Raw genomic sequence first — 57671 nt, forward strand, 5'->3', positions numbered from 1 at the left:
TGCTCTCCCGGGCAAGCTTCTCCAGCTCCTCTTCCTTGAAAAAGGATTGCAGCTGCTCGAGCAGACCTTCCTTGCCTTCTAATAATCCTTCTACACTTACCTCCATCCTGCAAAGCTACAGCTACTTTTAGTTTCGCACAACTCCTTAGCCTGACGGCTATGGTGAAAACACACAGCAAGGGCATAAGGAGCCAGATGTCATCAGATAATTTCTGGTTAAGCTGACAACATCGTTCCTACCCTACCTTCTGGTACGTGCCACTTGGCAATGCTTCCGCCTCCCCTCCAGTTCTGTTGATGCTGTTGCGTTCCAGCTTTCCTGAAACAGCAGCATAGATGGCCACCACCACGAAACAAACGAAAGGCACGTAAAAAGCCTGGCTGATATCCTGTGTCACGTCAGACACATACCCTTGCGCAGAGGTGATAACGGCCCCTCCCAGAATGGCCATGATCAGGCCTGAGCCTCCTATCTTCGTATCGTCGCCTAAGCCCCGGATGCCCATGCCGTAAATTGTCGGGAACATCAGCGACATAAAACCGGATATAGCAATCAGGGCGTATACACCCAGGAAGCCACTGCCATAAATAACGATAAGTGTGCAAACAGCCGCTGCAACAGCGCTTAGCAACAGCAGGATTCTCGGACTCACATACCGCATCAGCGCTGTGAAAATAAAGCGGGAGACCATAAACAGAATCAGGGCAGCCATGTAATAACTGGAGGCACCATCTTCATTTAGCTGGACTTCCTGCATCACATACCGGATGGTGTAAGACCAGATGCCAATCTGCGCGCCTACGTAAAAGAACTGCGCCACCACCGCCCACACATAATGCGGCGTTTTCACCAGCCTCCTGAACGTCGGAAGCAGGTCTAGTTTTCCTCCTGCATCAGAGGCCTTGGGCATGTTGGTGAACTTCACGGCAAGCCAGATCACCATCAGAAACACGGCTACGCCAACGTAAGGCCCCATCACAGCCGTCAGCTCTTCAGACTGTATCGCCTTCAGCTGCTCCTGGTCCATAGTGGCCCGCTCTTCAGCGCTGGACAGGTTTAACTCGGAAAGGATGAATATTTTACTTAGCAGCACCCCCATAATGGAGCCGATAGGATTGAAAGACTGTGCCAGGTTCAGGCGCCTGGTGCCCGTTTCCTCCGGCCCCATGGCCACTATGTAAGGATTGGCGGCAGTTTCCAGTATAGACAAGCCCCCGGCCAGCACGTAGAGCGCAATCAGGAAGTGCCCGTAGGCCATCGTGATGCTGGCGGGATAAAACAGCAGCGACCCCAGGATAAACAAACCCAGCCCAACCAGGATACCGGTTTTGTAGGTGTACTTCTTTATCATGATAGCCGCTGGCAGGGCGAGGCAGAAATAGGCGCCGTAGAAAGCCATCTGTATCCAGGAGGTCTGGAAATCAGACATGCTCATGATGCGCTTAAAGGCTGCCAGCAGCGTATCTGTCATGTTGTTGGCCAGCCCCCACAGAAAGAAGAGACTTGTGATGAGGATAAAAGGCCAGATGTTCCCGGTTCTGAGAAGCGATTCCTTTTTAGTGGCTGTTGTCATGTTCTTTGTTGTTATTAGCTTATGTAGCTGCCTCTGGAGAATTTTCCGGCGCTTGTAGCGTAAGGTTCTCCCGAGTGATGATACAATGATGATAGCTTGTTTCTGAATAGCTTACACAAGAGAGGCTGCTGTTCTATAGGTCCTCTATCCGATTCATGCGCGAAACAGAAATAAAGCAACGTCTATTATAGTAATTCCTCACTCATTTTAGCTTCTCCAATATAGGGTTTATTCAGGAAAATTCTAACTTAGCAAAAGACATAAGTATCACGGTTGTAAACCCAGCACGCTAAGTCAGGACAACAAGCCACCTCACAGGTTACAACCATTATATGTCTCTCTAAACTTTAATAGGTGTTTCACATTATCAAGGACGCATGAAAAAGCTGTATTCCATTATAACGCTCGCGCTGCTACTGAACCTGAGCATGCTACAACTGGTGCAGGCACAAAAATCACAGACGCCCACTTTGTTGCTTCGTGCGGACGACATTGGCATGAACCACGCAGTGAACATGGGTGTAAAACAACTGGCTGAAACAGGCATCCCTTTCTCCGCGTCTGTTATGTTTGCCTGCCCCTGGTACCAGGAGGCCGTGGAAATCCTGAAGCAACACCCGCAGGTAGCCGTTGGAGTGCACCTGACACTGAATGCGGAATGGAAAAATTACCGTTGGGGCCCGGTGGCGGGGCGTACTGCTGTGCCTAGCCTTGTAGACAAAGAAGGTTATTTCCTGCCGTCGATAGAAGCCTTTTTGAAGAGCGACTATAAACTGGAGGACGTTGAGAAAGAGCTGACGGCACAGATAGAAAGAGCCCTGAATTCGGGGTTAAAAATCAGCTACGTAGACCCGCACATGGGTATGGCCCTGGCAACTCCCGAGTTACGCGCGCTCACAGAGAGGCTGGCAAAAAAGTATAACCTGGGCATTTCCAACTACTTTGGCGAGACGTACAAGAGCATGTGGCCGGTAACCGTAGAGACCAAAGCCAAAGAGTTTATGGATTTCGCCAATACCCTGAAGCCGGGCAGCCTGAATGTGGTTGAGTTGCATGTAGCGCAAAGTTCTCCTGAGATGGATGTATTGGTGGACATGAACAGTGCCCTGATGAACACTGACGACGGAAAACCAAGAGCCAGCCAGCACCGGCAAATGGAACTAAACATGCTTGTCTCCCCCGAATTCTTAAAGTTGGCAGATAAAAAATTTAAGCTTATTACGTATGCTGATTTAGTTAAAACCAACGGGCTAAGCAGTATGCGGGCACCACTTCCACAGTAAGAGAAAAGGTGAGTGCTTTGAGGCAGCCCCACAGGTTTTAACAGCCCGGAAGCAAAGCTGCCGTATAGCTTTATTGTCAAAATAGCAGTCTTTAAACAATAGCAAATGAGAAACCTTAAAGTTGCAGTTGCCCAGTTCGAGCCCAAAGATGGCGACAAGGCCTATAACCTGTCTGTTATAGAAGCATTAACAGCCAAAGCAAAAGCCCGTGGTGCTGAAGTAATCAGCTTCCATGAAATGTGTATTACCGCCTATACTTTCCAGAAAGACCTGACGCGGGAGGAGATGCTGGACCTGGCCGAGGAAGTGCCGGATGGAAAAAGTACCCGGCAACTTATTCAGCTGTCAGAAAAGTACGACATCCCTATTTTAGCAGGCCTGCTTGAGGTGGAAGACGACAGGCTGTACAACACCTATGTGTGCGTAGACAAGAATGGCCTGATAGCAAAGTATCGCAAAATTCACCCCTTCATCAGCAAGTATCTGGAGCCAGGTTCGGAGTATGTGGTGTTCGACCTGAAGGGCTGGAAGTGCGGCATCCTGATTTGCTATGATAACAATGTAGTGGAAAACGTAAGAGCCACCTCGCTGCTCGGAGCAGAGATCATTTTCGCGCCGCACGTTACCATGTGTACTCCTTCTTCCATGCCGGGGCGAGGCTATGTGCCAGATGAACTATGGCAGGCCAGGCACACAGATCCGGTGCCCCTGCGACTGGAGTTCGACGGCCCCAAAGGCAGACGCTGGCTGATGCGCTGGCTACCGGCCAGGGCCTACGACAATGCCGTATACTATGTGTTCACTAACCCAATCGGGTATGACGGAGAGCATCTAAAGAACGGCAATTCCCTGATCCTGGACCCTTACGGCGAAGTGCTGACGGAGATAAAAAGCTTCGAAGATGAGATTGCCGTCGCCACGCTGACAGATGATAAGCTGGAGCTTGCCGGTGGCCACCGCTATAAGAAAGCGCGAAAGCCTGAACTTTACAAAAACATTATCGGGGCAGATCATCATTCTGAGACAAAACCCGTTTGGCTGAAAAATGAGGCGCCTGTGCCTGATAAAGTAGAAGAGTTGCCTGAGTAAACGCTGCTCCTGATACTTTATTCACTTAATCCCCTGCACATGCACCTGGTGATAGATGATTACGTAGCTGGTTTTTCTCGCATTTTTGCGGCACAAAAGGACACTCTGCCCTGGCTTGTTCCTCAAATACTTCCAGATATTTTAGACGAAATGATAACTGAGTTGGAGAAGAGCTATACCGTGACAGATGGTATAGCCATTCACCACTCCGCCACAGTAGAAAAAGGCGTTGTGCTGAAGGCACCTGTTATTGTTTCGGAAAACTGCTTTATTGGTGCCCATGCTTATTTACGGGGAGGCGTTTTCCTGGGAAAAGGCACAACAGTAGGCACAGGTTGTGAGGTAAAAACAAGTATCATCATGCAGAATAGCGCTGTCGCGCATTTCAATTTTGTAGGAGACAGCATCATCGGCAGCAACGTTAACTTTGAAGCTGGCGCAGTTGTGGCAAATCATTTTAATGAGAGAAATGATAAGCAAATCCGGGTGGTGTTGAACGGGGACATCACAGACACGAACGTGATAAAGTTTGGCGCCCTGGTAGGCGACAATTGTAAAATCGGAGCCAATGCAGTGTTGTCGCCGGGTACAATTTTAGCAAAAGACACCATTGTGAAACGCCTGGAACTGGTAGAGCAGCTTTAACGGCAGGGATAAGAACTGCGACAAGCATTGGATAGACCTTACTCCGAAGCCGCCGTATTCAGATCAACGTTTTGCAGCAGTGCCGGGTCTGGCAGCTGTACTTTTAGCTGGCTGGCATAGTCTATTTCGACATTGGCATCAGCAAGGGTAAAATCCAGCACATGCCCGCCGGTTGATTTGTCTTCGCTGATGAAATGAAAGTGATAGACCGGGCTGTTCAGAACATCTGCAGATTTCGGGGTGAAAAAGCCCACCATTGTTCCGGCTATGCCTGAGCGGGTAAATACCACATTGGGCACCTCGTCAGTTGACTGATACGGCTTCTCCTGTGGATGAAAGCTACGGTACCTGATGGAAGGAAACCTGCCGCTGACTTTTATGGCAGCAAAGACATTCTTCTTTCGTGCAGAATCCAGGTACGCCTCCACCTCTTCCTGCCCCATCGCCTGACTTATCGTCATTTCCTCATCTAACTCAAAGGCTTTTGCGGCGGCATAAGCTACCTGTGCCGTGTCAGGTAATTCATATGCCTTACCATCGGCGGGTATACCATAGGCTATGCCATCCAGCAGCACTATTTCTTCCGCCAGCCGTGCGGTACTGCCTACTCCCATACTCCCCTGCTCTTTCAGTTCTCTCACCTGCATCACACCATCATACTGCCCCTGGTGAATAGCCTCATTCAAGGAAACGTAAAATACTGTGTCGTCTGTGGCTTCTGATTCCTGTATAGTAGCAGTATCTGCGTTCTCTTCGCTGCAGGAAGTAAGTGCCAACAGAACAAATGCTAAAGTATAAATCCGCCACATAGTTAACAGGTATAGATTTATCAGGTATAGCGTTGGCAGCTTTCATAAAGTTATCAGAAGCCAGTGCGGTTAGCGCTTATACATTGGCACTATGAGGCGATTCCCACTAATAAAAAAAAGCTCCCGGTGCGATTCTTTCGAATTGACACCGGGAGCTTTCCACAGCACCACTGGCTTCTTCTGGCTCACGTGTAGTGGGTAAAGGAAAGATGATTAAGTCACTACACTTGTGGCAATGGCCTGCCTCACCAATATTTATACCTTAATATATACCCTCTTCTTATCCATCCAATACCCGATGCACCACAGCAGGAGCATGTAGGAAACAGCAAACAGCAGGGAAGCATTATTATCCGAAAGCCATGTCAGGTAAAGATTATTATAGACCCACCCGTACAGGCTTTGGCCATCTACTCTTATAAGGCCCATGAGCCTTACCAACACACCCGACAGGATATATATGAACAGCGGATTTCGGCCAAAAACTTCAAAGAAATAGGTCCACCATTTATAGTTGGCCACCTCAATCACCAGCATGAGCACAGACAGTATGAGCAGGTCTAAGCCAACGGTATATACTACATAAGAGCTTGTCCAGATGGGTTTGTTGATGGGGAAGAAAATATCCCAGGCAAGCGCCACCACAATAAACGCCGCCGCCGACAGAGCAAGCTTAAATACAGTGCCCATGTTATTGCCCTGCCGCTGTATGTATAATCCTGCCAGAAAACCAGCGATTACGTTGACCACGGCTGGCAAAGTACTTAGCAGCCCCTCCGGATCGAAAGGTATCCCATAGCCTTTGTACAGGTTTTCAGCAGGTAAAAGTAGCCTGTCAAACTTTAAAGCAGCATTGCCTTCCAGGCTATAAGGGTCAGGCTGGTTACCGAAGAAATACATAATGGCCCAATAAGAGAGCAGCGCGATAGCACTGAAAATGATGGCTCCCTTTACTTTAAAGTAATGCACCACCAGCGCCGCTAAGCCATAGCACAGGGCAATTCTTTGCAGAACACCCATTATCCGAATGCTGGAGAAATCAATCAGCGCCAGTTCGTCGGCAGCATTGCGGGTAACGAAGGGAAAGGTATTCAGCAGGAGACCCAGCAGGAAGATCAGGACTGTTCGCTTAAAAACCTTTTTCAGGAAAACGCTATCCTCCTCCCTTTCAAATTTCCGCATGCTGAAGCTCATAGCATTGCCCACCACAAACAGGAAGGTAGGGAAAACCAAGTCTGTTACCGTGAATCCGTGCCAGGCGGCATGCCGGAAAGGCGCATAAATGGATTGCCAGCTTCCGGGGGTGTTTACGACGATCATCAGGGCGATTGTCATTCCCCGCAGCACATCAAGCGAGAGATAACGCTGCCGGGTTGTCTCCTTTAGCAGCCCATTGTCTGCAACTGTACTGGCTGTAAAAAGCTTCGTCATAGATGCGTTACATTACTAAACAATCATTTAACTCATTTGCGCTTTACGCAATTAAGCAAAACCTACTTTTGAAACCCCACTTCTAGCTCCTCCAAGGAAGGAAATTCCGCAAGAGGAGGAAGTTACTTGCACTTCCTCCTCTTCAAACCATTTACCTTCCACCCACTTTATCTACCCTGTCAAAATATTCGTTCTGCAGTTCCAGCGTCTTTGTATCGGCCTTTACTGCTTTCAGTGCTTTCGTCAGTTGATCCACTTTGTTCTCAGTCAATAGCTTTCCCAGTTCCTTTGTGGCCTTTGCTCCCTCACCCGCATAATGGTTCGGATAACTGGCGTACCACCAGATGCCGGTATACAGGTTCGGAAGAGACGCCAGACGCTTCAGGTTTTCACCGGATTCCTGTATGGCCCGCTCCTGCTTTACAAGGTCAGGGCGCAGGTACAAAAGAGAAGATGTTTCGTTCTCACCACCATGTTGGTCGCCGGCCGGGTCAGACTTACGCGTTTTGCTCACCTTCTCCGCAAAGGCAGGTTCATTCACCGGGTCAAAAAAGTACACGGCATAGTCGCGGCGCTTCTCCAACTGCGACTGCACGAAATAGCGCAGCAACTGCGGGTTGCCGCCGTGGCCGTTCACAATCACAATTTTATCAAAGCCATTTCTGGCTATTTCCTCTACTGTTGCATCCAGCAGGTCCCACACCAGTCGGCTCGGCAGGGCAAACGTACCCGGCTGCTGCTGGGCTTCATACACCTGCCCGTAGAAGTAATCAGGGAATACCACCGCATACTCATTTTTTGTAGCACGTGCCGACCATTCCCGTACATGAATCAGGTCAGAGCCAATAGGAGCATGCAGCCCGTGCTTTTCCAGAATACCGATAGGAAGAATACAGGTCCGGTTAGATTTCTCCAGCGCCTTCGGCCAATCGCTGGCAGTGAGTTCATCCCACCGAGCGGGAATATCCTGGGCAAACGCAGTACTTGAAAACAGCAAAAGAAGTAATAGTAGCCTCATATGTAAATTTATGTGGTGGGGAGATAAATTCTATAGTCAATATAACAAGTTCCACCTTTTACTGCTACTGTTTCCTGGCTTTTGTCTCTAAATTAGTGGAGGCAGCAATCAATGAACTGCTTCATCAAAAGTCAGCCTATTTAACCATGCATCAGAATCAATCAGCATGCCTGTATGCCACAAAAGCCTGTGTAAAAGACGAGAAGTTTACTCCATATGCGGTGGGTTCTTACTATATTGATGACAGCTTATACTTTTGAGACGAATGACAGCAGCATCTGTCAGGAGATAAAATTACCGTACAATAGCACAACCTTAAAAGCATACTATGAGACCATACATTTTAGCAGAGACAAACTGGAGAGACATTCAGAATCAGAAGTTTGATGTGGCTGTTTTACCCTGGGGCGCAACCGAAGCGCACAACTACCATTTACCTTACGCCACGGATATAATTGAGGCAGACAACATTGCAGCCGAAGCAGCCCGCAAAGCATGGGAAGCCGGGGCAAAGATAATCGTGCTGCCCACCATCCCGTTTGGGGTGAACACCGGGCAGGCAGACATCCTGTTGGACATCAATATGAGTCCCAGTACGCAGGCAGCGGTGCTGAATGATGTACTGGAGGTGCTGAACAGGCAGGGAATTTCTAAGTTACTTATACTGAACAGCCATGGCGGGAACGACTTTAAAACGATGATCCGGGAGCTGGGACTAAAGTATCCTGCTATGTTTATCTCGAGCTGCAACTGGTTTCATTCGCTGGATAGGAGTGCGTTCTTTGAGAACCCCGGAGACCATGCCGATGAGATGGAAACAAGCCTGCTCCTGCACCTTCGCCCGGACCTGGTGCTGCCGCTGGAGGAAGCGGGCGAGGGACGTGACAAGAAGCCTAAAATAAAAGCTTATAGAGAAGGTTGGGCATGGGCGGAACGCAAGTGGTCGCAGGTAACAGAAGATACGGGCGTAGGCAACCCGAAGAAAGCCACTAAAGAAAAAGGAGAGCGGTTCTTTGAAGCCGTAACCGACAAGATGAGTAGGTTGTTTGTTGACCTCGCAAAGGCAAACCTAAACGACCTGTACGAATAGACAAGCAGACAGCAGCCTGAACGAATGAGAGGTTCTTCAGGCTGCTGTTTTAATTTTTAAAGGGCGCTCTTTATTTCCTCTATGGGAGTTTCACCAATAAAAGAACTTACTAAGCGGCCTTCCTCCGAATAAACAAATACAGATGGTGCCTCCACTGGCCCTAAGGCATGAATGATGTCGTTTACAGAAGCCTGCGCAAAATGGATATTGTTTTTGTCTGCCAACTCATACTCCCGGGCAAACTGGTTTAGCTGCGGCAAAGCAGCGTCAGATACAAAGTATATCGTGTAATCATCAAAAGCCTCTAAGTTTTCCCGTATCTGCACGGCTTCGCGCTGGCAGTGGTCACAGTCCGGCTGAAACAGCACCAGAACAGTTTTCCCTTCCAGGTTCTTTGCCATTAAACTGGAGCCATCTAAACGGGTGAGGGACATCATGGGAAGTTCGTTAGGCACAACTGCTGCAGTATTTGCTGCAGGTACTTCCTCTGCTGTCGGCTGCGTTTCCCTGGTCGCAGACTTACTGTTCAGGTTGTCAATGAAAAAAATAAGCAGCAGCACCAACACAACCCCCACTATAATATATATTCCTTTTTTCATACAGCTCTATATTTTGCTTACACATCTGTAAGTCCTGCTATAACATTTTTCCGTGCCGTCAGTTCAAAATAGGGCGCCTGAGAGTCCGGAAGATCTGCAGGTTTGTAATTTTTTCTACCAGCCCTGCTGTAAACCATCCTGTAGCGCAGCTGCATATTTCTCCTTATTAAAAGAATACAGGTACGGAGCTTTATGCGCCACCCCACGCTTGCGCTCCTCCAACCTGTCCAGTATACCATAGCCCAGCATTTTTCGCTGGAAATTGCGGCGGTCCAGCTGTTTGCCCAAAATAGTCTCGTACAGCCTTTGCAACTCCGGCATAGTAAACTTTTCGGGCAGCAGGTTATAGCCGACAGGCTGGTCATTCAGTTGTTTCCGCAGTGTCTCCAACGCTTGCTGCAAAATGTGGTTATGGTCCATGGCAAGCGGTGGCATGTCCTGCAGGTCCCACCAGGCACAGGCCTCGGAGGTAGCATCAGGGCGGGGTACGGCACTTGAGAAATTCACCAGTGCGTAATAGCCAACCGTAATAAAGCGCTGCAGGAACCAGTGGTTCTCATGTGCCTCCAGGTCTAATGACACCAGTAGTTCCCTATTCAGTTTCCTGTCGGAGCGCGAAGGGCTGCCAAACGTATGGAACTGACGGAGAAAGATGTTGCCAAGGCCCGTGCGCGACTGCAGCACCCGCACGGCGGCATGCTCCACTTCCTCTTCTTTATACACAAAGCCACCCGGCAGCGCCCACTTGTCCGCATGCTTCATTTTAAGGAGCAAGACCTTCAGCTGGTTATCATGAAACCCGAATATCACACAGTCAACAGAAAGGCCCGGGTGAAAGAGCTCTCCACCTTTTTGCAGTATATTTTCTACTTCTTCTTCCACTTTTGATTGGTTTCAAATTTAAGCAAGAGCATGTTTAAAATTCATCCTTTGCGCTGCAGACTGCCCAGAAAGGAACCTGACTTCACCGTTTTCTCGCTCCATAGCGCTGCTATGAAGCTCTAAAACCGTTTCGTCAGAACCCTTTCCGGTTAATTTTTCGCTTGCAAAAACGAAATTTAAGCATACTCTAAGCAAATAAAACCTGAGTGAGTACAAAATTACCAACAAATATCTTTACATTGTGTCAATAAGACACAGGATATAGCTCCTCCATGATAAGAAAATTCCCGAACCAGTTTATTAATAAGCTGCCGCTTGCCCTGCTGCTGGCTGGCATGGCCTGCAACAGCAGCCAGGTATCAACAGGCAGTACAAAAACTAGTGCCAATGCTCCTGCCACAACTGCTCCCAATTACCGCGACCTGAACAAGAACGGCAGCATGGATTTGTATGAAGACAGTTCCCAGCCAGTGGAGGCCAGAGTAAACGACCTGCTGGCACAAATGACGCTCGAGGAAAAAGCCGGTATGATGTTCATTAACGGCACCTTCATCAACGAAGACGGCACCATTGAGAAAACTTCGGAAACAAAGGGTATGGCTGCCAGCCTGCCCACTGCTGACGAATCGATTTCCGGTAAAATGATGAACCACTTCAACTTCTGGGAAGCGCCAGAAACCAGGGCGCTGGCCACAGGTTACAATGCCATACAGAAGGCTGCTGAAAATACCAGGTTGGGTATTCCGGTTACCATCGCCTCTGACCCGCGCAACCACTTCAGCGAGAGCATCTTTTCTATGGCCGCCTCCGGGTTTTCACAATGGTGCGAGCCACTTGGCTTTGCTGCCATTGGTGACGAAGAACTTACCCGGAACTTTGCCGATATTGCACGCCAGGAATACGTAGCCGTGGGCCTGCGGGAGGCGCTGCACCCGCAGGTAGACCTTGCTACTGAACCTCGCTGGGCCCGCATTGGCGGAACTTTTGGAGAGGATGCCGAACTGACGGCACGCATGGCCAAAGCGTATATCCTGGGCTTTCAGGGCGAAGAGTTGGGACCAAACAGCGTGGCCTGTATGACAAAGCACTTTACCGGAGGTGGCCCTCAAAGAGAAGGCCTTGACCCGCACTTCGAGTTTCAGAAAGGACAGGTATACCCAGGCAATAATTTTGATTATCATCTGATTCCTTTTGAGGCAGCGTTCGAAGCCAACACGGCTGCCATCATGCCTTATTACGGTGTGCCTACAGACCAGACGGAGGAGAATGTAGCCTTTGCTTACAACAAAGCCATTATCACAGGTTTACTGCGCAACAAGTATAAGTTTGATGGTGTGGTGTGTACCGACTGGGGATTGATTACGGATGTAAACATGGGCGTAGCCGTTTGGCCTGCACGTGCCTGGGGTGTAGAGCACCTGAGTGAGGAAGACAGGGTAAAGAAAATCATAGATGCCGGTGTAGACCAGTTCGGTGGTGAAAGCGTGCCTGAACTGGTGGTGAAATTGGTTAATGATGGTAAGCTAACGGAGACCCGCATCGATGAATCTGTAAGAAGGCTGCTGCGCCAGAAGTTCCAGTTGGGCTTGTTCGACAATCCTTATGTGGATGTGGAGAATGCTGTAAAGGTATTGAGCAACCCTGCCTTCAAAGCAGCCGGGGAAGCCTCGCAGCGCCGCGCCATGACGCTGCTAAAAAACGAAATTAAGGTGCTGCCGCTTCAGCAGGGCGAATTAAAACTGTATGTGAAGAACGTAGATCCGAAGGTAGCCGCACTATATGGCACCGTTGTGGAAAACCCGAAAGAAGCAGACATAGCGATTCTCCGCCTGAAAACGCCCTGGTACCCAGTAGAGACGAAAAATCCTTTTGCCCAAAGCTTCCACCACGGCGACCTAGATTTTAAAGGCAAGGAAAAAGAAGAGATACTGCAGCTGCTGAAAACAGTACCCACCATTGTGGACATCAACCTTGACCGCCCTGCTGTGATACCGGAAATCAGCCAAAATGCGAAAGGCTTGTTTGCAGATTTTGGTGCAAGCGATGCCGCCGTGCTGGATGTTATTTTTGGTAAGGCAAAACCGGAGGGAAACCTGCCGTTCGAGCTGCCATCGTCGATGGAGGCCGTGCGCAACCAGAAAGAGGACTTGCCCTACGACTCCAAAGACCCGCTGTATAAGTTTGGGTTTGGGTTGAGGTATGAGTAAAATGTTTAGCTTAAGGCTCGCCGCTTTTTAGTTTATATAGAAGGTGTTGTAAACAAGGATAGAATATGCAGAAATTAGTATTGATGCTTTTTGTGCTGCTGCTTATGCTGACCGGCACCACATCTGTAGCTACGGCTCAGTCAACAAATGGCAAGCCCCGCACCATCATCACGACTGATGGGGAAGTAGATGATGTAGATTCTTTTGTCAGGCTCCTGCTGTACTCTAACGAGTTCGACATTGTGGGGCTGGTGTATAGCAGCTCACAGTGGCATTATGCCGGAGACGGGAAAGGAACCTTGTTTACTTCCGAAATGCCAAACACGGCGGAGCGTTATGGAGAGCGGCAGGAGCTTCGCTGGCCCGGCACCACCTGGATGCAGCACTACATTAACCAGTATGCCAAAGTATATGATAACCTGACAAAGCACGCCAAGGGATATCCTGAGCCAAATTACCTTCAGAGCCTTGTCAGAGTTGGCAACATAGAATTTGAGGGTGAAATGGAAAAAGACACGGAAGGGTCTGATTTTATAAAAACGATACTTCTTGACGATAACGCAAGCCCGGTTTACCTGCAAATCTGGGGAGGCACCAACACTGTAGCCCGTGCCCTGAAATCAATAGAGGCCGAATACAAGGGTACCCCACAGTGGGAAAATGTTTACAGGAAGGTATCAGATAAAGCTATCATTTATGCAGTGCTGGACCAGGATGCGACTTATCAGAAGTATGTGGCCCCTAACTGGCCGGAGGTAAAGGTGCTGTACAACTCCGACCAGTTCTGGAGCTTCGCCTACCTGTGGCCAAAGGTGGTACCGACAGAGTTGCAGCCCTACCTAAGCGGCAAATGGTTTGCGGAGAATATCAAGTTCAACCACGGCCCACTACTGGAAGAGTACTACCTCTGGGGCGACGGAGAGCAGATTGCAGGTGACCCGGAACACACGCACGGGAACATGGAAGAAGCCAAAAAGTATGACCGCGGCCAGTATGATTTTATATCGGAAGGCGACTCTCCAGCCTTCTTTTACCTGCTTGATGTTGGTCTGAGGAGTATGGAGGATGCTTCTTATGGCGGCTGGGGAGGCCGCATGGTACAATCCGAGCAAAACCCACACCGCTGGGAAGATGGAAAGCACGTAACCGACTACAATACCTACACCCAAAAAAACGACACTACCTTTCCGCAGACCCGCTGGATAGATGTGCTGCAGAACGATTTCGCTGCCCGGGCTGACTGGTGCGTGATGTCGTACAAAGAAGCAAACCACCCTCCTGTCGTAAAACTCAACCAGCCGAAGGACTTAGTGGTGAAGCCTGGCCAAAAAGTAAACCTCAACGGCTCAGCTAGCGACCCGGACAGCAATGCCCTCAGCTACCGATGGTGGCAATACGAAGAGGTGGATACCTACGAAGGTAAAGTGAGCATCCGGAATGCCGACAAAAGGAAAGCAGCCTTCACGGTTCCTGAAAACGCTGAAAGCGGGCAAACCATACATCTCATTCTGGAAGTAACCGACTCCGGAACGCCTCGGCTAACCCGTTACCAGCGCGTTATTGCTACGGTTGCAAAATGACCGTCGAATTGAAATGTACTTCGGAGACTAAAAAACAGACAGGACTCAGGAAGATAATCCACACCTATTAGTTGAACATACCTGAACAAGAACGAATGCAAAACAGAAGAAACTTTTTCAAAGCGGCCGGAGCACTGGCCTTAGGTAGCTTATTACTCCCGGCTTGTGCCGATGGCACCACATCACAGGCTGACACGACTGCATCAGCCGAAGGTGTGGGTGGGCCAAACACCACCTCAAGAGATTTGTCTGTCGGCTTGCAGTTGTTTACTGTTCGCGAGCTGCTGGAGCAGGATTTGCAGGGCACGCTGCAGAAAATAGCCGCTTTGGGCTATAAAGACCTGGAATCAGCTGCTGGTTCGAAAGGCCATTATTATGGCATGAAGCCGAAAGAGTTTGCCACGATGGTGGAAGACATGGGCATGAAGCTTCGCAGCAGCCACGTACTGCCGGGCACGCAGCTACCAACAGAGGCGCCCCTGCCCCCCGAATTCCTGACGCTGACAAATGGATTGCAGCAGCTGGTGGATATGGCCGCTGAAACAGGCCAAAGCTACCTGACCTGCGCCTATTTGTTCCCGAGCGAGCACGAAACACTGGACCAGTACAGGCGCCATATCGAACTCTTTAACCGCGCCGGCGAGGCCTGTAAAAAAGCAGGTTTATCGTTTGCTTACCACAACCACGACTTCGAATTTGAAACGCTGGAAGGTCAGCGGCCATACGACCTGATTTTGGCGGAAACAGACAAGGACCTGGTGGAGATGGAACTGGACCTTTACTGGGCCACCAAGTCTGGCAACGATCCGGTAGCCTTGTTCGAGCAGCACCCGGGCCGCTTCCCGATGTGGCACGTGAAGGACATGGACAGAACAGAAAAGCAGTTTTTTACAGAGGTAGGCAACGGCTCTATCGACTTCAAGCGCATCTTCGACAAAGCGGAACTGGCAGGCATGAAGTACTACTTTGTGGAGCAGGACGTAACTCCGGGAAATCCGATGGACAGTATCGCTACCAGCTATAAGAACCTTGTGAATGTATTGAGCTAAGCGTGATTGAGTTGCTCAAAAACAAAAAGCACTGTTCTAAATACCAGAACAGTGCTTTTTGTTTTTTATTGCGCCTGCATCGCCGTCTCTTGTTTGCTCTTATCTGCCAATTCCTCTAAAGTCCAGGTTTTGTTTCTTCCAGCGCTTTCTTCTCTGAGCTTCTTAACTTCTTCAGGTGTAACGACAGGTGAAAGTTCTGCTCTGGTTGTAAAACCTGCTGCTTTATCTGTAGCTGCAGCCGCCATACCAGGTATATGACCGGGCTGTCGGGGAGCTGCACCACCAAACTCATACCGGATATAACTTAAGACAGATGCAATCCATTCATCACTGTTCGCTTCCATAGCAGGCATTATACTGGTGTAGGATTTGCCGTCAACAGGCCCGGAAAGTCCATGTAGTAAAATTCTGGCAGCTGTATTTTTTTCCACAAAAGCTAAGCGCTTCGATCCTGCAAGAGGAGGAGCAGGCATGTTAGTCCCTCCGATGGCTATTCCCTTTCCGTCAGCGCCATGGCAACTTGCACAAACAGACTTAAAGGTAGCCGCTCCTTTCAATATCAACTCTCTGTCGGACTGAGCAAGCTTGCCTAGTTTCTTTCCGTATGTGCGCACTCCTTCATTCTTATCGAGCGCTACCTTGGAGGCAACAAGCATTTCATTGTCTGAGTTATTCTCTAAAACCTCTTTGATAATGGCCTTAGCCTTCTCTGATTTACTGTTGTACAACGACAGCAGCAGTTGAACACGCACATCATGATCCGCATCATTTGCAAGCCCCCCTACCTTTTGAATCATTTCCTCATCATTCTTTTCCAAGAATGGTTCACTAATCCAAACAGCAGTTCTCCTTACCTGTGGATGCTCATCTTTCAGAGTTTTGTACAGAATCGTTTTATCTATTGCTTCTAATCCCTCTAATGTCCATAAAGCATGTATTCTGGCAAGATGGCTTGGTTTCCTGGAAAAGAAGCCATGCTCTCCAACTGCCATTTTTCTCAAAGCCGGAATCACTGACTTGTCACCACGGGTTATAATCGATTTTTGAGCTTCATCCCGCCACCAACCATTCGGATGATCCAGGTGACTTAAAAGCGACGCACTAGGCTCCTTCAGCATGTTTGGTTTTGGCCCTGGCTTATAACTGTCGTGCACTACCCGATAAATACGGCCATGCCCTGTATTCTTCGCTAAACCTATACTGTCAATTTTCTCCCGCAGGAAAGACCCGGGCTTTGTCCAGTTCCCCTGCTGTATAATGCCCCGGTGCATGTCTATTATGTAAAGATTTCCATCCGGGCCTGTGGCAGTGTTAACCGGTCGGAAATTCATATCAGAGGAGGCTATAAACTCCTGCCGTTGATACGCGTTTTCCAGCTTTACTTTTCCGTTCTGATTAATTACTTTGGCCCGGCGAACAGCACGAGCGACTGGCTCACAAACAATATAGTCTCCAACAAAATCCGGGGGAAGCCGATCTCCCCGAAAGATAGACTGTCCGCATGCAGCCGTGAAGTGATTTAATGTAACATCAGGGCGTAATCTCTTGGGCCCGCCCTGAACATCAGGTGTGGCAATTATTGGCCATACCTCCGCAAATGCTGCACTGTACTGGTCAGCAAAATCCAGTGTACCATAAACAGGATTGATTTGAAACCCTAAAGCCGGGATCTCTCCTCCTGCTCTGGAGTAGTAAATCCGTCCATAGTTGTCATGTGCTACTCCCCATTGTCCGCCGCCGCCACTTATGATGGTGTCAACCTGCATGGTACCATTCGTGTAACGAAAACGTACCGGTTCATAAGTGACATACATCCAGTTATCGAGGTTCCAGTCCAGTCCGCTTCGCTGATGTTCCATGTTAGCATCATTCACATCATATTTGTCATTCTTGTACACGACTTTCTTCACATCAGCTTTCCCATCTCCATCAGTATCTCTATAGCTGTGGATGGTGATGCTGTTGGTTTCATTGACCAACAGTTCGTCGTTTACACATTGCAACAGGCGGGGTAACAACAGACTGTCAATGAATATGGTGCTTTTGTCCATCTTGCCGTCATTGTCAGTATCTTCGAGCAACGATATGCGGCTTATGGGCTCCTGCTCCCCGGAAGCATCCGCATCCTGCATATATGTGAGCATTTCCGCTACATACATTCTGGCATTACCATCCCATGCAATGGCTACCGGTTCCTTTATCATAGGTTCACTGGCAACTAACTCCAGGCGATAGCCCTCGGGCAAATGCATGGTTTTCATACTTTCTTCAGGCGAAAGGTATGCTCCTGTAGGGTTCGGATTGAAAACAGGCCTGGAACTGACCTGACTCAGTTCATTTTCCTTTGGCGCATTACAGCCAAAAGCCAGCAAAGACAAAACAACAAAGCCCGTTCTATATAAATTATTCATATAAGTCCTGGTTAATAGTGGTGGAATAAAATAAATATAAGCGCATGTTTCACCTTTCAGCTGTTAATGAACGTTATCAGAAAAAATCTCACCGTGTTCTTACACATCAGGTTGCTACTAAGTCCAGCCTAAGCCTGTGAGCTTTCAAACCATCAATGCAGATCGCGCGTAACCTCTGAACCGGAACCGCCCCGCAATACATCCAAGTCAGCACCCAAATGCGCCTGCTGCACATGCTCGATGTGTATTCTCACGTACCCTCTTGCAGCCATGGGCGCAGGAGGAATCCAGGCCGCTCTGCGTTTTTGCAGTTCTTCCTCACTCACATCCAGATGGAGCCTTCTGTTTGCCACATCCAGCTCAATCATGTCGCCGTCCATCACCAGGGCCAGCGTTCCACCAACAGCAGATTCCGGAGACACATGAAGCACCACTGTGCCTGCTGCCGTACCGCTCATCCTTCCGTCGGAGATACGCACCATGTCCCGCACTCCTTTTCGCAGCAGCTTTTCCGGAAGGTCCACATTTCCGACCTCTGGCATGCCAGGGTAGCCTTTTGGCCCCACTCCTTTCAGCACAATCACACAGGTTTCATCAATGTCCAGCTCCGGATCATCAATTCGTGCGTGATAGTCTTCAATAGTTTCGAATACCACCGCCCGCCCGTGGTGCTTCATCAACTCCGGCGAGGCGGCTGAGGGCTTAATGATAGCTCCGTTTTCACACAGGTTTCCTTTGAGCACGGCAATACCCGCCTCTTTCTGAAGCGGCGCATCCACAGAGACAATCACATCATTATTGTAACAAGGAATCTCGGCATTGTTTTCACCTATCGGGCGGCCGTTAACGGTGATGGCCTCATTATGGAGGTATTGCTGCATCTCCTTAAGTACCACGGGCAGGCCTCCGGCGTAATAGAAGTCCTCCATCAGGTACTTTCCGGATGGCTTCAGGTTAACCAGCAAAGGAATCTTGCTTCCGATGGTATCGAAGTCTTCCAGATTCAGTTCTACCCCAAGGCGACCGGCAATAGCCAGCAGGTGAATGATGAAGTTAGTAGATCCTCCCACTGCGGCATTCACCACAATGGCATTCTCAAACGCTTTCCTGGTCAGGACCTTTGAGAGGGTCAGGTCTTCTTTCACCATTTCCACAATCCTTCTACCAGATAGCTGGGCCATTACCTTTTTCCGTGAGTCTACGGCAGGAATGGCCGCTGCTCCCGGCAGTGTCAGCCCCAGGGCCTCTACCATGCAGGCCATGGTGGAGGCAGTACCCATGGTCATGCAATGGCCCTGGCTTCGGGCCGCTCCAATTTCCATTTCATGGATATCGGCATCGGAGAAGTTAGCCACCTTTTGCTTCTCCTTGTGTAACCAGTTGAATGATCCAGAGCCCACACATTCTCCCCTGTACCGGCCATTGAGCATAGGCCCTCCCGGCACCACAATGGTAGGAAGGTCCACACTGCAGGCCCCCATCAATGTAGAAGGGGTGGTTTTATCACAACCGGTCAACAACACCACCCCATCCAGCGGGTTTGCCCGGATAGATTCCTCTGTATCCATAGCAGCCAGGTTCCTGAAAAGCATGGTGGTAGGCCGCATAATGGTCTCCCCCAGTGAGGTAACCGGAAACTCCAGCGGAAAGCCACCTGCCTCTATCACTCCTCTTTTCACTACTTCTGCAAAATCCCGGAGGTGCCCGTTACAGGGTGTCAATTCCGACCAGGTGTTGCAAATGCCAATAACAGGCCTCCCTTTGAAGTAATCATCAGGATAGCCCTGGTTACGCAACCAGGACCGGTGCACAAAACCCATCTTATCAGACTTCCCGAACCAATCGTAACTTCTTAATTTCTTATCTGTTGCCATACATTCATGTGTTCTATACTGTGATATAACTGAAGCCAGGGCTTATCCTGTAACTACTTACCTCGCCTGCTTTTGCCGCGGTGTGTTTTTACAATGGCCGTCAGGCTAAGCGATAAAATGTTTCTTTTCTGCTGCTCTTTCTGTTGCTCACTGCTCTTCCGGACTTCTTAGTCCGGAAGCTTTCTGTTGGGGATTTCCTAATCCCCGTATACCCGTGTACCTTATAACGCGGACTAGGAAGTCCGCTTCAGGCATGGTTTCGGACACGGAAGTCCGAAACAGCGCTTACAGGAGCGCATGTTCTAGACCCACCCCTACCCCTCCAAAGAGGGCCCCTACCCCCAGGAGGGGAATTTCTGCAAGTATATTGTGAATGCTTCACAAGGCGGAGTAAACAACCTCTTACTCCACAAAATTTACCAGCGTGCCGATAGGGGCAATCATTATTTTAATTTCGTCACCCTGCTGCAGCGTGAATTCGTTTTCGGGCACAATGCCTGTTCCTGTCATCAGCAGGCTGCCGTGCGGAAAGCTGCACTCCCTGTAGAGGAAGGCCACAAGTTCCTCGGGTGTGCGTTTCATCTGAGAAATTTCGATGCTGCCATCAAAAATCCTGTCACCCTTCCGGTGAATTTCTATCTCGATAAGCGTGTCTGCCGATAGCGGCTCTTCCGTCACGAGAATACAGGGCCCTACCGCTGCGCTTCCATCATAGGTCTTCGCCTGTGGCAGGTACAGGGGGTTCTCTCCTTCGATGCTGCGGGAGCTCATGTCGTTGCCAATGGTATAGCCCACAATTTTACCGGAAGAAGTAATAACCAAGGTCAGTTCCGGTTCAGGCACATTCCAGTCAGAGTCTTTGCGTATGCGCACCTTTCCTCCCGGCCCTACCGTTCTGTGCGCTGTTGCCTTAAAGAACAACTCCGGCCGCTCCGCTTCATACACAAGAGCATAGAACTCTCCTCCACCGCTCTTTTTCGACTCTTCCTGCCTGCCAACCTTGCTGCGATAGTAGGTGACCCCACTTGCCCAAATCTCCTGGCTTCCTATAGGAGCAAGCAGCTCATACTGCAGCAAATGGTTTGCATCCGGATCGGGAGACATGCTTTGTGTTACCTGCAGCATCTTTTCATAAAGCCGGTCATCATTTAGAAAATCGTCCCACTGCTGATCCCTCACTGGATACAACACTTCATCCTTTTCGATGACAATACCTTGTTGCGTTCTGTATAATTTCATGAGATTTTTTATTTATTACAAATCAGGTTTTGCATCACGTAAAGAGCAGGTAACTCAGGAACAAAAAGAAAGCCGCTGATAAACCAATCACCAATGTTCCTGTGGTATAAAGCCTGTAGCCCGTCCTGACATTCATACCGGACATCTGCGTTACCACCCAAAAGAAGCTGTCATTGGCATGCGATACCACCGCAGAGCCTGCCCCAATGGCAATCACCACCATGGCTTTCTCCAGTTCAGTCTCAAATCCGAGCGAGGTTATCATCGGCAGCACAATAGAAGCTGTCGTGATCAAGGCGACGGTGGAAGAGCCTTGTGCCGTTTTAATGGCTGCCGCCAGCAGGAAGGGCAACCAGATGTTCAGGTGCACACCTGCCAATGATTCGCCTAAAGTATCTGCTATGCCGGAGTTCTGCAGAATTTTTCCGAAGATTCCTCCTGCTCCCGTTATGAGGATAACAGATGCCGCATCCCGCAAGGCGTTTCCTATCCACCCTTGTGAAGACAGCATTTCGGGCTTTAGCTTTTTTGGGAGAATCAAGGATAGGAATGCTCCGATGCACAAGGCTACCACAGGTTCTCCGAGAAAAGAGATAAGGCTATAGGCCTCCGGGCCCAAAACCTGATTAAAATATTGAGCTAAAGATTTCGCAACAATCAGTATAATGGGCACCAGTACGGGTATGGAGGACTTTAAGGGGCCGGGGGCGTCCTTTAGCAGCAGGTTTATTTCTTCTTCTGTAGTCTGTGGATTAGGCTCGATATAGGTCTTTGCTGCATATTTCGTGGCATACAGAAGGCCGACTATCAGCGCCAATGCACTAATGGGTACCCCCACCAGCATAACGAGCCCAAGGTCCGCATTCAGAATGCCGGCAGCGGCAATTGGCCCCGGTGTGGGGGGCACCATGGTATGCGTGGCGGTGAGCCCAAGCCCCAAAGCAACAGCAGGCCCTGTCAGGGATATGCCTGCTTTTTTGGCCATACTCCTGTTGAGGGGAGACACGAGCAGGAAACCACTATCGGCAAAAACGGGAATAGACACAAAATAACCGATAATGCCCATCGCTGCCGTTACCCGCTTTTGGCCGACTACCCGGAGCACTTTCTCGGCAAGCGCATAGGCGCCGCCGGAGTTCTCAAGGAAAGCTCCGATAATAACCCCAAAAATAATAATAAGCCCTATTTTACCCAGCGTTTCGCCAAACCCGGTATTGATAGACTGCACAATAATATCCAGGGGCATTCCTGTAACAAACCCATAGAAAATGGCAACCAGGAACAAGGCGAGAAAAGGGTGTACCTGCAGACGTGCTGTTAAAAAAATAATGAGCGCGACGCAAAGGAGCAAATAGATAACTGCCATAGTGAGGAGATTCCTGCTGGTTAGAGTATTTCCTGATTTAGAATGTCAATGGTTGTATTCCCGCTCTCTCTTCAATTCCTCCTCTTTGATTTATTTCTAATAATTCTCTTTAATCTCACCTTTCCCTGACAGGCAAAGCCTCCTTGTCAAATAAAGCTTTTGCTCTTTTAGAAAGGGAGGTTTGTCAGTTGGCGGCCATACCCTGGCCATCTCCCAGATTAAACCGAATCCAATCCAGCATCATCAGGGGCCTGTCTTTTACTTCCATATTGCGGAATACAAAAAACAGTTCGTTTACTCCGCCTGGGTCTTTTACCTGTGTGGTGATGGTTTTTGTCTCTCCCCACCCCGAACGGTCGGCGCTCGGTGGCACGGTGGCAGTACCAATCAGCTTTCCGTCAGGAGCGCCTGCTCTTACTTCAATGGTGCCTCCGTCTGTTCCTGCTGCCAGGTTAAAGGTCAGCGACTTGATTCCTGTTAAGTCGATGTCGCGGAAGGAGATATAGGATTTGTCTCTGATATCGCTCACAAGAGACGGCCCATCCCCATGAGGCTGCTGCCGCCCTACGTTCAGGAACGAAGCAAAGTCCTCTGCCTGCACTTTCGGATGGCGCAGGAGCACCACCTCCCGCCCGGTTAGAGGCCCCGTTACCTGATGCCCTTTGTCGGTGTAGCTCGCAGAAATAACATACGTCCCGGACTCGCCGCCGCCTATGTGTTCATCCAGCCTGTAAGCGCCGGCCAAAGGCAGACTCCCCTGGGCACCATCTGCCAGCGAAAGGATATACTTCACCATTTCTGTGGTTTCCTGCTCTGAGTGCTGCGGATGCGCCGCCATCATCGCCATGCCCCAATTCCCACTGCCTCCCGTAATAATCTTCTTTGCCAGCATCGGCAAAGCCGTATCATTGCCTTTATAGCGTACTGCTACTTCCTTATAGCTCGGCCCTATGGACTTGTCAGCCACAGCATGGCAGGATTTGCAATCGCTTTCTGCTATCAGTGTCTTGCCTCTTACAAACTTCACCGATCCTCCTTCAGCGTTTTGGCTGTTAGAGCTCAGCAAGGCAAGGTCTTTTCCTTCTGAGAGATAATCCACCGCGAACTTAACCTGGTTAGCCGTGATTCCCCTATTCAACTGCCCGTCTTCCCTGTCTTGCACGTTCACCTTGTAGTTCAACGCTCTGTCGTCGAAGTAGAAACTGCGGTTGCCGGCAATCTCAATCTTAACTTCCGGTATATCGTTTCCTACCTTTATCTCGGTCTCCGCTGTTGACTGGTCGCCTTCCTTATCAGTTACCGTTAGCTTTGGCCGGTAAACTCCGGGTTTGGTATAAGTAAAGACAGGAGCCACCTCTGTTGATTTCTCGCCAGCCCCTGATTCCCAGGCATAGGTCAGCTCATCTTCTTTGTCATAGTCAAAGGATTGATCTGCGGACAGCTGTGCTTTAAAAGGTGCTGCCCCTACTGTTTTCTCTGCTACTATCTGTGCTATAGGTTGCCTGTTTCCTTCAGCGTATTCAATTCTTACCAGGGTAGCATCCGGGTTGCGGGCAAAGTAGTTGGCGCCATACTGCAACACATACATCGCCCCGTCGCGCCCGAACTTCACATCGATTGGGTGGGCAAACTCCTGACTTTCGAGGAAAGGCTCAATTTTCTGCAGATTCCCTTCTTCATCGAATGTGAGCACTTTCATCCAGTCGCGTGCCCACTCATAAATAAACATCTTGTTGTTGTAGTAATCCGGAAACTTGCTGCGGGACTTCTGATAATCATTCGCGTAGTAAAACGGGCCAGCCATGGCAGAGCGCGAACCGGTGCCCAGCATCGGAAACTCTTCTGACTCCCCGTAAGGATACCAGATCATGGCTTCGCGGGCAGGAGGCAGTACTCTAGACCCGTAGTTGTATGGCGAATCGTTGATGGGCCGCCGTGGGTTGAATTTCGGCCCTACCTCATTTGTTGCGAAGTTAAAATCCGAATAGGCTTTGTTATCGCCTCCAAAATAAGGCCAGCCATAGTTGCCAGGGCCACGGGCCTGGTTCCATTCATCCTGGCTCAGCGGCCCTCGCTCGTTGGCTACTCCTCCGTCAGGTCCTACATCTCCCCAATAAACAAAGCCCCGTTTGTCCACCGTCATGCGGTAGGGGTTGCGGGCGCCCATCACATAAATCTCTGGCCTGCCCTGGGAGCCATCGCGCGGGAACAGGTTCCCTTCCGGGATAGAGTAGGTGGCATCCGGGTTTACTTTGATGCGCAAGATCTTGCCGCGCAAGTCGTGCGTGTTGCCTGATGACTTCTGCGCATCGAACGGACCACGTCCCGGCCGCTCATCTATCGGTGTAAAGCCATCAGACTCTTTGGAACTGGTGTTATCCCCGGTTGTCAGGTACAGCAGGCCATCCGGCCCGAAGTAGACGTTTCCGGCAGAGTGGCAGCAGGTTTCGCGCTGCACAGGCACCTGCATCACTACTTTCTCGGACCGCGTAATCAGACTGTCGCCGCCCAGTAGTTTAAACCGAGAGAGGTTCTGCACCGCTTCGTCTCCTACAGGCGAGTAGTACAGGTAGATATAGTTGTTACGGTCGAAATCAGGGTCCAGTTCCAGGCCAAGCAGTCCGTCCTCATAGTTCCCTTCGGTATGAACATCCAGTTTAGCCAGCACTTTTGTGGCTTTCTTTTCCGGGTCATAGAGCTTTACGCTGCCAAGTCGTTCGATGAACAGCACACGGCCGTCGTTCAGGATCTCCATTTCTATTGGCTCGTGCAGGTAGGTATCCAGCACCACCTGCAGAAAGCGATTATCTTCCGGCACCTGCTCGGTACGGGCTTTATCATAATCCAGAGCGGGCCCCTCCAATGTATATTGAATGCCGTTTAGCACATGCTGCAGGAAATCCTGGTTCTGGTAGCTTTCCGCAGTGCCTCCCGCTGCCGTGTAAAACATACGCCCGCCATCGTACTCCCGGTACCAGGAAACCGGCTCTTCCTCCTCTCCCTGCACCAGTACGGTAGCATCAGCGCTTAAAGCATACGTTGTGTGGAAGACGTCCTGCTGCTTCCAGCTTTTAGACAGCCCTTCTGAAAGAGCGCCCTCTCCTCCTACAAACTGCATGTTTACCTCGGAAGCCGCATCAAGGCTGTCGGCTTGTCTTACAGGGGCAGCGCCCAGCATGCGATTGTACCAGGGCCACTGGTACTGTGAACTGCCAGCGGCATGAATACCGGCAAAGCCTCCTCCGGCCTGCACATAGCGTTCTATCTCGTTTTGCTGGCGGGTGCTTAGCACATCCTGCGATGTGTTTAAAAAGAGAACTGCCCCATACCTCTTCAGAGAGTCTTCTGCAAAATAAGCGGGATTGGTGGTGGTGTCTACCTGCAGGCCATTTTCAGCGGCATAGGCTGCCAGGGCTGTCATGGCAGCCTCGGAAGTTTGCTGGGCTGTGCTGTTTTTAGAGAAGATGAGGATGCTTTTGTCTTTCTCTCCAGAGCAGCCCCATAGGAAGGTTAACAGAATACAAAAAAAGACATGTTTGAATATGTGTGTAGGAAGGTGCTTGCTGGTCATTTATCCTGGAATTATCGTGATTACTCACTCCTGTATCAATTTAGATATTTTATATGGCTTAGACAAATCGTACAGACAGTCTCTGGTGTTGCGCCTTTGAAGGAGGGTAGCCAAACAGTGGCTATCTCCTGATTTTTGCTGCTTGAACTTTAGAGAAGGTCGCCCTATGGAAAAGTGAAAATTTGAAATTTCACCGGTAGTTTTACCAGGGCAACAGGATTACTACTCTGCTTTTATACACTGAAATGAACTTTATTTTTGTGATAACTGCTAAACAGTTACAGTGTGAACAGGTCTTTTTACATCGGAACAAGCCTGTGTGTAGCTTCTGATTTGCAGGGAGATAGTTTTTTGTTTAACTAATTCTTACATTTAAGAATTTATTTTATATAAAATTTGTACAGGACCTGCAATTGGTTGTACTCCTTTAAAGTATTTACTTATGGCTAAACGTGTCTTCTTTTACTGCTTACGCTTCCCTTGCCATGCATGATATGAAGTATATCTTCTTCTTTTTCTTAGGTGCCACATTTCTCTTAAGCAGCTGCAATAAAAACAAAGGCGATCAGCTCTTTCATTTGCTGTCGCCGGATGAGACGGGTATTACTTTTAGCAACACCTTACCTGAGAACGACACCCTCAACGCCATTGAGTACGACTACCTCTACAATGGAGCCGGTGTTGGCATTGGAGACATTAACAACGACGGGCTGGAGGATATCTTTTTCGGTGGCAATATGGTGTCCAGCAAGCTATACCTGAACAAGGGCAACATGCAGTTTGATGACATCACCGAAAAGGCCGGTGTCACTACTGACCGTTGGGTAACAGGCGTATCGATGGCTGACATTAACAGCGATGGCCATATAGACATTTATCTGTGCGTGGCCGGGCCAAATATATCAGCAGAAAAGCCAAACATGCTTTTTATTAATAACGGCGATGGCACCTTTACTGAATCCGCGAGAGCCTATGGTCTGGCTGATCCAGGGTATAGCACACAGGCGGCTTTCTTCGACTATGACAAGGACGGCGATCTGGACATGTACCTGCTTACGAATGCGCTGGAGAGTTTTCCACGCAACAATGCCCGGCCTAAAAAAGTGAATGGCCAGGGCCTGAGCACCGACAGGCTGTATCGCAACAACGGCGATAATACCTTTTCCGATGTTTCCAGGGAAGCCGGCATTCTGATTGAAGGGTATGGCCTGGGCCTGGGCATTGCGGACATTAACAACGACGGGTGGCCGGACATTTATGCAGCAAACGACTTCATCACCAACGACATCCTGTACATCAGCAATGGTGATGGCACTTTTACAGACCACTCCAAGCAGTACATGAAGCACCAGAGCTGGAATGCCATGGGCACTGATATTGCCGACTTCAACAACGATGGCCTGCTCGACATTATGACCGTTGACATGCTGCCCCCTGACAACCTGAGGGAAAAAACCATGATAGCGGCTCCTAACTATGACCGGTACAAGCGCAACCTCTCGCTGGGCTATCAGCCACAGTATATCCGCAATACTTTACAGCTAAACAACGGCAACGGCACTTTTAGCGAAGTTGGCCAGTTAGCGGGCATTCACCGCACAGACTGGAGTTGGGCACCTCTGTTTGCTGATTACGACAACGATGGACACCGAGACCTCCTGATCACGAACGGCTATCGCAAGGATGTTACCAATCTTGATTTCATTATATATAAGCGCCAGGAAAGTCAGTTTGGTGGTGATGCACATCAGGCAAAAACAATGGCCAGACTAATCAAGGATCTCCCTGGTGTAAAAGTGCATAACTACATCTATCAGAACACCGGCAACCTCACCTTCACAGATAAGTCTGAAGACTGGGGCCTGGATGCCCCCTCCTACACCAACGGCACTGCCTTTGCTGACTTGGACAACGATGGCGATCTGGACCTTATCATGAATAACATTGATGAGGCAGCCTTTATTTACAGAAACGATGCAAACACACTGCCCGACCGCCATTACCTGCGCGTCAAAATGGAAGGTGATGCAAAGAATAAAGCAGGCCTTGGTGTGAAACTTACTTTAAAGTATGGCGGTCAGCAACTGTACCACGACCATTCTGTGTACCGCGGCTATAAGTCTACAGTAGAAAATGTGGCCCACTTTGGCCTGGGAAAAATAAGCCAGGTAGATGCACTGGAAATAGTATGGCCGGACGGCAGGCAGCAAACGATACAAAACATAAAAGCAGATCAGGTTTTAACCGTACGCTATTCGGATGCCACAGCAGCCCCAGAGGCTGCACCTACCTCCACAACCATCGCCACGCTTTTCCAGGTGCTCGACAGTACCGAAACCGGTATCCGTTATCAGCACCAGGAAAATGACTTTGTCGATTTCAAGCTACAGCCCCTTCTCATGCAGAAGTACTCACAGGGTGGCCCGGGCATTGCCGTGGGCGATGTGAACGGCGATGGCCTGGAAGACTTTTTCGTGGGAGGCTCCTCCGATGCCTCCGGTAAGCTTTACCTACAATTGTCGGCAGGCAAATTTAAAGAAGCGCCTTTTACGGATGCAGTGAAACATGGCGATGACATGGGCACTTTGTTCCTCGATGCAGACAATGATGGTGACCTGGACCTATACGTCGTAAGCGGTGGAAGTGAGTTTAAGGAAGGTTCCGCTGAGTACCAGGACCGGCTTTACAAAAACAACGGCGATGGAGTATTCACTTTAGATGCCTCCGCATTACCTGACCTCAGGTCCAGTGGCTCCTGCGTAATAGCGGCAGACTATGACCAGGATGGTGACCTGGACCTGTTTGTGGGCGGCAGAGTAGTGCCGCAACGCTATCCTTTACCGGCTAACAGCTACATACTTCAGAACGATGGCGGCAGGTTTACGGATGTAACAGACAAAGTATGCCCGGAACTCAGGGAGATGGGCCTGATTACGGCTGCGCTCTGGACAGACGCCGACCAGGACGGGCAAGTGGACCTGATGATAGCCGGGGAGTGGATGCCTGTTACCCTGCTCAAAAACGAAAACGGCCGGTTTATGAACGCAACAAAAGATTCCGGCTTGCAGAATGCCATTGGTTGGTGGAACAGCCTGGCAGCCGGGGATTTCGACAACGACGGAGACATAGATTATATAGGTGGCAACTTTGGTCTTAACTCAGACTACAAAGCATCCGCTGAACAACCCATCACGATTACTGCAAAAGACTTCGACAACAACGGAAGCATAGATCCTGTGTTAGGCCGCTACCTGATGGGCAAAAACTATCCGGCCCACCCACGCGACGCTATGACAGACCAGATGGTTTCGCTGCGCAGGAAGTTCCAGACATTTGAATCGTATGCCAGCATCGGCTACGGCGATCTTTTCTCAGAGGAGGAGTTATCAGGTGCCATCATAGCGAAAAGCACCCATTTACAAAGCAGCTATATCGAGAACCTGGGGGATGGTAAATTCAAAGTTAGCCCGTTGCCGGTACAGGCGCAGGTAGCACCAGCCTTCGGTATTCTGGTAAACGACTATAACGGAGACGGCAATTTAGACCTGCTGCTGACAGGCAACAACTACAGCACAGAAATACAGGCGGGCTGGTACGATGCCTCCATCGGCCTATACCTGCAGGGCAACGGGAAGGGCGGGTTTGCACCTGTCCCTGTTACCCGAAGTGGCTTTTTTGTGGATACGGATGCAAAAGGAATTGCCGGGCTTGCGCTACCAGATGGTAAGCGCATGGTGCTCTCTACCTCTAACCAGGGCCCGGTGAAAACTTTCACTTACGTGCAGCAGAAAGAAGTGATACAACTGAATCCTTCTGATGCCTGGGCCACAGTAACGCTTCAAGATGGCAGAAAAGTGCGGCAGGAATTTTACTATGGCTCAGCTTACCTGTCACAGTCGTCAAGAACACTGGCTGTACCGGCAGGAGCGCAAAGCATTACTGTCTATGACTTTACAGGAAAGAGCAGACAAGTGGCACCTCAGGCAGGCAGGCTTGCACAGCGCCCATAGGTACTTCCATGCTGTTCTCTCCAGGTTTACAATAACCTTAAAGCAAAAAAGTTATCACCAATATTTATTTCTGAACAATAGTAGCCAATGCTGGAACTTGTTTTGTCAGAAAGTAATTGGTTACTTACAAGTTCTATTAGTAATTTGGGGCAACAAAAGCATGTCTTATGGTGGCTTTAAACTAAATACAATATCTAAACATCCTTCAAAGATTATGAAAAGTGCTAAATTTCTATTCCTCTTGCTGGTGATACCCATCCTGTTTGGCTGTGAGGAAAAACATGATCAGGCAGGTCTGGATAAGTTCTCGCAGTCGCAACTGATCGTGTGGAACAGGCATTTAAGTGAAATTATAATCAGAGACATCTTTACCCCTCCTGTTGCCAGCCGCATTTACTCTTACCCGAACATTGCGGCATACGAGGCTCTGGCCCCTGCCTACCCAGCCTACGAATCACTTGTGAACCAGTATAATGGCTTATCAGCTATACCTCAGCCTGATACAACAAAAGAGATGTACCTGCCTGTGTCGAGCATAATTGCCTTCTCTACAGTAGGTAAGAAGCTTATCCTTGACGAACTGAAGATGGAGGAATACGAGGCGGAGTACCTTGGGCAGCTAAAGCAGATCGGCATCCGGGAAGAGGTACTGGAAAATTCTATTGCGTATGGCCGGCAGGTGGGAGAGCATATACTGGAGTGGGCAAAGAAAGATGGCTATATAGAAACACGGGCACTTACCAGGCATGTCATTTCTGCCAAGCCGGATACATGGCAACCTACTGCTCCGGACTATATGCCTGCCATAGAGCCCCACTGGAACAAAATGAGGCCGTTCGTCATGGATTCCGCAGCGCATTACACGCCAAAGCTGCCTACTGCCTTTGACTCCTCAGCTACTTCTGATTTCTATAGAGAAGCTATGGAAACATATACTATTGTAAAGAACTTAGATGAAGAAAAGCAGCTGATAGCACGCTTTTGGGACGATAATCCGAATATATCCCACACCAAGGGGCATGTTACCTATTTCCAGCAAAAACTGACTCCTCCAGGTCACTGGGTTTCTATCACCAGTTCAGCTATCCGCAAAAATAACCTGGATATGATGGAAGCTGCCGAAACCTATGTGATGGTGACCACTGCACTGTCAGATGGGTTCATCAGCTGCTGGGATGCTAAATTCAAGTATAACACCATCCGTCCGGACACTTACATAGAGCGTTACATCGATCCGGACTGGGACCCTATACTGCAGACACCTCCGTTCCCGGAGTTCCCGAGTGGCCATAGTGTTATATCTGCGGCGGCAGCCACCGTGCTCACCCATAAGTTTGGAGACTCCTATGCTTTTGTTGATTCTACGCAGCTTGCCATAGGCTTACCCGTGCGTAAATTCAACTCTTTTAACGAGGCTGCTTACGAAGTCGGGGAAAGCCGGATTTACGGAGGCATTCACTTCCGCCCTGCCTGTGATCTTGGGGCTGAGCAGGGAAAGGCTGTAGGAAATCATATAGTCGCTAAATTACGAACCCGCAAAGCAGCACAAACAGCAAAGCTGTAGTCTGCCTTCCTCTTGATTTTTTTAAAAAGCAGTCTGCATAGGTTAAATAAACCGGCAAACTGCTTTTTTCAATTTTAGAATCCATGCACACATTATCCAAAGCTTGTCTGCTTTACAAGTTGAAGTTTCTATCACTTGCTGCAATCATTGTGCTTGCCGGCTGCAAAGCTGATCAGGAAAAAGAGAGCCAGAGAGAGATAAAAGAAGTAGCTTCAGCGCCCAGGCTATTCGAGAGCCTCACTGAAACAGCAACAGGCATTACCTTTTCGAACACGCTTACAGAAACCGAAACCCTCAACGTGCTGGAGTTTGAGTACTTCTATAATGGCGGGGGCGTGGCGGTAGGAGACTTTAACAACGACGGTCTGCAGGACATCTTCTTTGCCGGCAACATGGTACCGAGCAGGCTGTACCTGAACAAAGGATATTTAAAGTTTGAGGACATCACGAAACAGGCTGGCATTAACACCTCCGGCCGATGGGCGAGTGGTGTAGCCGTAGCAGATGTAAACAACGACGGCTATCAGGATATTTATGTCTGTGTAACAGGCAAAGTCAACCCGCAGCAGCGCACTAACCTGCTCTATATCAACAACCAGGACAATACCTTCACAGAGGCTGCCCAACAATATGGAATTGCTGACGATAGCTACTCTACCCATGCCGCTTTCTTCGACTATGACAAGGACGGTGATTTGGACCTTTACCTCCTCAACCATACGCTGGAAGAAAAGAACCCGAACCTGCTGCGCCCTCAGTTACGGAACGGCTCCGGGAAGAACACAGACAAGCTATACCGTAACAACGGGAACAATTCTTACTCAGATGTTTCCAAAGAAGCAGGTATACTTGTGGAAGGCCATGGCCTGGGAGTAGCCATCAGCGACATTAATCAGGATGGGTGGCCGGATGTTTACGTATCAAACGACTACCTCTCAAATGACATCCTATACCTGAACAACGGCAACGGTACCTTCACAGACAAAGCTGCAGCTTACTTCAAGCACCAGAGCCAGTCGGCAATGGGCAACGATGTGGCTGACTTCAATAACGATGGGCTGGTGGATATTATCACCGTGGATATGCTACCGGAGGACAACCTCCGGAGCAAACTAATGTTTGCAGGCATGAACTATGACCGTTTTATGGCAGAGATCAAGAACGGCTATACACCGCAGTACATGCGCAACACACTGCAGTTGAACACTGGTAACGGCTCGTTCAGCGAAATCGGGCAATTGGCCGGTGTACATAGCACCGACTGGAGCTGGAGCCCCCTGCTGGCCGACTTCGACAACGACGGCTACAAAGATCTGCATATCACGAATGGCTTTCCCAAAGACATCACCAACCGTGACTTTATTATGTACCGCATGCAGGGCCTTAACAGCAATGTACCAACGGAGGTGCTGAACAAGCAGTTTATGAAAGCTATAAACCAGCTGCCAAGCGCCAAGAAGTCAAACTACATGTACCGGAACCAGGGTGACTTTACCTTCAGCAATCAGACTAAGGCCTGGGGCATGGATGTGGCTTCTTTCTCAAACGGAGCAGCTTATGCTGACCTGGATGGAGACGGTGACCTGGACCTCGTGACGAACAATATAAACGGGAAAGCATTTGTATACCGTAATAACGCAGAAAAACACACCGGGAATAATTTCCTGCGAATAAAGCTGCAGGGAGACAAAGCAAACGCAGCTGGCTACGGTGCCAAAGTCAGGCTGACCCAGAATGATAAGGAGCAGTTCCAGGAGTACTCTCCTTACCGGGGCTTTATGTCCACAGTAGAGCCCTTTCTGCATTTTGGCCTGGGCCAGGATTCTGTGATAGCCGCCGTAGAGGTGGCATGGCCTGATGGCAAAGTACAACGCCTCGAAAACGTGAAAGCCAATCAGGTGCTCACGCTGGCTCATAAAGACGCCGTGGCCGCGAAACAGCTAAAGAAGGATGCAGCACCCCAACTGTTTCAAAGTGCCAATGCAAGGTATAAAATTGACTATGTGCACAAAGAGGAGCCTTATATTGATTTTAAGGTACAGCCGCTGCTACCGCACAAGTATTCTCAGAATGGGCCGGGAATTTCAGTGGGCGATGTAAACGGCGATGGGCTGGAAGACTTTTATGTGGGAGGAGCCTTTAAATATCCGGGCAGAGTTTTCCTTCAATCAAAAAACGGCACCTTTACAAGCGCTGCCATTACAGACCAGACAAAGTTTGAAGAAGACATGGGCAGCCTGTTCTTCGATGCAGACGGCGACGGCGACCTGGACCTGTATGTGGTAAGCGGCGGAAACGAATTCCCGGCCAACTCACCCTACTTCCAGGATAAACTTTACAAAAACGATGGCAAGGGCAACTTTACCCTGGATACACAAGCACTGCCCAACACGACCTCCAGCGGGTCGTTTGTAACAGCGGCAGACATAGACGGCGACAGCGATTTGGATTTATTTGTCGGAGGCAGAATGCACCCGCAAAACTATCCGGCTCCTGCCGAGAGCTACATCCTGCTAAATGAGGGAGGGAAATTCCGCAACGCGACAGCACAGGTATTACCGGCGCTACAAAAGTTTGGGATGCTCACCGCTGCTCTCTGGACGGATTTCGATAATGACCACGCAGCAGACCTCATACTAACAGGAGAAGGCATGCCGATAACTTTCTTCCGGAATGTAAATGGCACACTACAGAATGTAACCGCTGCTACCGGCCTACCCAATACCAGCGGCTGGTGGAACAGCCTGGTGGCAGGCGATTTCGACAACGACGGCGACGTGGATTATATAGCGGGCAACCTGGGGCTGAATACAAAGCTTAAAGCATCAGACAAGGAACCTGTTACCGTGTATGCCGCTGACTATGACCGTAACGGCAGCATGGACCCTATAGTGGCACACTACGTGATGGGCAAAAACGTGCCAGCACGGCCGCGGGATGACATCTTTGACCAGATAGTATCTATGCGCAGGCGCTTTACCAGTTACGACAGCTATGCCCGCGCTTCTGTTACCGAAGTACTGTCTACAGCAGAATTAAATGAATCTTATGTGCTGAAGAGTGTAAACATGCACACCAGCTACATTCAAAATCTGGGCAATGGAAAATTCAAAATCACACCTTTGCCCATGGAAGCACAATTTGCGCCCGTTTTTGGCATGACCGTAAACGATTATGACGGTGACGGCAATCTGGATGTGCTGCTTGCAGGTAACTCGCAGGCCCCAGAGGTACTCAGCGGAGCATACGATGCTTTTACAGGGCTGTTCCTGAAAGGAAACGGAAAGGGAGGTTTCCAGCCGGCAACCCTGCAGCAAAGTGGCTTCTTTGTAGACGGCGATGCCAAAGGAATGGCTGAACTGACGCTTTCAAATGGTAAGCCGCTGCTACTTACAGCAAACAACGACGGTCCGCTACAGGCCTATACCACCACCGGCTCTGCAAAACAGGCACAGGTCATAAAGGCCAATCCATCTGATGCAAGGGTAGAAATAACACTGGACACAGGTAAAAAGATAATAAAAGAGCTTTATTACGGCTCAGGTTATCTCTCGCAATCTACCAGAAGCATTGCCTTGCCCCAGAATGCCGTCTCTGTTGTTGCTTATGACTATAATGGAAAGAGCAGAAAGATTAAATAGCAAAAGCCGCTAAAGGCATAAAAAGTTAATTTAGGAAGATGCTTACGCTTCAAAAAAAATATATCAGAACAGTTTTCTGCTCACTTCTTTCCTCCATTCTCCTGTTGGCTTCCTGTACAGAGGAAGAGCAGGAGAACGGACATACGGGTATGGTCACGCTACTGGAGGAGGTAGCGCAAAAGTATTATGTTGCGGATAACAGGTTTGCCAACCACGCCCGGGTAAATCACTTTGATACATTGGCAAGCAAAGCCACCGGGAGGAAGAAGTTTGACTACGAATACCAGAAAGCAGTGGAGTTACTTCGCGCAGGAGAACCGGAAGAAGCGGCCAATCTGTTTGAGAAGCTTCACCAGGAGCTGCCTCAGATAGCCTACAGCTTTACCCCGAAAGACAGAGACCTGGCAGACAAACTGGAAGCAGATATAGCCCAGTCGTACCTGCGCCTGGGCGAGCAGGAAAACTGCCTGCACAACCATACCTCCGCTTCCTGCATTTTCCCGATTGCCAGCCCGGGTTTCCACCAGCTCCCGAACGGCTCCCGAAAAGCAATAGAGCGCTATACTTCCCTTTTAACACGCAATCCTGATGCTTTGCACTATCGCTGGTTGCTGAACATTGCCTACATGACGCTTGGAGAGTATCCTCACCGGGTGCCGGAGAAATGGCTGATTCCGATTGAGAGCCAGTCAGACTATCCTGTAGCACCTTTCGAAGAGGTGGCGGGCGATCTGGGAGTGGACGTTGACAATATCTCCGGAGGGTCCATTCTGGAAGATTTCGATAACGATGGTTACCTGGACATACTGGCTTCTTCTTACGGCCTGCGGGATCAAATTCTATACTTTCACAACAATGGCGACGGTTCCTTCTCTGACCAAACGGAGAGCGCCGGCCTGACAGGTATAACCAACAGCCTGAACATGATGCAGGCTGATTACAACAACGATGGCTTTATGGATGTGCTGGTGCTGCGGGGGGCATGGTTTGAGCAGCAAGGCAAGCAGCCCAACTCGCTGCTGCGCAACAACGGCGATGGCACCTTTACAGATGTAACGGCAGAGGTTGGCCTGTTATCTTTTTATCCTACACAAACAGCCACCTGGAGCGATTTTAACAATGATGGCTGGCTTGACTTGTTCATAGGCAATGAAACATCTGACCGCTTCAGTCCCAATCCTTCTGAATTATACCTCAACCACCGGGGTAGGTTCCGTAACGTCACAGAAGAGGCTGGTCTTGCGCTAAACGAGTATGTGAAGGGGGTAACCTCCGGTGACTTCGACAATGACGGCTGGCAGGATATTTATGTGTCTACGCTATATGGGCAGAACTACTTGTTCAGGAACCTGGGCTTAGGAAAAAAAGAGCAGTTGCGGTTTGAGGACGTAACAGAAAAGGCAGGGCTGCACAAACCCATGATGTCTTTCCCCACCTGGTTTTATGATTTCGATAACGATGGCTGGCTTGATATTTTTGTTTCCGGCTTCAAGTTTAGCACAGAACCCACCGTGTCTTATAATGTAGCGGCTGAGTATCTGGGCTTACCGAATGATGCCGAAAAAGCCAGGCTCTACCGCAACAACGGAGACGGCACCTTTACAGACGTAGCAGAAACAATGGGTATAGATAAAGCCTTATACACCATGGGTTGCAACTTCCTGGATATCGATAACGATGGTTGGCTCGACATGTACCTGGGCACCGGAGACCCGAGCTTTGAGTCTCTCATCCCAAACAAGTTATTCCGAAACAATGCAGGTAAAAGCTTTCAGGATGTAACCACCGCTGCGGGTGTCGGACATCTGCAGAAAGGACATGCCGTTTCTGCCGGAGATATAGACAACGATGGCGATCAGGATATTTATGCGGTGATGGGTGGTGCTTTTGAAGGCGACAACTACAGGAATGCTCTATTTAAAAACACCTACCAGGGAAGTGCTCCCTCCAGCAATAACTGGATTTCCATAAAGTTTGAAGGAGTAAAGTCAAACAAAGCCGCCATTGGTACACGCCTGAAGATAACACTGACAGACCAGGGGAAACAAAGAATCCTTTACAGGGATGTAAACTCCGGAGGCAGCTTTGGAGCCTCTCCCCTGCGGACAGAAATAGGCCTGGGACAGGCAACAAAAATTGACAAACTGGAGGTAACGTGGTCAGGCTCTAATCGCAAGCAGGTATACCAAAATGTTACCGCAAATCAGTTCATCCAAATAACAGAAGGAACCACTCAGGTGAAGAAACTGGATAACAGGAAGCTGGAATTACAAAAGAAAAAAGGTGCGCATGGTTTACACCATACGCACCTTTCAGAATAAGTTTTTTAATTTAGCGCCCTCTCCTGTTAGCAGCGAATGTTCTACTGACGTCTGAGATTTCAAGCCGCAGCTTTCCTGCCTTATCAACTACCTGAACAGACTTTGTTCCGGCCGGCAACCACAATGTCCTGGAGGATTGGGATAAGTATCCGGATCCAAAGTAAAACTCCTGTTTTCTTTTCTTCCCGTTAGCCAATGTGAGAATGGCATAGGCATCAGATGGCAGAATGGAAACAGCATGTAAAGCTTCCTGCCGTGCCGCTGGCTTATAAGCCTTCAAGCTATCATTATGAGAAGCAATAAGCAGCAGCGGGCTTCCTTCTGCAGTACTTACTTCTGCCATGCCTTTTGCATCACTATCTACCATAAACCCGCTCCTGTTTACATCTACAGGCAGGAACTGCCCCTTGCCATTACCTTTCAGGTATAGCCCTGTAAAAGCATCATAGCGCCCTACCACCACCTCGGTAGCATAGGAGTTCCCAACAAGCAGCATGTCCAGGTTACCGTCGCCGTCATAGTCATTTATTGTAATGCCACACACCGGTGCGAATTGTGCCTGCATAGGTAAGGCTGTTATCCTGAACTTGCCGTTGCCCAGGTTCTCGATGTAACTGGTCTTAAAGTTTTCGCTCTTTGCCGTGTAGGCACCCTCCAGCCTTTCCGCTGTGAATATCTCATCAAAAGATTTAGTAGCATAATCCTCATAGGTTCTGAACTCCCTGCGCATGGACACCATCTGGTCTGTCATATCGTCGCGGCCGTGCACGAGCTGCTTTTTCCCCTGGATGTAATGTGTCATGATTGCATCTGTGGTGCCGCTCTTGTCAAAGTCTTTGGCGTACACCTGAACTGGCTGTTCCTCTGATGCTTTAAATTTAGAATTAAGGCCAAGGTTGCCAGCTACAAAGTCAACATCTCCATCATTATCGAAGTCGCCGGCAGCCAGGCTATTCCACCAGCCGTGTGTGCCGCTTAGTTCAGTGCTGGAGGTAACATCTTTCAGCTTACCATTTACATTCTTCAGAAACGTGACAGGCATCCACTCTCCTACCACCACCAGGTCCACTGCGTTGTCATTGTCAAAGTCTGTCCATAGCGCGGAGGTAACCATGCCTATATCTGAGAGCATAGGACCAACAGTGCCGGTGACATCTTTGAATTTGCCGCCGTTGTTCTGTAAAATATAGCTTTTAGCTGGCAACGGAAATGCCCTCGGGTGCACTCTTCCTCCGACAAACAAATCCAAATCACCGTCATTATCATAGTCTGCTGCTGTTACACAGGAGCCACTGGCATTTATCAATGGCAGTGCACTGGCATCCAACGTGAATTTGCCCTTGCCATCGTTCAGGTAGAGCCGATCCTGGTAAGCTTTGTCCCCTGTTATATAGTTGCTTCCCCCGCTCACCACGTATAGGTCCAGGTCGCCGTCGTTATCGGCATCAAAGAAAAGGCTGCCCATATCTTCTCCGGGCTTTTCTTCCGAGGTAAGTGCTTTCGAACTGAATTTCCCATCTCTGCCCTGCAGAAACAAAGTACCAGAATTTGTAGCACTGCCGCCGACATAAAAGTCCTCTAACCCATCGCCGTCTACATCTCCCACTGACACGCCCGGCCCGTTCTGCGAGTACTTGTGCGGGAGTAGCGGCTGCAACTTAAAGTCTATGAACTCCTGCCCCTTATCTTTATAAGAGATGCCTGCTTCTGCTGTTACCTCCTTAAATAAGGAAGCTTGGTTTGCTGCTGGCTCTTCCTTTGTACTTCTTTCTGTTGCGTTCCTATAGCTTACTGTGAGTACCTGGTTCGGCTTTACATTTCTCAGTGCCTGGTACTTTCCATCAGGCCACGTGATTTCCAGCACATCTACCTGCTCTGTTGATCCTAAGCCGAAATGCAATGTGTTTTCTACTGTTGATTGAAACCCCCTGAAAGGGTACTGCTCCCCCACCTGCATTTTATTGCCATACCTCAACACTGCTTTTGCTCCTATACCTGTTTTATTTGTAGCTGCACCTTCAAACTTTATCCGGAGATAGTTCCTGCTGTCCGCACCCTCTCCTTTATTCTCTTTCCTACGCTGGGCCTGTTCCGATACCATATTCTGGTATACAAACGGCTCCTCATCCACATTGCTGATGACAATATCGAGGTCTCCATCATTATCCAGGTCTGCATAGGCCGCACCGCTTGAAAAAGATTCCTGCGCAAAGCCCCAGTTCTTGGACTCGTCGGTAAAGGTCAGGTCTCCATTGTTCCGGTACATGAAGTTGTGCTTTTTAGCCCCCTCCATGGTCTCTGCTATCTTCAGTAAATGCGTCTCAGCCCCTTCGTTCCCAAAGCTGGACCGTGCTTGTGCCATGTAGTAAGTGGCGAAATCAAGATGGGTAATATCTTTCCCGATACCATTGGTTATAAATAGATCTTTGATACCATCATTATCAAAATCGGCAAACAGCGGACTCCAGCTCCAGTCGGTATAATGTATCCCAGCCAACTGGCTTATCTCACTAAAAGAGCCATTCCCATTGTTCAGTTGCAAATTGTTTCTTACATACTGTGGCATATAGCCCCTCTGAAGCGCCAGTTGAAATTCATCATAGTTTTTAATCCCGTTCATGAGCTTCTGCCGTCTGCTGTCGTCAGGCATCATGTCTACACTGATGATATCCGGCAGCCCATCGTTATTAAAATCAGCAATGTCGGTACCCATTGAGAAGTGGCTTGTATGCTTCAGATAATCCCGAATGCTTTCGGTGAATGTGCCGTCCTGGTTGTTGATGTACAGCAGGTCATCATAGATGAAATCATTCGTTACATAAATATCGGGCCAGCCATCCTGGTTCATGTCTCCAATACCCACGCCTAATCCGTAGCCTTCTTTAATGATGCCAGCTTCCTCGGAAACGTTTGTGAAAGTATTGTTCCCATTGTTCCTGTACAGTCTGTCCACACTGGAGCTCTGACCTGGCTTAGAGGCGATGACATTGGGGTTGGTGTCAGAACGATTGACAGTGGCCAGGTACACATCCACATCACCATCCCTATCATAATCAAAGAATACAGCCTGCGTAGTATAACCCGTATCAGCCAACCCAAACTTTTCCGCCTCTTCTTCAAACAAAGGGTTATTGTCAGTACCCATTCCTTTGTTTATAAACAGGAGGTTCTTACGACGGTTAGGGTCCTTATAACCCGACATACAGACATAAATATCCAACAGGCCATCATTGTTTATGTCTACCATAGATGCTCCTGTCGCCCAACTGGCTGTCTCCACTCCTGCCTGCTGTGTTATATCCTCGAATTTAAGATTTCCTTTATTCAGATATAGCTTAGCGGAAACCATGTTTCCTGTGAAAAAAACATCCTGCAGACCGTCATTATTCAGATCGCCAACAGCTACGCCTCCCCCATTATAGAAATATTCAAAATTAAGCAGATTGATAGAATCGTTGGAGGTGAGCGTGTTCTGGAAGGCAATGCCGGTATCGGCTGAGGACTTTAGCTCAAACATCTTTTCTTCCTGACTGCAGCTGCCAAAGCCTATAACTGCAAAAGAAAACGTCAGCGCTTTAAGAAGAATGGGTAAACGAAGGAAATTCAGTGTCATGATAGCTGAACGGCTTATTGTTGTATCTGGAAGACGCAAAATTCAGAGGCGCTTGAGCTCCGCTTTTCCTTTCAGGAAAGCAGGCGGTTGTATGAAGGCATCTAAAAACAGACAACACATCTGTCGCCTAAAAAGTGACATTTTCTATTTCTCCGGCAATAACGGTATAAGTGGTTTCGCCTGTAGCAGACATGCTGAACCCAAAGTTGCCTGACACGCTGTAATTAGCGGCGTCGTATTGGGTGATCTGCAGTTCCCCGTTTGTGATGCCGCCACTGTACTTCTCCTTCGTCTCCTGTAGTGCTGCTTCTGAGACACCATCCAGGAAATAAGCCGTCCCATCGCCGGAGGTACCACCTCTAAGGCGGTAAGATCCTACTCTGTCTGCGCTAAGTTTTACAGAGAGCATGATGGCTGTTGTGTCTCCGTCCTGCACCTGCACACCAATAATAGTGAGCGTATCACCTGTGCCAACAAAGGCATCAGCTCCATTTGTGATAGTTCGTGAACCCAGCTTATAATTTCCGCTAGAGGCTTCCCAATTAACCCCATTCACCACTGCGGAAATGCCGCTACTTGTACTGCTGACAGGATCAGGTATCTCATCTTTGCTACAGCCAACCAATGCTAAACAGCCTAAAACAGGCAAAATGAATGCAGAATATTTACTAAAGATGTTTTTCATCAGGTTTATACTTCAACAATCTAAAAATAAGAAAAGGATCACAAACTGTGATCCTTTTCCCATCAACTAATACAGAAGGTGATGTAGTTCCTTCTATAAATTATCAAATTTAGAACCCAGGGTTTTGATCTCCCTGTAGTTCAGGGTTTCTGTCGATTTCTGCCTGAGGTATAGGTAACAGTTCATTTACCCCTGCCTCGAACGGACGACCCATTGCGTTCAGCACTTCCTCTGCTCTACAGGTCCTTACGAGGTCAAAGAAACGGTGTCCTTCAAAAGCAAGCTCTCTGCGTCGCTCCTCGATGATGATGTCACGGAGTTCTGCCTGGCTTACACTTGTGACAGGCTGCGGGCAGGTAGCACCTTCCATGCTCTCACGTGCACGCCTTCTAACTGCGTTCAGTGACTCCAGTGCCTCCTCTGTTCTGCCTAATTCGTTCAAGGCTTCAGCATTCCACAGCATAACATCTGCATAGCGGATAAGTGGGATGTTAAGCGGAGAGTTCGCAGCACCAGTCAATTCATCTTCTGGTATCAGGAATTTCTGAATGCTGTAACCGGAACGCGACCAGGTGTCATCATAGACCAGGCCATTGATTGTATCTCCTGGCTCCAGGATGGAGTACTCCAGACGAGGATCGCACGGTTCAAAAGCTTCATAAATGTTGTTCACCTGAATATTGGCATTACCACCATAATTAGCTGGTGTGTTAGGTCCGATTGGTGTACTGAAGCCCCAGCCAGAGATATCTGCAGTACGAGGCGAGAGCCACTGGTTAAGCGCGAGTCCGTCATTTTCATTAGCCCAGCCACCAGTACCACCTACACCCTGAACTGAAAATACGTGCTCCGGGCTGTTCTCTCCTTCTAAAAGGAAGATACTTTCAAAATCCTGTACTAGTCTGTAGTTACCTGAATTAATAATAGCATCTGTCAGGTCTACCACTTCCTGGTACTGGTCCTGTGTAGCCCAAGGCGTTTCCGAGCATCCTTCAGGAGTAGACTGCCAGAGCAAAGACTTGGCCAGAAGAGCCTGTGCAGCACCTCTTGTAGCTCTACCAACGTCCGCTCCATTGTAGGAGGCAGGGAGCACTTCAATGGCATCTCTCAGGTCCTGCTCGATCTGGGCCCAGTTTTCCGCGATAGACGCCGGGCGTGGCACAAATACCTCCTCCGGATCAAGCACACTCGTGATGATTGGAACACGTCCGAATGCCTTCACTAAATCAAAGTAATACTGGGCTCTCAGGAACTTGGCTTCACCCAGAATTCTCGCCTTCAGAGCTTCGTCCATTTCAATAGGCGGTACACGCTCCAGCACCAGGTTTGCGCGGTATACACCATCATACGACTGGCTCCACCACTCATTCAACTCTGCAATACCTGCCGTAGCTGTGAAGTACTGGAACTGCCGAATCTGGATATAATCCTGGTCATCAGTACTGCCTTTGTCCGTGTCACCGCCTACTACGTCCCCAATAATCCAGTCCATACGGGAATGCACATCCCACTGCAAAGGGTCATAAGCGGCATTTAGCGCTGCCAGCGCATCTTCAGCTGAAGTGTAGAAGTTTGCAGTGGTTAAATCAGACAGCGGCCTTCTGTCCAGGAATTCATCTTCACAAGCCTGCAGTACCGCACCACCCGCGATTAATCCGCCCGCTACTAGAGACAGATAGATCGTTCTTTTTAAATTTATCATGGTTTGTTTGAGTTAATACATTAATTAAATACCGATGTTTACTCCGAGCAGGAATGTTCTCGACTGCGGATAAATACCTCGGTCTACACCTATTTCCAGCACACTGTTAGACTGGCCTTCGAGGAATCTGGCAGAACCTATTTCCGGATCAAATCCATCATCGTATCTAGTCCAGGTAAACAGGTTAGCAGCACTTACATATACTCTCAGGCGCTGAATTCTTGCTCTTTGAGAAATCACTGCAGGTACATTATAACCAAGCTGAATGTTCTTTAATCTAACATAAGTTCCATCTCTTACCCATCTGTCAGAATCTGGTCTCAGGTTATTATTCGGGTCACCAGCAATCAATCTTGGGAATTCCGCATTCGGATTATCGGGCGTCCAGGTGTTTCCGATCAAGGCAGTGAACTTGTTGCCCGGGTCAGCAGAGTAGCCGTAAAGGGCGATAGCGCTGAAGATGTCGTTGCCAAAGCTACTGTTGAACAGGAAATTCAGGTCGAAGTTCTTGAAAGTCATCTCACCAGTAAGACCCGCTGTAAAGTCAGGAAGCGGATTACCGATAAACGTTCTGTCATCGCCATCTATCTGGCCGTCTCCATCGCGGTCGACAAATATGATGTCACCCAACTCAGCGTCAGGCTGAGTATCCTGCACCTCATCAAGCTGCTCTTGTGTTCTGATGATACCAGCCGTCTGGAAACCAAAGAACTGCGCTATTGGCAGACCTTCCTGTGTACGGTTGAAAGGCTGGGTCAGCACCAATCCGTTCAGATCCAGCACCTCGTTATCAACAGTAGTTAAGTTTAAACCAAAACCATAACCGAAGGCATTGTCCATGTTGCGGTAACCCAGGGCTAACTCGAAACCTTTATTGCGGATACTACCTGCGTTAGTGAAGGCTGCACCAGGACCAGTACTCTCTGGTATAGGAAGCTGCAGCAGCAGGTCTTTAGTAGTCTTAACAAAATAATCTGCAGCAAAAGTCAGTCTGTTATTCAGGAAGCCCGTTTCCAGACCGAAGTTAACCTGCTCAGTAGTTTCCCAACGGATGTCCGGATTCACCTGTACACCCTGGAAAAAGCCAGGAACCTGAATCTGATCGGCACCCAATGCATATCGGCCGCCTCCCTGAATCACACCATAGGTCGGGTAGTTACTGAAGATGTTCTGGTTACCTGTTTCACCCCAGCTGGCGCGCAGCTTCAGGTTGCTTACAAAGCCTACGTTGTCCTTGAAGAAGTTCTCCTCTGATACTCTCCAACCAACGGAGGCAGAAGGGAAAACACCGTACCGGTTATTTGCAAATTTAGAGGAACCGTCCCTTCTGATGGAGGCAGTAAAAAGGTACCTGTCTCCAAAGCCATAGTTCACCCTGGCTAGTTGCGAGAAAATAGCAGACTCACTTGCTCCACCACTCACAAAGAAGTCTCTTGTGGCTTGATTCAGGAACTGGATTTCGTCATTCTTGAGGAATCCGCCACCTCTGGCAAAAGCATTTTGGTAGTAATTATCCTGCGCTTCAACACCGGCCAGTACAGAAAGGTCATGCTCGCCAAATGTCCTACTATAGTTAAAGAGGTTACTCCACTGCCATGCTCTGTTCGTGCTGTTGTTAATACCCAAAGAGTTGGCATCATTTCGCCTGTTACCTATAGCATAGGCAGGGTCGAAGTTCTGGTTTCTGAAATAGTTAAAATCCAGGTTAAAGCTTGAACGGAACGTCAGGTCCTGTACAATTTCCACCTCACCATAAACCGACCCTAATACACGGTAGTTTCTGTTTGTGTTGTAGGACTCCAACGCTAACCATACCGGGTTTTCAGACTCTCCCTCAAAGTTACTGGTAGGGCCAGCAAAAGAACCGTCCGGGTTGCGAACAGGCACAGTAGGCAACTGACGGATACCGCGTGAAAGCACCCCTGTGTTCAGGTCCTCGTTGTTCGGGATAAGCGCTTCCTCTGTAGAACTTAGCTGCAGGGTATTGCCGATCTTCACTCTGGTACCGATTTTATGATCTGTATTTAAACGGAAGGTGTAGCGTTCAAAGTCGGTACCGACTACAATACCATCCTGCTGGAAATAACCTGCGGATACATACATCGTGGAGTTTTCGCTACCTCCGGACCAGGCTACCTGATAATTCTGAATAGGCGCCGTTCTGAATAGCTCATCCTGGTAGTTCGTGCCTTCGCCTAATGACTCAGGATTTACCCAGGCTGGGTTTGTTGTAATACCGGCCGCCTGCCTGGCTAGGTTGTCTAACATGGCATATTCAGCGGCATTTGTCATATCCAGTGTTCTCCAGGCTGTCTGTACACCTGCGTATGCCGTTAAGGTAACTTCAGATGCCCCTGCTTTACCTTTTTTAGTTGTAACAACTACTACACCGTTGGCTGCTCTTGAACCATAGATAGCAGTGGCAGAAGCATCTTTCAGAATTTCAATGGAGGCGATATCATTGCTGTTCAGGTAGTTGATATTTCCTTCTACCTGCACACCGTCCACCACGTAAAGCGGGTTGTTATTACCAATGGTACCGGCACCTCGGATACGGATACTTGATCCGGCTCCTGGCGAACCGGAGTTAGCCGTTACCTGAACACCGGGAACCTGCCCCTGCAGCTGCTGTGCTACCGATGGCGTAGGAATTCGCTCCATGGCTTCTCCCTGTACAGATGAAATGGCACCTGTCACGTCAGCACGCTCCTGTGTACCGTAACCCACCACCACAACTTCCTCTAAGGCTTTGGCATCTGTTGCAAGTGTAATATTAACCGTAGATCTGTTGTTAATTGGCACTTCCTGCGTAGAATAACCAATAAAAGACACGACCAGCGTACCGGTACCGTCTGGCACATTTAGTGTAAAGTTACCGTTTGCATCCGTGGCGGTACCCACTGTGGTTCCTTTTACCATTACAGTAGCACCCGGCACACCTTCTCCGTCATCGCCTACAACCCTTCCGCTTACGGGCACTGTTTGCCGTATACCGTCATTGGCAAGCATGATGCCATCGTTGGCATAGCTACCGAAAGCACTCATGCCGCTAACTGTAGTCTCCGCCAAAGCAGGGCTCTGTGACAAACACGCTGCGGCAAGCAGCATGGCAAGCACCTTCTTCTGCTGCGGCTTTTTCTTATGGCTGCTGTTAGTGAGCAGCCACGTATTAAAGTAACTCTTTTTCATACATTGGTTATTGAGATTAAAATAAATTTGAATTTTAATGAAAACTTCACTGAACACTCACTTATCAAAAGCTTAAGCAAAGAACATTGATAGTTGTCACAGAATCAGTTAACGCGCATTAGCTGATACACTACCCAGTGATTGAGTACTCATATTTTAAAATTGGTCCAATATTGAAATAAATTTTCACAATTACTATTCAACTTAAATAAAGTTTTCTTCCTGCCTATTCAATGGGCTCATATAATAGCAGGAGCTATATTGAAAATACTCTAAAATAGTTTATCTCCTTAATGGACAGGGCACGACCTTAAGATCAAATTTTGATGGAGTGGCTCTACAGAAAAAATGAGTAGATTTTTTGAATTTACTCATTCCACTTCCTGATGCGTGAAAAAAGCAAGCTTTTGGTGAAGCTTGCTTTTTTCACGCATTGATGAAGGTTATTAGTTATAGCCCGGGTTTTGCGTTAGCAAAGACTCTCCGCCTATCGTCTGCAAGTCAATCTGGCGCTGCGGAATTGGGTAGTACTCGTGGGTACCAGCCTCGAACTGAGCTCCCCTGACATCCGGCACAATTGCTCCTTCATAGTCAAAGTAGGCGTTAAGTTCCTCAGCAGCTATACCCCAGCGAACCAGGTCAAAGAAACGGTGGCCTTCCAAGGCCAGTTCCAGCTTACGCTCGAAGTAAATTGCATCCAATGCTCCCGCCTGGCCTAAGCCTGCAAAATATCCTGCCGGATAAGGAGCTACATTATAGTTAGCTGCCGGTTCATCTGTAAACCCCTCCAAAGGCTCATCCGGATCTACGTATTCATGTACGATATTCTCTGGGTTAGCTGCTCTGGCACGCACCCTATTCACATATTCCTGTGCCTGCTCAAAGTTTCCCAGCTGCGCTTCGACCTCCGCTGCCATAAGCAGTACATCTGCAAAACGGATAAGGAGAACATTAATGGCCGAGCCAGGAGCCCATGAACTTTGATCGGAATACGTATCTGCTGTGGCTTGCCAGTAGATATGCTTCTTGGAAGAGTATGGACCAGCAGTGGATTGCTCACGGATCCATGCCTGGCCTGGGTGAGGCCCCCAATCCAGGAAAGGAATACCACGACGGCCTACAGTCCAGTCCAGACGGGGATCCACAGGCTGATCATCTGGTGTAAATGCCTGGGAAGAAGTAATTCCCTGGTCGTTTCTTATCGGGGTGGCATTGTAATTATCCAGATAAGGAAGACCTTGTGCATTTGTACGGTAAGAGTTCGCTAAATCAATTGTTGGCTGGTAAAAGCCGCAGCAGCGGAACGGGCTGTTGTACGGATAGTTTAGCATTTCGCCCTGATTACCGTTCGCGATAGTGTTGGTACCGTCATTTGCTACCATCTGAATAGCAAACACAGACTCTTCGTTATTCTCATTGGCAGCATCAAAGTTATCTTTGAACCTGTCCACAAGGCCATAGGGAAGCCCGTTACTGGTTACGCCTGAGGAGATAACCTCATCAAAAACAGTCTTTGCCTCTGTATACTTGTGCTGGTACAGGTAAGTCTTACCCAGGTATGCGCCTGCTGCCCATTTGTTTGCCCGGCCAACCTGTGCCTGCGTATTTGGTAGGTTCTGATAGGCAAACTGAAAATCTGCTTCGATGTTTGGCCAGATGTCCACGTTGTTCGGCTGATTAAAGTCAGTTGTTGTTTCGTCTATCCAGGGCACCATATTAAACATTTTCTTCAGTTCAAAGTAGTAGTGCCCGCGCAGGAAACGTGCCTCGGCTTCAACTCTTTGCTTGTTTGCATCGGACATGTCATCCACCTGCTCAAGCAACCTTAAAGTAGCGTTTGTGCGGGATATCCCTTCGTACATGGATCTCCATTTGGTATTAAGGAAACCATTACTCGGATCAGTAATGAAGGTGGCAATGGAGTTGATAGCAGGCTGGTCAGAACCGGAGCTGCCTTTGTGAGCCTCCCCACCGGCAACGCTACCGTAAATCCAGTTGGTAGGGGCTGCCTCCCACTGGCCACCGCCTACAATGGCAGCACCATTACCTTGCGCATCTAAGGCAGCATAAGCACCAATCAATAGTTTTTCTACACCTGCTTCGTTGGCAATTACATCCTCACTTAAAGCACCAATGGCTGGTTTTTCAAGGAAGTCCTCTCCGCAGGATGTAAACAGCTGCATGGAGCTAACCATTGCCGCAGTCAATAATATGAATCTATATTTTTTCATCTCTTGAGATTTTAAATTTGAAATAATTAGAAGGATACATTAAGGCCTACCAGGTACTGACGCAGGTTAGGATAGTTACCTTCATCTATACCAAATCCTGTCGATGTTATGTTACCGCTAGCATCATAGCCTGTAATTTCAGGATCTATACCAGAGTAGTTGGTGATAGTAAACAGGTTAGCGGCCTGCACATAAACTCTTAAGCTGCCTATGCCATAGTTGGTTAACAAGCTCGTTGGCAGCGTATACCCTAGCTGCACGTTTTTAGCCCTTAGATAAGAGCCATTTTCCACATAGTAAGAGTTAGGAACTGTACTTGTACTGAAGGAGCCTACGTTCTCCTGAATCGGAGCTGTTGCATTCGGGTTTTCCGGGGTCCAGGAATCATATACGGCAGTCCTGCTTTTCGCACCCAGGAAGTTTGGATAGAAATCAGTCCACCATCTTACCTGGTTCCATATCTCGTTTCCTTGTGAACCATACAGGAACATGGTAAAGTCGAAGTTCTTGTAAGTAGCTGCGATGTTCAGGCCATATGTAAAGTCCGGGTTAGGGCTTCCAAGTATAGTTCTGTCATCCGGCGTAATCACGCCGTCTCCATCTGTATCAGCATAACGGAAGCGACCTACGGCTATATCTGTCTGGTATTCAGCACCAGGATCTTCGGTTGCCTGCCGGGCCTGCTGGTTGGCTTCATTGATTTCTGCTTCATTATCCCAGAAGCCTTCAATCTGGTAGCCGAAGAAAGAACTCATAGCAGAACCAACCTGATTGCGGATGATATTGCTGCCGTTAAAACGACGGCTCTCCTGTTCAAAATTCTGAGCACCATTGGATATTTTCAGAATCTCGTTGTTGTAAGTTGTCAGGGTACCTGTAATGTCAAAACGCAGGTCTGAAGAAACGTCAATATGGCCGGTTAAAGCGCCGTCAAAACCTGTGTTCTGCATTCTGGCAATGTTCACGTAAGGCCTTGTGGCCCCACCGGCAGTACCCGGCAGCTCAGGGTTAAACAGCAGGTCCCTGATTTCTTTTCTGTAGTAGTCCAGGGTAACATCTATTCTGCCATTAAATAAAGTCGCATCAAAACCGATGTTACTGTTGATGTTGGTTTCCCACTTGGCATCCGGGTTACCGATGCGCGACTGTCTGAAACCTTCTACAGTAGAGTTGTTTGTACCGTTAATGTCGTAGTAAGACAGTATCCTGTCGGAGCCAAACGTGGTGAAGGCGTTAGGCGGGTCTACGTTCAACTGGTTACCCATTACACCGTAGCCACCGCGTATCTTCATGTCTGTGATCCAGCCAACATTCTGCATAAACCCTTCCTGCGAGATACGCCAGCCAGCACTCACGGCCGGGAACGTACCGTATCGGTTGTTAGCACCGAAGCGGGAAGAACCGTCGCGGCGAATCACGAAACCTAGCAGGTATTTATCCATCAAATTGTAGTCTATCCTTCCGATCAGTGAGTACAGCGCGTCTTCACTTCTGCTACTATAGTTCGTACGGGTACCTGAACCTGTTCCAAGTGTGGTGAAGTTAGGATCAAAAGAGAAATAACCCTGGGTGGAACCACCTACCTGATTCCAGAAGTTGTTGTAGGCTTCCGTGCCAACCAATACATTTACCTGATGTATATCATTGAAATTCTTCTTGTATGCCAGCGTATTGGTCCAGGTCCAGTTATAGCCATTGCTGGCGTTTTGGTTAAACTGGTTTACTGTATTGTTCTCAGCATTCTCATATTCAGGGAATTGAAAGGACCGGCTGCTGTTGTTATACATTTCACCACCAAAGCTGGTTCGGAGTGTAAAATCCTGCAAAAGGTCTAACTCAGCGAACACATTACCGAAAAGGCGGTTATTCAGCACATTATTATTCCTGAGGCGGTCTAGCTGGGCCACTGGGTTTCTTGCATTTCCTAAGCCACTACCAAAAGAACCGGCAAAATTCCCCATTATGTCATATACCGGGATGATAGTTTGCTGACGATACGCCATGTTGATAGCAGACTCATTACCGAAGAGCCGGGGGTTATCGATAACAGAATAAGCTAAATTCTCACCTACTCTTAAGTTTTTCCCGATGTTATAGGTACTGTTGGCACGGACAGTAAACCTCTTGAAATAGGTGTTCTGTAAGGCCCCCTGCTGGTCAAAATAATTAGCCGAGAAGTAGTAATTACCCATATCGCCACCACCACTCACAGCTACGTTATGGCTGGTAATAGGCGCATTTCTGAAAATCTCACTTGCCCAGTCCGTTCCTTCTCTATTCGCCGGCACAATACGATAGAAGCTGCCTAACTCTGAGCTACCTCCTGTATAGTTTGGGTTCACGTTATAAAGCGAAGGATCAACTCTCGGATCACCCTCCATCAGGCCAGTGTTATTGCCTCCCACCAGATAGTCCGGAAGCACAGGGCTTGCCCCTGAACCGTACAATGGATCTGAGATAGGCTCACCCGGAAGGCTGTTCCTGTAAACCATCCAGTTCAGGTCAGCCATTTCCTGCGGGTTGGCCAGGTCCCACGGGTTACTCTCCGGAGCCCTTTGTGTACCGTAGTAACCATCGTACTGAACTTTTACCTTGCTTTTACCTCTCCTGGTCGTGATAATAACAACACCGTTCGCAGCACGCGATCCATAGATAGAGGCGGATCCCGCATCCTTCAGCACCTGCATTGACTCAATATCATTCGGGTTAATATCGTTGATGTTTTGAGTAGGAACACCATCTACTACGTATAAAGGGCTGTTATTCCCAAACGTGTTTAACCCTCTTATTACCACCTGCTGTGCTGCTCCCGGCTGTCCGGAGCCCTGTACTGTAACACCAGCTGCTCTACCTTGCAGCATGCTGGCGACCTGAGCGGTTGGCTGCTTCGTCATCTCGCTTACATCCACCACAGCCACAGCCCCTGTCAGGTCCTTTTTCTCTTGCGTGCCATACCCTACCACCACAACTTCTTCCAAAGCCTGTGCATCGGTAGCAAGCGTTACGTTAACAGTAGACCGGTTATTAATCGGCACTTCCTGCGTTTTGTAACCGATAAAGGAAACTACCAGCGTATTGCTTTCGCTGGGCACGTTAAGCGTAAAGTTACCGTTGGCATCCGTGGCTGTACCCACAGTAGTACCTTTCGCCACAACTGTAGCACCTGGTATACCCTCGCCATCGTCCCCCGTTATTCTTCCGCTTACCGGCACCGTCTGCCTTACAGCATCATTTGCCAGCAGCATCCCATCTGCTGCATAGTACCCAAAGGTGCTGGCACCACTAACAGTTGCTTCTGCCAGCACCGGGCTTTGTGACAGGCACGCAGCCGCCAGCAGCATAGCAAGCACCTTTTTCTGTTGTGAATTTTTCTTATGGCTACTGCTAGTAGGCAACCATGTGTCAAAATATCTCTTTTTCATACATTGGTAGTTGAGATGATTTTTAATTGAACTAACTGTACTGACAATACATCCGGAAACGCGCCTTTTTCACAGTAGCGGGTTGTAAACCCTTATTAGTGCGCGTAACGATGATACTACAAGAAATCTGAGGTGGGTTTAGTAGTTGTGCTACATAGACATAGTAATTGATTACTCAAATTTAAAAGAAAAATTATAATACGCTACTAATAACATAAATTTTTTTGATTAGCCACTTAAATAACCAATCTTCTTCAACTATTGTGACTTAGCAAGCTATATATGCGTCAAATCAACACTTATAACCATAATCTTTACCACAAAATGTACAACTTGTCTAATTTTTTAATAAAAGTTATTGCTGATGTGAAAATAAATACCCACTTTAGTTTCAATTTAACACCACGAACATGATCTATCCATCAATAGTGAGTAACTACACAAACAGCTTAAATACTATTGAGCGAAAAAAGCATCTGCAGAAGATCAAGATCATCAAGCACCTGTATGTAAAGGGAGCCAAGACAAACACAGACATTTGCAGCCGTTTTAACATCAGCTCTCCCACCTCAATGAGTCTCCTGAACGAACTTACAGCTGAAGGCCTGGTTGAGAAGCAGGGGCAAGGAAAGTCTGTGGGCGGCCGGAAGCCGGATCTCTATGGACTAAAGGATAACTCACTCTTTGTGTTGAGCATCGAAATGGAACGTTACAAGACCAGGATGGCCATCCTCGACAACAACAACAACATCATCTCCGGAATCTGCACTTATCCTCTTAAAATCTCTAAAGACTTAAGTGCTATTGAGCAACTTTATGAACATGCCAATGCCCTAATAGTATCCTCGGGAATAAACGCAGACAAATTAGTGGGGATTGGTATTAGTATGCCAGGGCTGGTAACACCCAAACAAGGAAACAACTACTCCTTTTTAATGACGCAGCATGCGCCAGAGTCAGCAAAGCAACATGCACACCTGTCGCTGCAGCAAATCCTGGAGAAGAAATTTAACAAGCATGTCTATATCCAGAACGATGTAAAGAGTGTCGCGCTGGCAGAATTCCGTTTCGGGCTGGCCCAGAACAGAAAAGATGTGCTTGTTATTTCCATGGACTGGGGCATTGGCCTTGGCATAATCATGGACGGCAAGCTGCGTAATGGTTCCTCAGGCTTTGCCGGAGAGTTCGGCCACATACCGCTCGTTGAAAATGGCGCCTTGTGCCATTGTGGAAAACGGGGATGCCTGGAGACAGTCGCCTCTGGCCTGGCGTTGGCACGAATGGCCAGGGAAGGCATAAGAGCCGGCAAGGTTTCGATTCTGAATCAGTTGTCTGAACAGGAAATCGACCATATAGAGCCTCAGATGATTATAGATGCGGCAAACAAGGGCGACCAATATGCCATCAGTATCTTATCAGAGGTTGGTATAAACCTCGGCAAAGGCATTGCCATCCTTATCCAGCTCTTTAACCCGGAGCTCATTATACTGGGAGGAAAAATTGCCGAGGCAAAGCAATTCATCACCACGCCTATACAACACTCCGTCAACACCTACTGTATGACGCAGCTGAGAGAACCGGCAAGTATCGCCTTATCAAAACTGGGCAAGGATGCAGGTATATTGGGTTCGGTGGCAACCGTGATGGAAAACATTTTTGAGACACAGATAGAGTTAGCCAGGTAGCACATTATAAATACTCCGGATTGTGCAACACCGGCAGAGATAAAAAATCAACTGAAGAGATCATCTAAACTTATACCGCTATAAAACGATGGCCAGATTAAACCTTTTGGAAGAGACACGCTTTGAAAAGCTTCCGGTAACAGTATATCCTGATGAGCACATCGCCTCACTGAAAGTTGCCGGACGCATAGCAGACCTCATCCGCAGCAAACAGCAAATGGGAGAGAAAGCGGTGCTGGGCCTCGCGACAGGCGCCACGCCCGTGGAAGTTTATGCCGAGCTGGTACGCCTGCACCGGGAGGAATGCCTAAGTTTCCAGAACGTGATCACGTTTAACCTCGATGAGTACTACCCCATGAGCCCCACCGCAGCCCAGAGCTACGTCACGTTCATGAACGAGAACCTCTTTGACCATGTCGACATTCCCAAAGAAAATGTGCATATACCGGATGGCACGCTGGAGAGAGAGCAGATTACAGCCTATTGCTTAGATTATGAACGAAAGATTGAAGCGCTCAACGGCCTGGACCTGCAGATACTGGGTATTGGCCGTACCGGCCACATCGGGTTTAACGAGCCAGGCTCTGCGCCAAACTCCGGCACCCGCCTCGTTACCCTCGACGACCTGACACGTCGCGATGCCTCCCGCGATTTCGGTGGTAAAGAGAACGTGCCCACCAAAGCCATCACTATGGGTATCGGCACTATCTTTAAGGCCCGTGAAATCATACTCATGGCCTGGAGCAAGAAGAAAGCGCCGATTATTAAAAAGGCCGTGGAAGGGGAGATTTCCAGTGATGTGCCCGCTACTTACCTGCAGCTCTCTGACCAAGTAGAATTTGTGCTAGATGCCGATGCTGCCTCTGAACTGACGCGCTTTAACACACCATGGCTGGTAAAGGATTGTGTATGGGATGAGAAACTGACGAAGAAAGCCGTTATCTGGCTCTCCGAAACAGTTAAAAAACCCATCTTGAAACTAACAGACGAAGACTATAACAGCCATGGCATGGCGCAGCTGGCCGTGGAGAAAGGCCCCGCCTATACAATTAACATCCACATATTCAACAAGCTGCAGCATACCATCACGGGCTGGCCGGGAGGCAAGCCAAACGCCGATGACTCCCAGCGCCCTGAGCGCGCCGAGCCGGCACAAAAACGCGTTATCGTCTTCTCTCCTCACCCCGATGATGATGTTATTTCCATGGGGGGCACTTTTATTCGCCTCGTAGACCAGGGTCACGACGTGCATGTGGCGTACCAGACCTCCGGCAACACCGCCGTGTGGGACGATGATGTACTGCGCTATATGGAATTTGCCATCGACTTTGACAGGAGCATAGGGGAAGACAGCAGCAGGCTCAAGAACCTATACGGGGAGATGCGCAACTTCTTTGAAGCAAAGCAACCCAACCAGCCCGACACCATGGAAGTGCGCAACGTGAAGGGCTTTATACGGAAGAGTGAAGCCATCGCCGCAGCGCGTTACGCCGGGTTAGACGATGAGCATATTCATTTTATGGCACTTCCTTTTTACGAAGAGGGCAAAGTGCGCAGAAACCCAGTCACTGAGAAAGACATTGAGTTAACCATGGAATTGCTCCGGCAGGTAAAGCCGCACCAGATTTTCGCAGCCGGTGATTTTGCTGACCCCCATGGCACGCACATTGTCTGCTTCCGCATTATTATAGAGGCACTGCACCGCCTGCAGGCAGAAGACTGGTTAAAGGATTGCTGGCTGTGGATGTACCGGGGTGCCTGGCACGAATTTGAAACACACGAGATAGAGATGGCCGTGCCGCTGTCGCCGCAGGAGGTGGAACGGAAAAGGAACGCCATCTTCAAGCACCAGTCACAGAAAGACAGGCCGGTTTTCCCGGGGGACGATGCCCGTGAGTTTTGGGTGCGGGCCGAAGAAAGAAACCGCGAGACAGCCAAAGACTATGACTGCCTGGGCCTAGCCGACTATGAGGCGATGGAAGCTTTTGTCAGGTACAGGTTTTAAGAATGATATTAAAGCAGCTAAGCAACGTCTCACCTTTAGTTTAAGCGAAATCCGCAGAACATCCGCGATAGCCTGAGGCTATTTAGCCGATAATGGATATATTGGGACCCGGATGCATACGTGGTGGCTTTAAGTATTACAGAAGCCGCTGTTGCAACTATAAATCAAATACAACACAACATATTCACGAAACAATCAGCACCTTACGATGGCACAAAAATCAATGTTAAAAGAGGAAAGGGCAGCAGCTGCCAATCAAAGCGGAGGCAGCATGCGGTCGATGCTGATTATCGGAGCACTGTTTTTCATCTTCGGGTTTGTAACATGGCTGAATTCCGTCCTCATCCCCTACCTCAAAATTGCCTGCCAACTCAACAATTTCGAGTCATACCTGGTGGCCTTTGCTTTTTATGTGGCTTACCTGGTGATGGCCATTCCATCGGCCTGGGTACTGAAAATGACAGGCTTCAAAAAAGGCATGTCGGTGGGGCTTGCGGTGATGGCGGTAGGTGCCCTAATCTTTATTCCGGCCGCCATGACACGTACCTACCTCTTCTTCCTGATTGGTTTGTTTATACAAGGCACTGGCCTGGCCGTGCTGCAAACGGCAGTTAACCCCTACGTCACCATACTGGGCCCTCGCGAAAGTGCTGCGAAACGCATCAGCATCATGGGTATTTGCAATAAAATAGCGGGTGCCCTGGCGCCCCTTATTCTGGGAGCCATTGTACTGGAAAATGCCGATGCGCTGGTAAACACGCTTGGCAGTATGAGTGCCGCGCAGCAGGCAGTGGAATTGGACGCTTTGGCCACGAAGGTAATTACGCCTTACATCATTATGGCCATAGTGCTCGTGGTGCTGGCAGTGCTGGTTTCCTTCTCTGCCCTTCCGGAGATAGACACAGACCAGGAAGATGAAACCGTAGCGTCGGCCAACACCAATAAGACCAGCATCCTTCAGTTTCCGCACGTGCTGCTGGGTGCCTTCACGCTCTTCCTTTATGTAGGTGTGGAAGTAATGGCAGGTGACACCGTGATTAGCTATGGCGCCGCACAAGGAGTTGATTTATCGAGAGCGAAGTTCTTTACTACCTACACCATGATCGCAATGCTCGTGGGCTATGTGATCGGCATTGCAGCCATACCGAAGTATATTTCTCAGTCGAAGGCACTGCAGGTATCGGCTGTGATGGGCGTGATCTTTGTGCTTGTTGCCCTCTTTACCGACGGCTACACATCCGTGCTGTTCATCTCCCTGCTGGGGCTGGCAAACGCCCTGATGTGGCCGGCCATCTGGCCCTTGGCCATTGCGGACTTAGGCCGCTTCACCAAAATTGGTTCCTCGCTGCTGATTATGGGTATCGCGGGCGGAGCCGTTCTGCCACTGCTCTATGGCTGGCTCGCCGATACGATCAGTCCACAGCAGGCTTACTGGATCATGATACCCTGCTACCTCGTGATATTATACTTCGCTGTCTACGGACACAAGATTAGAACAAAACAACCGGTATCAGGCAGTCTACCTCTATAATTCAAGCATCCTAAAAATCAGATAGTATGAAACGATTTTTCTTTTTGTTCCTGCTGCTTGCGCAGGTGGCCTCAGCCCAGGACATCAATATCATTCCGAAGCCTGCCAGTGTTCAGGTAAAGCCCGGAAACTTTACCATCACCCGAAACACCACGATTGCTGTAAAAGACAAGGAGGACCAGAGCACAGCCAACTTCCTCAACGATTACCTGCAGCAGGTGTATGGCTTTAAATTGAACACTAAGAAAAGAGCCTCCAAAAACTATATACGCCTATCATCCCGCAAATCTTCTACAGATACCGGGAAAGACGCTTATACTCTGGATGTTAACCAGGACGGTGTAACGATAGCGGG

32 protein-coding genes (1 of these 32 running past the window's edge) are annotated in these 57671 nt (G+C 48.9%); 15 read left to right on the top strand and 17 right to left on the bottom strand.

Annotation, left to right across the window (positions count from 1 at the left end; all coding sequences use genetic code 11):
• Positions 1 to 236 precede the first annotated feature (236 nt).
• Positions 237 to 1574, bottom strand: coding sequence for an L-fucose:H+ symporter permease (fucP, locus tag DXT99_RS10265; protein WP_115565470.1), 1338 nt, complete (start codon positions 1572 to 1574; stop codon positions 237 to 239).
• 377 nt (positions 1575 to 1951) lie between these two features.
• Between fucP and DXT99_RS10270 the strand changes: the two genes are divergently transcribed.
• The 3 genes from DXT99_RS10270 (at position 1952) to DXT99_RS10280 (ending at position 4591) form a co-directional block, all read left to right on the top strand.
• Positions 1952 to 2857: a ChbG/HpnK family deacetylase gene (locus DXT99_RS10270; RefSeq protein ID WP_220273376.1), complete on the top strand. Its 906-nt coding sequence runs from the start codon at positions 1952 to 1954 to the stop codon at positions 2855 to 2857.
• Positions 2858 to 2962: 105 nt separating this feature from the next.
• A complete protein-coding gene (locus tag DXT99_RS10275) occupies positions 2963 to 3946 on the top strand; it encodes a nitrilase family protein (protein ID WP_115565471.1) in 984 nt (327 codons plus the stop codon).
• 39 nt (positions 3947 to 3985) lie between these two features.
• The gene (locus DXT99_RS10280) at positions 3986 to 4591 is read left to right on the top strand and encodes a DapH/DapD/GlmU-related protein (RefSeq protein WP_115565472.1); all 606 of its coding nucleotides are present in this window, start codon (positions 3986 to 3988) and stop codon (positions 4589 to 4591) included.
• 38 nt (positions 4592 to 4629) lie between these two features.
• Here the strand turns inward: DXT99_RS10280 and budA are convergent, their stop codons facing one another.
• The 3 genes from budA to DXT99_RS10295 form a co-directional block, all read right to left on the bottom strand.
• Entirely contained in the window at positions 4630 to 5400 is a 771-nt protein-coding gene (gene budA, locus DXT99_RS10285) for an acetolactate decarboxylase (RefSeq protein ID WP_115565473.1), read from the bottom strand.
• Positions 5401 to 5655: 255 nt separating this feature from the next.
• A complete protein-coding gene (locus DXT99_RS10290) occupies positions 5656 to 6831 on the bottom strand; it encodes an acyltransferase family protein (protein WP_115565474.1) in 1176 nt (391 codons plus the stop codon).
• A 151-nt stretch (positions 6832 to 6982) separates the two neighbouring features.
• Positions 6983 to 7849, bottom strand: a complete 867-nt coding sequence (locus tag DXT99_RS10295; protein ID WP_115565475.1) for a creatininase family protein — start codon at positions 7847 to 7849, stop codon at positions 6983 to 6985.
• Positions 7850 to 8177: 328 nt separating this feature from the next.
• On the opposite strand from DXT99_RS10295, the gene DXT99_RS10300 reads away from it, so the two are divergent.
• The gene (locus DXT99_RS10300; RefSeq protein ID WP_115565476.1) at positions 8178 to 8939 is read left to right on the top strand and encodes a creatininase family protein; all 762 of its coding nucleotides are present in this window, start codon (positions 8178 to 8180) and stop codon (positions 8937 to 8939) included.
• Between the two features lie 56 nt (positions 8940 to 8995).
• On the opposite strand, the gene DXT99_RS10305 is transcribed toward DXT99_RS10300, so the two are convergent.
• Positions 8996 to 9538, bottom strand: a complete 543-nt coding sequence (locus DXT99_RS10305) for a TlpA family protein disulfide reductase (RefSeq protein WP_115565477.1) — start codon at positions 9536 to 9538, stop codon at positions 8996 to 8998.
• A 114-nt stretch (positions 9539 to 9652) separates the two neighbouring features.
• Positions 9653 to 10420: an NUDIX hydrolase gene (locus DXT99_RS10310; protein ID WP_115565478.1), complete on the bottom strand. Its 768-nt coding sequence runs from the start codon at positions 10418 to 10420 to the stop codon at positions 9653 to 9655.
• Positions 10421 to 10692: 272 nt separating this feature from the next.
• Here DXT99_RS10310 and DXT99_RS10315 point away from each other — a divergent pair, with 272 nt between their 5' ends.
• The 3 genes from DXT99_RS10315 to DXT99_RS10325 all read left to right on the top strand — a co-directional run bounded on the left by DXT99_RS10315 (position 10693) and on the right by DXT99_RS10325 (position 15256).
• A complete protein-coding gene (locus DXT99_RS10315; RefSeq protein ID WP_220273377.1) occupies positions 10693 to 12627 on the top strand; it encodes a glycoside hydrolase family 3 protein in 1935 nt (644 codons plus the stop codon).
• 65 nt (positions 12628 to 12692) lie between these two features.
• Positions 12693 to 14207, top strand: coding sequence for a DUF1593 domain-containing protein (locus DXT99_RS10320; RefSeq protein WP_115565479.1), 1515 nt, complete (start codon positions 12693 to 12695; stop codon positions 14205 to 14207).
• A 95-nt stretch (positions 14208 to 14302) separates the two neighbouring features.
• Complete coding sequence (locus tag DXT99_RS10325) at positions 14303 to 15256, top strand: sugar phosphate isomerase/epimerase family protein (RefSeq protein ID WP_115565480.1); 954 nt, start codon at positions 14303 to 14305, stop codon at positions 15254 to 15256.
• Positions 15257 to 15321: 65 nt separating this feature from the next.
• Here DXT99_RS10325 and DXT99_RS10330 read toward each other — a convergent pair whose 3' ends face one another.
• From DXT99_RS10330 to DXT99_RS10350, 5 genes are all read right to left on the bottom strand, one after another.
• On the bottom strand, positions 15322 to 17667 hold the full coding sequence (locus tag DXT99_RS10330; protein ID WP_115565481.1) for a PVC-type heme-binding CxxCH protein: 2346 nt from the start codon (positions 17665 to 17667) through the stop codon (positions 15322 to 15324).
• Between the two features lie 152 nt (positions 17668 to 17819).
• The gene (locus DXT99_RS10335; RefSeq protein WP_115565482.1) at positions 17820 to 19541 is read right to left on the bottom strand and encodes an IlvD/Edd family dehydratase; all 1722 of its coding nucleotides are present in this window, start codon (positions 19539 to 19541) and stop codon (positions 17820 to 17822) included.
• Positions 19542 to 19943: 402 nt separating this feature from the next.
• Positions 19944 to 20780, bottom strand: a complete 837-nt coding sequence (locus DXT99_RS10340; RefSeq protein WP_115565483.1) for a fumarylacetoacetate hydrolase family protein — start codon at positions 20778 to 20780, stop codon at positions 19944 to 19946.
• A 34-nt stretch (positions 20781 to 20814) separates the two neighbouring features.
• Positions 20815 to 22146: a GntP family permease gene (locus tag DXT99_RS10345; protein WP_115565484.1), complete on the bottom strand. Its 1332-nt coding sequence runs from the start codon at positions 22144 to 22146 to the stop codon at positions 20815 to 20817.
• Positions 22147 to 22330: 184 nt separating this feature from the next.
• Entirely contained in the window at positions 22331 to 25717 is a 3387-nt protein-coding gene (locus DXT99_RS10350; protein ID WP_115565485.1) for a ThuA domain-containing protein, read from the bottom strand.
• Positions 25718 to 26169: 452 nt separating this feature from the next.
• Between DXT99_RS10350 and DXT99_RS10355 the strand changes: the two genes are divergently transcribed.
• From DXT99_RS10355 to DXT99_RS10370, 4 genes are all read left to right on the top strand, one after another.
• Positions 26170 to 29727, top strand: a complete 3558-nt coding sequence (locus DXT99_RS10355; RefSeq protein ID WP_115565486.1) for a VCBS repeat-containing protein — start codon at positions 26170 to 26172, stop codon at positions 29725 to 29727.
• Positions 29728 to 29941: 214 nt separating this feature from the next.
• Positions 29942 to 31291, top strand: a complete 1350-nt coding sequence (locus DXT99_RS10360; protein ID WP_181885088.1) for a vanadium-dependent haloperoxidase — start codon at positions 29942 to 29944, stop codon at positions 31289 to 31291.
• A gap of 119 nt (positions 31292 to 31410) precedes the next feature.
• Positions 31411 to 34932, top strand: a complete 3522-nt coding sequence (locus tag DXT99_RS10365; RefSeq protein ID WP_181885089.1) for a VCBS repeat-containing protein — start codon at positions 31411 to 31413, stop codon at positions 34930 to 34932.
• A gap of 38 nt (positions 34933 to 34970) precedes the next feature.
• Positions 34971 to 37253 (top strand): CRTAC1 family protein, encoded by a 2283-nt coding sequence (locus DXT99_RS10370; RefSeq protein ID WP_115565489.1) that lies wholly within the window; start codon positions 34971 to 34973, stop codon positions 37251 to 37253.
• 10 nt (positions 37254 to 37263) lie between these two features.
• On the opposite strand, the gene DXT99_RS10375 is transcribed toward DXT99_RS10370, so the two are convergent.
• The 6 genes from DXT99_RS10375 to DXT99_RS10400 all read right to left on the bottom strand — a co-directional run bounded on the left by DXT99_RS10375 (position 37264) and on the right by DXT99_RS10400 (position 52095).
• Positions 37264 to 40866, bottom strand: coding sequence for a VCBS repeat-containing protein (locus tag DXT99_RS10375; protein ID WP_115565490.1), 3603 nt, complete (start codon positions 40864 to 40866; stop codon positions 37264 to 37266).
• Positions 40867 to 40993: 127 nt separating this feature from the next.
• Complete coding sequence (locus tag DXT99_RS10380) at positions 40994 to 41551, bottom strand: hypothetical protein (protein WP_115565491.1); 558 nt, start codon at positions 41549 to 41551, stop codon at positions 40994 to 40996.
• A gap of 109 nt (positions 41552 to 41660) precedes the next feature.
• Positions 41661 to 43253, bottom strand: a complete 1593-nt coding sequence (locus tag DXT99_RS10385; protein ID WP_115565492.1) for a RagB/SusD family nutrient uptake outer membrane protein — start codon at positions 43251 to 43253, stop codon at positions 41661 to 41663.
• A 24-nt stretch (positions 43254 to 43277) separates the two neighbouring features.
• Entirely contained in the window at positions 43278 to 46442 is a 3165-nt protein-coding gene (locus DXT99_RS10390) for a SusC/RagA family TonB-linked outer membrane protein (protein WP_115565493.1), read from the bottom strand.
• A gap of 446 nt (positions 46443 to 46888) precedes the next feature.
• Positions 46889 to 48673, bottom strand: a complete 1785-nt coding sequence (locus tag DXT99_RS10395; protein ID WP_115565494.1) for a RagB/SusD family nutrient uptake outer membrane protein — start codon at positions 48671 to 48673, stop codon at positions 46889 to 46891.
• A 26-nt stretch (positions 48674 to 48699) separates the two neighbouring features.
• The gene (locus DXT99_RS10400; RefSeq protein ID WP_115565495.1) at positions 48700 to 52095 is read right to left on the bottom strand and encodes a SusC/RagA family TonB-linked outer membrane protein; all 3396 of its coding nucleotides are present in this window, start codon (positions 52093 to 52095) and stop codon (positions 48700 to 48702) included.
• A 410-nt stretch (positions 52096 to 52505) separates the two neighbouring features.
• Here DXT99_RS10400 and DXT99_RS10405 point away from each other — a divergent pair, with 410 nt between their 5' ends.
• The 4 genes from DXT99_RS10405 to DXT99_RS10420 form a co-directional block, all read left to right on the top strand.
• A complete protein-coding gene (locus tag DXT99_RS10405; protein ID WP_115565496.1) occupies positions 52506 to 53780 on the top strand; it encodes an ROK family transcriptional regulator in 1275 nt (424 codons plus the stop codon).
• 88 nt (positions 53781 to 53868) lie between these two features.
• Positions 53869 to 55785, top strand: coding sequence for a glucosamine-6-phosphate deaminase (nagB, locus tag DXT99_RS10410; RefSeq protein WP_115565497.1), 1917 nt, complete (start codon positions 53869 to 53871; stop codon positions 55783 to 55785).
• A 208-nt stretch (positions 55786 to 55993) separates the two neighbouring features.
• Positions 55994 to 57316 (top strand): sugar MFS transporter, encoded by a 1323-nt coding sequence (locus DXT99_RS10415; protein WP_246000638.1) that lies wholly within the window; start codon positions 55994 to 55996, stop codon positions 57314 to 57316.
• A gap of 26 nt (positions 57317 to 57342) precedes the next feature.
• Positions 57343 to 57671, top strand: the beginning of a protein-coding gene (locus DXT99_RS10420) for a glycoside hydrolase family 20 protein (protein WP_181885090.1). Its footprint extends 1930 nt past the window's final position; 329 of the gene's 2259 nt are visible here — the first part of the coding sequence; the start codon lies at positions 57343 to 57345; the stop codon falls past the right edge of the window.

This window comes from Pontibacter diazotrophicus (assembly GCF_003367245.1).
GTDB lineage: Bacteria > Bacteroidota > Bacteroidia > Cytophagales > Hymenobacteraceae > Pontibacter > Pontibacter diazotrophicus.

Coding starts and splice junctions, on each gene's coding strand:
- nagB (WP_115565497.1), top strand. CDS start 53,869: ATGGCCAGATTAAACCTTTTGGAAGAGACACGCTTTGAAAAGCTTCCG.
- DXT99_RS10280 (WP_115565472.1), top strand. CDS start 3,986: ATGCACCTGGTGATAGATGATTACGTAGCTGGTTTTTCTCGCATTTTT.
- DXT99_RS10305 (WP_115565477.1), bottom strand. CDS start 9,538: ATGAAAAAAGGAATATATATTATAGTGGGGGTTGTGTTGGTGCTGCTG.
- DXT99_RS10375 (WP_115565490.1), bottom strand. CDS start 40,866: ATGACACTGAATTTCCTTCGTTTACCCATTCTTCTTAAAGCGCTGACG.
- DXT99_RS10395 (WP_115565494.1), bottom strand. CDS start 48,673: ATGAAAAAATATAGATTCATATTATTGACTGCGGCAATGGTTAGCTCC.
- DXT99_RS10320 (WP_115565479.1), top strand. CDS start 12,693: ATGCAGAAATTAGTATTGATGCTTTTTGTGCTGCTGCTTATGCTGACC.
- DXT99_RS10380 (WP_115565491.1), bottom strand. CDS start 41,551: ATGAAAAACATCTTTAGTAAATATTCTGCATTCATTTTGCCTGTTTTA.
- budA (WP_115565473.1), bottom strand. CDS start 5,400: ATGTGGCGGATTTATACTTTAGCATTTGTTCTGTTGGCACTTACTTCC.
- DXT99_RS10290 (WP_115565474.1), bottom strand. CDS start 6,831: ATGACGAAGCTTTTTACAGCCAGTACAGTTGCAGACAATGGGCTGCTA.
- fucP (WP_115565470.1), bottom strand. CDS start 1,574: ATGACAACAGCCACTAAAAAGGAATCGCTTCTCAGAACCGGGAACATC.
- DXT99_RS10270 (WP_220273376.1), top strand. CDS start 1,952: ATGAAAAAGCTGTATTCCATTATAACGCTCGCGCTGCTACTGAACCTG.
- DXT99_RS10400 (WP_115565495.1), bottom strand. CDS start 52,095: ATGAAAAAGAGATATTTTGACACATGGTTGCCTACTAGCAGTAGCCAT.
- DXT99_RS10385 (WP_115565492.1), bottom strand. CDS start 43,253: ATGATAAATTTAAAAAGAACGATCTATCTGTCTCTAGTAGCGGGCGGA.
- DXT99_RS10415 (WP_246000638.1), top strand. CDS start 55,994: ATGGCACAAAAATCAATGTTAAAAGAGGAAAGGGCAGCAGCTGCCAAT.
- DXT99_RS10350 (WP_115565485.1), bottom strand. CDS start 25,717: ATGACCAGCAAGCACCTTCCTACACACATATTCAAACATGTCTTTTTT.
- DXT99_RS10295 (WP_115565475.1), bottom strand. CDS start 7,849: ATGAGGCTACTATTACTTCTTTTGCTGTTTTCAAGTACTGCGTTTGCC.
- DXT99_RS10390 (WP_115565493.1), bottom strand. CDS start 46,442: ATGAAAAAGAGTTACTTTAATACGTGGCTGCTCACTAACAGCAGCCAT.
- DXT99_RS10405 (WP_115565496.1), top strand. CDS start 52,506: ATGATCTATCCATCAATAGTGAGTAACTACACAAACAGCTTAAATACT.
- DXT99_RS10325 (WP_115565480.1), top strand. CDS start 14,303: ATGCAAAACAGAAGAAACTTTTTCAAAGCGGCCGGAGCACTGGCCTTA.
- DXT99_RS10330 (WP_115565481.1), bottom strand. CDS start 17,667: ATGAATAATTTATATAGAACGGGCTTTGTTGTTTTGTCTTTGCTGGCT.
- DXT99_RS10370 (WP_115565489.1), top strand. CDS start 34,971: ATGCTTACGCTTCAAAAAAAATATATCAGAACAGTTTTCTGCTCACTT.
- DXT99_RS10335 (WP_115565482.1), bottom strand. CDS start 19,541: ATGGCAACAGATAAGAAATTAAGAAGTTACGATTGGTTCGGGAAGTCT.
- DXT99_RS10345 (WP_115565484.1), bottom strand. CDS start 22,146: ATGGCAGTTATCTATTTGCTCCTTTGCGTCGCGCTCATTATTTTTTTA.
- DXT99_RS10315 (WP_220273377.1), top strand. CDS start 10,693: ATGATAAGAAAATTCCCGAACCAGTTTATTAATAAGCTGCCGCTTGCC.
- DXT99_RS10340 (WP_115565483.1), bottom strand. CDS start 20,780: ATGAAATTATACAGAACGCAACAAGGTATTGTCATCGAAAAGGATGAA.
- DXT99_RS10360 (WP_181885088.1), top strand. CDS start 29,942: ATGAAAAGTGCTAAATTTCTATTCCTCTTGCTGGTGATACCCATCCTG.
- DXT99_RS10275 (WP_115565471.1), top strand. CDS start 2,963: ATGAGAAACCTTAAAGTTGCAGTTGCCCAGTTCGAGCCCAAAGATGGC.
- DXT99_RS10300 (WP_115565476.1), top strand. CDS start 8,178: ATGAGACCATACATTTTAGCAGAGACAAACTGGAGAGACATTCAGAAT.